Source organism: bacterium (genome assembly GCA_030647555.1).
Taxonomy (GTDB): Bacteria; Patescibacteriota; Andersenbacteria; order UBA10190; family CAIZMI01; genus CAIZMI01.
In genome coordinates this window covers 1-55785 of sequence record JAUSJG010000030.1, presented here as the reverse complement: position 1 = coordinate 55785, position 55785 = coordinate 1, and the positions used below count along the sequence as shown (strand labels likewise).

Below are 55785 nucleotides of genomic sequence, written 5' to 3'. Positions count from 1 at the left end.
TCCATCTTATGTCCACTACATCTCTGACTACAATTACTACTCAATCACAAAATCTCTCACCGTACTTACAGTACGCCTCTAAATTTTGTTCAATCATAGTAACAGTATTCAGAGCGTATTGAACAGAATATGGACAGGTTATTTACGTCAGTCGCCATAGGATATCGGCATCATGGTATTCGATCGAAACCACCAACTACGTCGGCAGTTTTTTGATTTGTAAACCAAAACGAACGGCTCCTGCGTCCGCGCCATTACGCTCCCTTAGGCCTCGTCCGTAAATAAATTCCCCAAGATTATACTCAATGCGCTTTAAATGTAAGTACTTTGATTGAGTAAAACCTTGAGGCGTACTAGCAGTACGGTGAAAGGTTTTACGATTGAGAAGTGCTTGCAGTTAAAGATGCAGTGAGTATAATCTTGGGGAATTTATTTACGGACGAGGCCTTACCCTTATTGTGCGCAATAATCCGCTTTTTCACATCCGTGGAAATTCCAACATAATAATTCCCCGTCTTTTGCGCTTGCGCGATATAGAGATACCAGGACATATCAAGTTATTTTCCCCTTCGTAAACCGAGCAAATAATTCACTATCATTTGCTTGGCAACCGGATTAAAGCCACTGTACTTTTCTTCCGAAATATAATCATCAATCGAAACCCATCTCCACTCCGAAAATTTTTCCGGTTCCATGAGTTTCGCTTCCTGACCAGTTTCACAATGGAAAATTAAAACCACGTCGCCTTCTTTAGCTCCAGGTACTTCTCCAATAAAATCAACAATTTCAAATTCAGAAATACCGACTTCTTCCGCAACCTCGCGTCGCAATGTTTGTTCAATAATTTCACCCTTATCAGATCTACCACCAGGAATAGTCCAAACAGAAATAACTTTCCATTTGTCTTTTGTGTAATGCCGATGACCAACAAGAATTTTGTCACCTTTAATCATGATGGCTACCGCGCAAAGAATACCGTCACCGGGCCTGTCTAGTATTTCACGCATGATTTTGGTGGACCGTGGCGGATTCGAACCGCCGACCTCTACAATGCGAATGTAGCGCTCTGCCAGCTGAGCTAACGGCCCTGGTAATTAATCAATTATATAATGAAATGCTAGGATTCGCCCGCTATTTCAGCGGGCGCTCGCTGCGATAGCGAGCGAACCCTTGACCTCGGCAATGCGAATGCCGCGCTCTGCCAGCTGAGCTACGAGCCCTAATATTTGATCATGATACAAACATGCTTTTGAAAATAGCAATTTGGATTCGTCCAGTACCACGTAGGGTACTGGACGCGAGCTGGCACCCTCTCGAACATTCACAGAATGTTCTCGGGGAACCCGCCGCTCCCCACATGGTGCTCCGGCGAACCGCCGACCTCTACAATGCGAATGTAGCGCTCTACGGTGAAATAATGTTCCGGCGGAGCCGGCTCATCCCACCGAAGGATTGCCCCGATTCGGCAACTCATTGCCGACAATCCTACTGGCTGAGCTAACGGCCCCTACGTCTGTACGCCTATTTTTACTTATTATTTGAATTTCTGCAATATGGATTTTTCTCATAAACGATATTGCACATGGAATAGGCGCGGAGTATAATTACAACATGACAGAAAAAGAAATGGCGCAGAAACTAAGAGCACAAGGAAAAACTTTTGGTGATATTCAAGAAGCTCTTGGGCGAAAAATTCCAAAAGGTACACTTTCTTATTGGTTAAAAGACGTAAAACTTCCTCCAGCTTACATGAAAGCTTACAAGGAAAATATGTTAAAAAGTCTGGCGCGTGGCAGGGTAAATTCGTTGGCTTATAGTAGGAAAAAACAAGAAGACAGAATGGCTGCAATTCAACAAACATGTGAGGATTTTTTACATGACCCGGATCCTCAAATATATAAAATCGCACTTTCATTTCTATATCTTGGAGAGGGTTATAAATGGGCAGGACACCGAGGTCTTCAGTTGGGAAGTTCCTCTCCAGAATTAATGGGACTGTATGTACTGCTACTTGAAAAATGCTACGGTATCAGTCGTGATGTTCTTCACGCATCAATGAGTTATAGGGCTGATCAGAATCTTCATAAATTGCATAAATATTGGTCTAAGACACTGGGTATTCCAATTAAAAACTTTTGCCAGTCTAAACCTGATCCTCGCACAATTGGTAAACCGACATTAAAAAAGGATTATCACGGCGTATGTATCATCGGTTGCGCCGGAACCGATAAACAACTAGAGTTAGAAACACTTCCCAAAGTACTATTAGAAAAATTAGGGCCTGTAGCTTCCCACTCCGCTCAATCTCTTGATTGAGCTTCGCGGGACAAGCAGTGGTAAATATCTCCATTGCCTGCCCAGCGAAGCTCTGGCTAGCAAGACAGAGCGAAGTTGGGGGCCTGTAGCTTAGAGGAAAAGCGTTAGTATGGCATACTAAAGACCGCGGGTTCGAGTCCCGCCAGGTCCACATAAAAAATTTCGGGGCGTAGCGCAGTGGTAGCGCGCATCGTTCGGGACGATGAGGCCGCAGGTTTCCGCCAGCAGGCGGACCCGCCGATGTGGCGGGCAAATCAAAAAATTAGTAAAAATTGAGGTGTTGAATTGTTCGTCGGGGCGTAGCGCAGTGGTAGCGCGCATCGTTCGGGACGATGAGGCCGCAGGTTCAAATCCTGTCGCCCCGACGGACAATTTAACAGGCGCATCGTTTCGCCCAGCACAATAAATGTACTGGGCAAAGGACGATGAAGCCAAATCCTGTCGCCCCGACTTTATTATGATATCCGAGTAAGCCCCTCTCGCACCATCTTCACCACATCGCTTAGTTTGTAATCAGATTTTACCACATAATACACAGGTTCATTTTCCACGATTGCTTTAATAATTCTTTCCTCATCCGCGGACAAATTGGTTAAAAGAATGATCGGAACTTTCCTTCCGTATTCGTTTTTTTTGCGCAGTTGGTCCATCATTGTGAGACCATCCATTATCGGCATGAGGATATCGAGTAAAATAAGATCGGGCTTTTCAACAAGCGCAAGCTCTAAGCCATCTCTGCCATTCGTTGCCGTAAGCGTGACAAATCCTTCATCAGTTAGCTCCTCCGCATATACTTTGCTAATTGCCGGCTCATCCTCAACAAGTAGAATTTTCATCTTTTTATCTTCGGTCATAATGTAGGTGACGTTATTATAACGCAATATACTTTTTTAGCCAATAAGCCCTTTTTTGCCATCCTTTGCTCTCATTCCGGCAATTGGGATGGCCACATAAAACTCCGACCCTTTATTTACACGCGAAGTGAACCAGATCAATCCGCTGGATTGTTCAAGAATGGATTTTGCGATATAGAGCCCAAGGCCTGTTCCGTCGCTGCTTTTTTCTCTGGCATTATCCGCTCTGAAAAATTTAGTGAACAATTTGTTCTGGTCTTTTTGCGGAATTCCGTAGCCGGTATCGGCCACGATGACCACAAAATAGTCCTCTTCCAAAAGCTTCTCTCCCAGAAATTGTCCCTTATTCATCACCTTGCATTCGACTCGTATCTCGCCTCCCTCCGCCGTATAGTGGATGGCGTTTGTGACAATGTTATTCATTACCATGCGGAACAGAGATTCGTCGAGCATGAGCAGAATCTGTTTTTCGGGAGGAATTATTTTCAGTTTCAATTGTTTTTTATCAACAGCGTACTTCAATTCGTCCAAAATACTCTGCACAGTGGCGTAGGCATCTTTCTCCTTTGCTTGAATAGTAAACGCGCCAAGCTCGATTCGCGAGACATTTAAAAGCGCGTTAATTAGGTCAATCATCCGCTGGTTTGAAAAGTGAATATAATTGAGATATTCTTTCTGTTTTTCCGTGAATGTCCCCATTTTGCCGCCAAGCAACCTTTCGACGACCAACTTGATTGCTGTTGGCGGCGTTTTTAGCTGATGAGAGGCGAGAGAAATGAATTCGCTTTTTGCTTTGTCAATTTCTTTTTCTTGCGTGATGTCGCGAAAAACCTCAATTGCTCCGATAAACTTATTCCCCAGCTTTACCGGGGCGACGGTTACGGCTACCGGAAACCTGGTCTTGTCTTTGCGCACGTAATAATAAAAACCGGATGCAGTCATTGTTTCGGGATTAATCTTTTCTTTTTCTTCTTCCGCGGTAGCGATAGAAATGGAAATGGTAGCGTGTTTTTTGATCGTTTTAGTGATTAAGCGTTCCGACGAAGAGATAACCTTACCGTTTTCGTCGACCATAGGAATAACTTTGTCCAAAAACTTCCCCATTACTTCTTTTTTCTTCCAGCCCAAAATATTCTCAAACGCCTTATTCACCAGCAGAATCCGTTCGTTTTTATCCGTTACCACCAAACCGTCGCCGATACTCACCAGCATCGCTTCGTTTTTCACTCTAATCTGTTCCAGATCTTCGGCCGTCACCGCCAGCTTGCGTCTGACACTTTCTTTTTCCTTGGCGGTCAAGGCGAGCAGTTTGGCTTTGAGACGAAGTTTCTCGGCCGTCACCGCCAGCTCGCGTCTGACGCTTTCTTTTTCCTTGGCGGTCAAGGCGAGCAGTTTGGCTTTGAGACGAAGTTTCTCGGCCTTCACCGCCAACTTGCGTCTGACGCTTTCCTTTTCCTTGGCGGTCGCGACACGCGTTTTGGCTTTGAGACGAAGTTTCTCGGCCTTCACCGCCAGCTTGCGTCTGACACTTTCTTTTTCCTTGGCCAAAACTTTGAGTTTGAATGCCTGATCATCGGTTGCGGAAAGATTTTTCATTTTATTCATAGCAAATGAAGTCTAGCATTTTGGGTTTAGAAAATCCATGATTTTAACCCAAAAAAGATGAAGATATTTAATAATTTGTGCAGGCCATTGTGATATATTAAACAAATGGATAAAAAACTAATTATATTTTTCTTGCTTTTACTAATTGTTATCAGTTCGGTGATGCTGATTAGTTTCAAACCCTATCGGGCGAAACAACCAATAACAGTTCCCCTTCAAACAAACGCCACAAAATTCAAAACCCTCACGATCAGCGATAAGTCACTACGGGTCGAATATGCTTCAACACTCGCCGAATGGTCGAAAGGTCTTTCCAATCGCATTTCGCTTGAAAAAGATAACGGCATGATTTTTGTCTTCCCAACAGCGCAAATTCAGAATTTTTGGATGAAGGACACAATAATCCCATTAGATATAATTTGGGTAGCCAATCATAAAGTGGTTGGCTTTGACCATATGTTTCCTGAACTAGATACGCCAATTGAGCAATTAAAGCACTTTTATTCCCCTTCTGCAGTTGATGTAGTTATTGAAACTAATCTTAACTGGACGATATCGAATAATATTAAAATAGGTGATGTCGTGACATACTCAAACTAAAATGAACAAATTTTCTAGTTTCATAAATAATGTCAATAATAAAATCGCCCTGTTTTGTTTATTTATCGCAACCTCCTTCCTACCGTTCCGTCACGTAATGAATTTCGCCGATGCCAGTCGAGCCGGATGGTTTTCGGAACTACTCGCTATTTCCATCTATACAGCCGATTTCTTTTTTCTTTTTGTTTTATTTGCCGAACGAAAGCATTTTTTCAGGCATTCTAAACAAAACTACCTTTTGTTTGGCGCTATTTTAGTCTTCCTAATTGCTGAAACCCTTCGTAACCCAATTACTTCACTGGGAATCTACTCTCTAGTCCGCATCATTCAATTTTTAGTGCTGGTCTATTTATTCTCCAAGTTCCTTCGCGAACAAAAAACAAGACTTTATGTTTCCGCAACACTTGTAGGAATTGGCATGTTCGAATCATTGTTGGGGTTTTTCCAGGTAATCGTCGGCCATTCGTTCGGTTTGTACTTTCTTGCGGAACAAACTTTGTCGACTGGCATGGCTGGCGTTGCAAAAGTTGATCTCAACAACGGCGAAAAACTTTTACGTGCCTACGGAACAATGCCACATCCCAACATTCTTGGTGGTTTTTTGGTGTTAAGTATTTGTGCCGGGCTCTATTTATTTTATAAATATCCATCAAAACGCCGTATTTCGGGAATCTCAATCATTATTATGCTCGCCGGCGCGACCCTGACATTCTCAAGATCGGCGTTATTTTCGATATTTTTATTAATTTTCATCTTGTTTTGGCAATTTCGTCTCTGGAATTATTTTCTTTACAGGCGCACCATTTTTTATACAATTTTTATCATTATTGGCATATTGATGATAATTTCACCGCTTCGAACCGCCATTTGGCACCGAATCTCACCCCCGACATCGGATTTGTTTTTTTCGGACCGAATTATATTAAACGAATTCGGCACGAAAATTTTTATGTCCGACCCACTTTTTGGAATTGGGTTGGGAAATTATTTTAACAGTTTAACTAGACGAGCTCCCTTTGGAACTGGCCTAAAAAATTGGCAATATGATTATCCACACAACACATTAATCCTGGTCATGACGGACCTGGGGATTTTTGGAACAATTGTAATATTGTATTTTATATATAAAACTCTAAAACCCGTCCATAATTCTACTAACGCATTATTAGTAACACTGCTTATAATCTCGCCACTTATTTTGCTCGATCATTATCTTTGGACTAATCAGGCGGGGCGCGTGATGCTTGTTATATTTCTAACCCTGATTCCGGCAATTCTGTCAAAACATCCTGACACAACCCTCCGCGAGGAACGAAATAATGTTCCTACCGTTCCTACCCGTAAGAATAATCAATCAAATCTCTAGCAACCACTACGCTCCGCCGTAGATTTTTGCTACAAATACGTTTACAAAACGCTCCGAAAAACCGTATTTTACATTGGCCATAAACATCCCAAACAAAACAACCATGAACACCAAAGCCACGAAGGCTGAAATTTTAATATCTCTTATATAGCGACCAGTTGATATATTTGTCATATAATTAAGAATATATCGATTCAAAAGAGAAATCAAGAGACTATTTATATGATAATTAAACTATGGCAATTCCACATCTTGGCATCACAGGTAAAAAAGGAGAAGATTTGGCGCGCGAATATTTGGAAGGCATCGGTCTCAAGTTTATTGAAGCCAATGCTCGCGTTCCGGGTGGGGAACTCGACCTTGTAATGCATGATTCGGAAAAAAACGAATATGTTTTTGTAGAAGTTAAGACGCGGACGAATACCAAATTCGGTGAACCCATAGCGTCTATAACCCCAAATAAACAGCATATACTGAAACGCAGTATATTAATGTATATGCAAAATTTCCCGTGGCAAACGCAATATCGACTGGATTTAGTAGCAATTATGCTGACAACGGGAGAATCAAAGATTGAACATTTAAAGTACATCACACTGACATAATAAGTTGATGTGTGCTATCAACGAGAGTACAAAAAATTGACATAAACGTTGCCCAGTAGTAAATTCACCAGTTCCTTCACAATTTAGGGTTACCAACGTGGTAATCCATGCTTCAGTCGCGAAATAGAATTAAAGGAAATGGCCATGACGACGACAAAACTCACTGCAGAAGAACTCAAGGCTTTGATGATCAGAGACACGTATCTGCGACGAGGCAACTTAGACAAAGCCCTCGACTGCAACCCAAAAAACCAACCCATTCCAGCCGACTTATTGGTAATGTGCGGGAATGCGGCGGCGAAAATTGGAAGGCTTGATGATGCAATAGAAGCTTACAAAAAGGCAAACGCCCTCGAAAAGCTTCTTGATTTGGGAAAAATTTGCGCAGTAGGCATTGCCGGACCGGAAAATTACGAACGACATCAACTCGCCCGCATATGCTTTGGTGTCTGTAATGCCACAGACCAGCAGTTATCGCTTGGCAGGAAATACCTTCTGTATCTCAAAGCATTAAACATTTCCTCGGATTGCTCAAGATACTTCGGATTGGCCTATAGCCTACTCGCCTCCGCAAAGACATACGCGGAACAAGAACAAGTGGAGTTGGGTGATGTTTCCCGAAGGTTTCTGCAATTTGAGACGGCGATTAATTGCTACATGGATGCAAAAGCCATCGCCAAACTCAACGAACTGGGAAACGGGTTGCTTGAGATGCAAAATGATAACGGCGATACAATGCCCACGCAATACGCGCTCTATTGCTTTAAGGCATCGGGAAACCATGAGAAAGCACTTGAGTGCGCTGACTGGTTTGTGCGCCGCGGCAAAAATACGCGTACCGCACACCAGATTCGAATCGGCCTTGATGTTTATAAGGAACTTGCCGTCACACTTCCGGAGGCGCTTGTTCTTGAGGTTCTGGATGCACTGGCCGACGATGGCGACACCAGAATCTTTAAACAGGTCGCAGGGATGTTTGCCGACCATCGAATCAATGAACAGCAAAGGAAGCCAGCAAAGACGGCTCGTCCGCGTCGTCCGCGAACAAAGAAAAGGGATTAAGAAACCCGAAGAACCACCCGACACTACCCAGTGTCGGTTTTTTTGTTGCATCATTCATAAATCATTATTCAATATCTAAAATTCACCCAATCTTAAGCAATTCCTAAATTTGACAAGTAATATAATTTCGATTAATCTATCCACAGTACCGCCTGTTCATTACAAGCGGTTATTCGTGGGACGCGAAGATTGCTTCCACCCTTCGCTAAAGCATCGGGTGGCAGGCGCTTCGCTCACAAAGACTTAGACAATTAAATAACAATCCATATGCCATCACAAGACGAGTTCGCCGCGGCAATCACGCAGATTGCGGAAGAAAAGGGAATTGATCCCAATAAAGTCATCGAAACTATCGCCGCTGCTATTGCGGCCGCTTTTCGACGCGATTACGGAAAGCGTGGTCAAGATATTCGCGCCACGTTCGACGTGAAAACCGGCAGAGCGCGAATTTTTAGAGTTATGACGGTTGTCGAACCCACAACGGTAGTGGAAGGCGAAGAACCGAAAATTCTCAATCCTGACGCAGAATTTACAGTCACAGAGGCCTCCGAACAAAAGGCGGACGCCAAAGTTGGCGATGAAATCTCTACGGAAGTGACACCAACCGATCCCAATTACGGTCGCATTGCCGCGCAAACCGCCAAGCAGGTTATTATCCAACGTATTCGCGAAGCGGAACGCTCCGCCACTTTCGAAGCCTTTAAGGGCAAAGAAGGTGAAATCATCAACGGCACGATTCAGCGGATTGAAAACAATAATATCTTCGTTGACTTGGGCCGTGCCACGGGTGTTTTGTTTCCTTCAGAGCAAGTTCCCACCGAACACTATCGCATCAACCAGCGCGTGAAGGTTTACCTCGTAAAAGTGGAATTAACCTCGCGAGGTACGGATATTATTTTGTCTCGCGCCCATCCCGGTATGATGAAGAAATTGTTTGAACTGGAAGTGCCGGAAGTTTACAGTGGCATCGTGGAAATCAAGGCGGTCGCGCGTGAAGCGGGCCAACGCTCAAAAGTGGCGGTCCTTTCCAAACAAGACGGTGTGGATGCGGTTGGTTCGTGTATCGGCCAACGCGGAACACGTATTCAAACAGTAATTTCCGAATTATCCGGTGAGAAAATTGATATTATTCAATGGGATGACGATTTCGCAAAGTTTATCGTCCAAGCTTTATCGCCCGCAAAAATTGTGAGAGTAGACTTGCAAAACGACGAACACAAAGCGGTGGTTCACGTTAACGAAGATCAATTAAGTTTGGCGATCGGTAAGCGTGGCCAGAATGTCCGCTTGGCCGCCAAATTGACGGGGTGGAGAATTGATATCGTGAAATCCGGAGAAGAAGCGGTCGTGATGGAAGACGCCAGCGCGACGCCCGACGAAGAAATAAAGTCCGAGGAAATTTCTGCTAATGAGGCAACTGTGAAGCCGGCAGAAGAGCTGAAGAAGAATGATGAATAACGAATGAAGAATGATGAATGTACGCGCGTTATCATCATTCATATATCATAAATCATTATTCAAAAGCTTAATAATTAATTTTTAAGAATATTGTTATGCAGAGAATCGATATATTCATTTCAGGGGTGGGGATATTGGCACTCGTCTATGCCTGGATGCTGTGGTCCCAAATTTTCAAGCAGGGAACCGGCACGGACACGATGCGCAAAGTCGCCGACGCGATTAAAGAAGGCTCAAACGCCTTTTTGAAGCGCCAATATAAGACAATTGTAATCTTTGTGGCGGTGGTGGCGGTCGTTATTTATCTCGCACACGGCCTAACCGGTGGCACAAACGGCTGGACAGCGGGTGCGCAAGTGGCCGGCGCCTTCATCATTGGTGCTTTTCTCTCCGCCCTGGCAGGCGCAATCAGTATGGTTGTCGCCACCCGTGCCAACATTCGCACAGCGGATGCCGCTGGTTCCGGATTGAATCACGCTCTCCTTACAGCGCTTAAAGCAGGGGCGGTTTCCGGTATTACCATCGTCGCCCTCTCGCTTCTGGGAGTGATGTCACTCTATTTGATCTATCAAAACATCTTCCACATCGCCGTGGCACAAATTCCCGGCCTGATTGTGGGTTATGGTTTTGGCGCGAGCTTTGTGGCTTTATTTGCCCAGCTCGGTGGTGGCATTTATACCAAGGCCGCTGACGTGGGAGCAGATTTGGTTGGAAAAGTGGAAGCAGGCATTCCGGAAGATGATCCACGTAACCCAGCCGTTATCGCCGACTTAGTCGGAGACAACGTTGGTGACTGCGCCGGTCGCGGTGCCGATTTGTTCGAGAGTATTTCTGCTGAAAGCATCGGCGCGATGGTCCTGGGTGTCGCCCTTTACCCAATTTTTGGCGTCAAAGGTATTTTGTTTCCTCTCGTTTTACATGCTTTTGGACTATTGGCAACAATTATCGGACTTTGGTTTGTAAAAGCCAAAGAGGGTGAAAACCCCATGAAGGCTCTCACGCGTGGTTATTGGGTAACAACTATTTTGGCAATCATCGCCTTGTTCTTCACAACCCGTATGATGCTAGTGGCGCCCGGTTACAACACCACGCCATTCTTCTGGGCCGGATTTATCGGCATTCTTACCGCGCTTGCTTTCGTTTACATCACCGATTACTACACCGGCAAACAATATCGCCCGGTAAAATCGATTGCCGAATCTTCCCTCACCGGTCACGGCACAAACGTCATCACCGGAATGTCGGTTGGTATGGAAAGCACAGCACTACCGGTAATTGTGGTTGCCGGAGCACTGTTGAGCTCCTACGCGCTAGGTAATAGCACGGGAATTCCAATGGGCGGATTATACGGCACAGCGGTGGCCACTATCGGAATGCTGGCCACGGTTGGCTATATCTTGGCCATGGATATGTTTGGCCCGATCACCGATAACGCCGGTGGAATCGTGGAAATGAGCAATGCTCCGGAAGCGACACGTGAAGTAACAGATGAATTAGACGCGACGGGCAACACCACCAAGGCAATCACAAAAGGCTACGCCGTTGGTTCTGCCGCCTTAGCCGCTTTTCTACTTTTCTCGGCTTATCTTGAACAAGCCAAAATTACCTCTGTTGATATGGCCAAAGTGCCGGTTTTCGTCGGCGCCCTGATCGGTGGAATGGTGGTATTTCTCTTTTCTTCTCTCGCTATTCGCGCGGTTGGTAAAGCAGCCGGCGTAATCGTTGAGGAAGTTCGCCGTCAATTCAAGGCCAAACCCGGCATTATGGCCGGAACAGACAAACCGGATTACGCCGCAGCCGTTGATATCGCGACCGTGAGCGCCCTTCGTCACATGATTGCCCCGGGCATCCTGGCAATTACTGCTCCAATTTTGGTCGGCTACTTCCTGCGCGCCGAAGCGGCGGCCGGATTCGTGATGGTTGGTACAATTGTTGGCGTCTTAATGGCGATTATGCTCAATAACGCCGGTGGCGCTTGGGACAATGCCAAGAAATTCATCGAAAAAGGCAACTTCGGTGGCAAAAAGAGCTTTGCTCATCAAGCTGCCGTCACGGGCGATACAGTAGGCGACCCCTTCAAAGACACTGCCGGGCCGTCATTGCACGTGTTGATCAAACTTTTCAGCACACTCACATTAGCATTAGCGTCATTGTTTATCTAAACCGTCATTAGGAATTTTCCTTTCGCAGGAGAATCCCTAATGTTCAGAATAAACCGCTCGGCAATCGCTGGGCGGTTTTTGTGATAAAATCAAAATATGAATACCAATACCATCAAAGCAACCCGAAATCCAACTCATCCAATCATTGAACCCAGAACTTCCGACCAACACTGGTGGGAGCGGAACGGCACGTTTAATCCCGGCGTCACTGAATACGATGGAAAAGTTATTTTATTATACCGGGCCTACGATGATTTTCGCATTTCCCGTTTAGGTTATGCGGAAAGTTCCGACGGCATAAATTTTACCAAACACGACAACCCGGCCATTGATACTAATCCAAACGATCCGTTTGAACGCCTCGGGATTGAGGACCCACGCATTACAAAACTGGACGACACTTATTATATTCTCCACACCAGCGCCTCTTACCACGAAATCGGCCACATTCCCGATGTGCGTGGCTCGTTTGGTTACATCCCTTGGCGTGTGCGTGTGGGCATGCGCACCACTAAAGATTTTATTAGCTTCCAAAACTATGGTGTCATTCTTCCGGACATCAAGGCGAAAAATGCCTTTCTTTTACCTGAAAAAGTAAATGGTGAATTCGCGGTGTTTTATCGCGAACACACAGAAACCGGAGAAACGCTAAAAGTTTCATATAGCGAAAACTTTAAAAACTGGCACAACACAACAGAGGTCACCTGGCCGAAAGCGGACGCGTGGGAAGGCTTCAAATTTGGTGCCGGTTCACAACCCATCAAAACAGAAAAAGGTTGGTTAATGGTCTACCACGCCGTGAGCAATGACCATGTTTATCGTCTTGGCCTAATGCTTCTAGACAACAAAGACCCTTCAAAAATTATTTGGCACGCCGGCCCCATTCTTGAACCGGAAACCGACTACGAAAAAGTCGGGTTTGTAAACAACGTTGTCTACACCTGCGGTGCGATAAAGCGCGGCGAAGAACTCTGGATCTATTACGGTGCGGCTGATCGAGTAATTGGTCGTGCTATCCTACCATTAAACAAGATTTTTACAAAAATTTAAGCTCTCTTTCGTGCAAAGACAGCAGATTTTTTTATTTAAATGGGTTCTTTATTTTAATTCTTCCTGCTTCCGTGTCGCTTAATCCGCAATAAAGGGTAACAAAATCATCGTTTAAACCAACAATCCCGCCCGGAAAAACAATGTCTACCAGCTCGTTTGGGACTTTTTCATTTGCAACTTTTGCGGCTCCCTTGGGAAAATCCTCTCGTGTGGCAATTATTTTTATTTTTGATGATTGATGTGTTTCAGGATCATAAACAAAAGACATCGCGTAATAATGTTTATTTTTTTCATTATCGTAGGCAGAGATATGGCCAATTACGCCAACCTTTCCGTCTGGAAGAACATGTACCTCGTTCACCCCTCCCCATTCTTCCGCAATAAATTTTTCTTTTAGTACCCTCGCTCGGATCAATTTTTCCGGCGTCAGCTCTTCAAGCGAATTAATATGTGCAAAGCCAATTTTGCCCCGACCGGCCACACCTCCTAATGGTCGAGTAAAAACCCCAATGGTTCCGTCACTGAATTCGGCAAGACGAACATCTTTCATCCCAACCGGACTATGTGCAAACTCTTTCATATTTTCCAAATCTTTTCCACGGTAAAAAACGGTTTGCCAATCCACCCACCCATCGGGCTTATTCGGCGCTTGCCAAACTCTCACTCCACCAAAAACAATTTCATCACCGACACGAGTGACAAATGAATCTTCCAAATCATAAAAAGGCAAACTGGGGTCTTTTTCCCAAACGCCATCTGCTTCATTTTCCGCAAAAAACGCTACTTGCGATTTAGCCCATTCCGACCGCTTTTCCATCCTGCCAACAATGTATTGTTTATCACCAACTCTAACCGGCGCCGAAATGTTATAAACATCTCGATCATCAACCTCAAAAACAATCTTTTCACCTGTGGGACGGTCTTCTTCAGAAAGGTATTTAGAAACCAACTCTACTGTGGGAATCGGTTCTTCTGTCGGATATTCATCATACAGGACTCGCCGTTGTTCTATTTTGAATAGCGATGCCTCCCAATACTGCCGTAATTTTTTAGCATCTTCAAGAACACATTTTCTTTCCCCTTTTGATACAGACAAAATTTCATTGGCCAATTTGTTTCGGTATTCCTGGTATTCACTAACCATCTTTTCTTGATCCGACATTTCCTTGTTTGGATCAGTATTACTTGCTTCAACACCCTCCTTCGGATCTTCAATAAAATTCGAACTAAAAGATTTCTGTTCGCTACTCATATTTTTAATATATTTATAAATATGTATTCAATTTTACGGCACAATGCCGTATTTTTCAAGTAGGCAATTTGACAGAAACTTTAATGGCAATTCGATGAAAAACGATTTTTACCAACCACCCGCCGAGCGGTTTTGGTAATAAATTAGACAAGTATTTGGGAAGGAATATAATGTAGCAATGAGCGAAGATTATTCCGAATTAGTTGAATATCTAGATAAAAAATTCAATAAGATTGACGAACGTTTTGCCGACATTGACAAGCATTTTGTTTCCAATGATAAACACTTCAATACCCTTGACCAGAGACTTATAAGTGTTGAAGCAAAAATAGACGATCTTCAGGAAAACAAGGCCGATAAGAAAGACGTTAGTGAACTACTGGATGCTGTTGATGCTTATTCTGCCAAGTCCGATAAATATTTCCAAGAAATGATAATGACCTCGCGCAAATCAGACCGCCACGAACGGTGGATCCACGAACTCGCTGAAAAAGTGGGCGTGAAACTGGGATATTAAGCGAAAATTAGCAAAAAACATCAACATAATACGATTAAGTCGCTGTTTTTTATTGACATTATTTAGTGTTTAATATATGTTTAGCGCGCGTTCGTTTCAAAACAAGTTCAGTGACCGTACAAGAGGATCTCACAATGACCGAGAATACACAGACAGAACATCCCATGACATGCGCTTTCCGCCTCTATTCCGCTCTGCTTCCTGAAGTGGCCGCGCTCGGTGGCAACGATGACAACATTAAGGATGCTATCGAAGACTGCGAGCTTCTTCATGACTTGGCGCTACTAATTCAGCACGAAGCCTCTCTGACACATAAAGTTGCGATCAGAAGTAGAGACTTGGAACTAACGTTCGCTGGCGACAAAATTATCGCGCTAAAATCCGTGGGGTTTAATCTTGAATTAGGCGATGTAGTTGTGGCAAACGGTCGTATTGGCGTAATGGATGGAACAGTTGGATATGTCATCAAGTTTTCGATGCCAGGACAAGGCGGCCGCACCAGCGATATTATTGACGTCTTTTTCAAAGGAACGAGTGGAATTATGCAAATGAAGCTCAAGGATCTAAGACCATTCGGACGAGAGTCCTAGGGCAACAAAATTACCCACCACCGCGGAAACTCATCCGCGGTTTTTTATTGTTCTTAAAAAAGAACAATAATCCCCCATAGCTCATCAGAGCGACGGGGGATACTCCACCCTCTTTTCAGCCTTTTCCTAGACAAGATCGCGCTCATATTGTATTCTCAAGCGACTATGCCCAGTAATACAACCCGCCACTTTGACATGGTTAATATAAGAATTATTCAAACTAAATCATTCAAATGAAATTTTTACACGTAATAAACACTGTTTTTTGCAAACATTCCGAAAATGTTTGCATTGGCGGGTTGATATACTGGGTATGAAAGTCACAAAAGAGAAACTCCCTAAGTCAAAAATCAAGTTAATTATTGAAATTGAACCGGACGAGGTCCAGCCGTTTTTGGATGTGGCCGCTAAAGAAGAATCAAAAAAACACCCCGTAAAAGGTTTTCGTCCCGGCCAAGTCCCGTTTGATGTGATGCGTTCCGCCATTGGTGATCATCACTTGGTTGAAACCGCCCTCCAAAAACTCGTCCCGAAAACTTATGTGGACGCGCTTTTGGAAGATAAAGAAATTGAAGCAATCGGTCGTCCGGAAATTGAAGCTAAAGAAGTGGAAATTGGCAAGAATTGGGTCTACGAGGCCACTGTTTCGATGTTGCCCGATATTAAACTGGGCGAATATAAATCCGTCAAGGAAACAAAAAAACAAATGACGGTTGAAGATAAAGAAGTCGACACTGAAATTGAAGAACTCCGCAAAATGCGCGCTTCCTACGTCACTGTTCAGAGAGTCGCCGAAAAGGGCGATCGGGTAGATATCGATATTAATGTTTCCGCGGATGGTGTCCCGCTCGAAGACGGCAATGCGCGCAAGCAATCCGTAATTTTGGGCGACAGTCACTTATTCCCGGAATTTGAGGTCCAAATTATTGGTGCCAAAGAAGGCGAAACAAAAGAATTTCCGATCAAATTTCCCGCCGATCACCCACAAAAGGACCTCCAGAACAAAACCGTTGATTTCAAAATCAAAGTTTTAACGGTGCAACAACAGAATTTACCGGAAATAAACGATAATTTCGCCCAAGGAATGGGTAAATTTGCGAATATCGATGAACTGAAAGTCAAAATTAAAGAAAACATACTGTTAGAAAAAGAATATAAGGAAACACAACGGTTACAACAAGCGTTACTGGAACAAGTGGTAGAAAAAACCACCTTCGAAGAAATTCCGGAACTTCTCGTTGAAAATGAGCTGGATAAAATGGTTTCCGAAATGGAAGAGGGAATCACTCAAATAGGCTTAACAATGGAACAATATCTGTTGCAAATCAAAAAAACCCAAGAACAAATGCGTGACGGTTTGAAAGAACAAGCCATGAAACGCATTAAATCGGGTTTAACTTTACGTTCAATTGCAAAAATTGAAAATATTGAAGTTAGCGATGACGAAGTACAAAAAGAAATGATTAAATTTCTGCAACGTTTTCCAAGCGCCGAAGAAGCCAAAAAACAGGTCGATATTGAGGCGTTGACGGAGATCACTGTTGGTACTTTACGAAACAAGAAAGTATTTGAGTTGTTAGAAAAACTAGCGGGAATATAAAGATAATTATCAATTTTCAATGATCAATTATCAATTAATGATCAATTCTTAAATTATCAAGTGACGACGTTGTAATTGATAATTGAGTCATTGATAATTAATTGAAAATTGGGAATTGATAATTGAAAATTAGTGTTGATATTTTCTTTCATCCAAACTACACTGAACTTATGCGTCATAAAGAAGAATCAAATCAAGAAGTGTCATATCTAATCCCCACCGTCATCGAAAAAAGCCAATTCGGCGAACGGGCTTACGATATTTACTCACGCCTCCTCCGCGAACGAATAATTTTCTTGAGTGGCGCAATTACCGACGCGATGGCCAATACAATCATTGCCCAATTAATCTTTTTAGCAAATCAAGACGAAAAAAAAGACATCTCCCTTTACATCAATTCTCCCGGTGGAAGCGTGACGGCTGGTCTCGCCATCTACGACACAATGCAATACATCCCGTGCGATGTATCGACAATCTGTGTCGGCATGGCGGCGAGCATGGCCGCGACCCTTCTGGCCGCCGGAGTAAAAGGTAAAAGAGTCGCGCTTCCTAACGCGGAAGTACTGATTCACCAAGTTATGGGCGGAGCGGAAGGGCAAGCCACGGAAATTGAAATTTCCGCGCGGCATATTCTTGCCACAAAAGAACGTCTTAATCGCATTCTCTCAAAACATACCGGACAAATTATTAAGAAGATTGAAAAAGACACGGATCGCGACTATTATATGTCGGCCGACGAAGCCAAAGCCTACGGCATTATCGATAAAATCGTCACGTCTAAAAAATCTGCTTAATTTTGTCTGGAATTTTAGGAATTGCGAGAGGCTTCTAATGGCTCTCACTCTTCGTTAATAAAGTTATGTTTGGAAAATTATTTAGTTTTTTTAGGAAAGCCCCTAAACCGCAACCACGCAAATTTGAGGAACCATTTGAGGTTGAACAAAGAAAACAACGCATTGAACCAAGAGTAAAACCCCAACATGAACCGCGTGTGCAACAGGTGGCCCAAAACGAAAAACAGGCCCGCAACGAAGCGGCCGAAATTGTTATGGAAGCCAAACAGGAAGCAATCGAAATTCGCCGTCGGGTCGACGAAGACACGCATCAAGAAAAACAACGCCTCGCCCAACTGGAAGAACGCGTTATTCAACGCGAAGAGCGCATTGCCGTCAAACTGGATGAAATGGAAGCCAAAGCCCGCCGTTTGCAGGAAAAAATAAAAGCAGTCCAAGAAAAAGAGGCGTCTGTTGATCAACTCTATGCCGAAGAACAACAAAAACTGTCAGAAGTGGCCCAACTTTCACCAATGGAAGCGGAGAAGAAAGTTTTGTTTGCCGCCGAAGAACGCACCAAGGTGGAACTCGTTCGCCGAATGCGTAAATTGGAAGAAGTGGGACGTGACGAATGGGAAAAACGCGCCAACAACCTTTTGGCGCAAGTTGTCCAACGTTATGCCGCCTCACAAGTTTCTGAAACAACGACTTCCGTCGTCCATTTGGCCGATGACACGTTGAAAGGCCGTATTATCGGCAAAGAAGGACGCAACATCAAGGTTTTGGAAACTATTACTGGCTGTGAAATTTTGGTCGATGAAACCCCGGGCACGATTGTTGTTTCCGGTTTTTCACCGCTCCGTCGTCAAATCGCCAAAGTATCCATTGAGCGCCTGATCGAAGATGGACGTATTCAACCCGCTCGTATTGAAGAAGTAGTCGCAAAAGCCAAAAAAGACATCGCTAAAAATGTGATGGAGGCCGGGGAAGAAGTGGTTTACGACCTCGGTATCACCGATTTTCACCCAAACTTGGTCCAACTAATCGGCCGTCTCAAATTCCGCACCAGCTACGGCCAAAGTATTCTCCAACATTCATGGGAAGCCGCCAGAATCGCTACGATGCTTTGCGAAGAATTGGGCGGTGACGTAAATATCACCAAACGCGCCACATTGCTCCACGACATCGGTAAGGCGGTTGATCACGAAGTAGAAGGAAACCACGTTGAAATCGGCATCAACATTATGAAGAAATTCAGTATTCCGGAAGCCATCATTAAAGCCGCCGCCGCTCACCATGATAGTTATCCGTTCGAAACAATGGAAGCGTTAATCGTGCAGGTAGCCGACGCCATTTCTGCCTCCCGTCCCGGTGCGCGTCGCGAAAGCTATGAACTCTATGTGAAACGCATGGAAGACTTGGAAAGATTGGCGCAAGCCTTTGATGGCGTGCAAAAAGTTTACGCCATCTCTGCCGGCCGTGAAGTACGTGTGTTTGTGCAACCCGAAAAAGTAGATGATTTGTCCGCCATCAAATTAGCCCAAGACATCGCCGCCAAAATCGAACAAGAACTCGAATACCCGGGTGACGTGAAAGTTAACGTCGTCCGCGAACTCCGCGCGGAAGCTATCGCGAAATGATTTTGCGTAGTTCGCAAAATCATCCTCGAGCGACATCGAGGATCCAAACGCGCGTCTTTGCGAGTCCCGCCACGGGCGGGACGTGGCAATCTCCAATTAAGGATTATCCTACCCTTCGATTTCACTCAGGGTAAACGAAAGGATAATCCTTAATTCGCCTTGTTATCTCACCGCGTAATTTTCCGCGGCAAACAAGTATTGTTCAATAAATATTTTTTTAATCGGCATCAAGGAATTTATTTCATAAAAAACCAACATCGCTTCACGGTAATCATTTTCGTCAATACTGCGATAGGAAAGCGGGGCGCACTTATGAGCAAGCAATATCGCATTAGTCATCAATCGCGCGGTTCTCTTATTTCCGTCTTCGAACGGTTGAATATAACTAATACCAAGCAACACAACGAGTGCTTTTTCATACGGCGTTGCCAGTCGCGAAACGGTATTGGCAAGCGACTCAATCGCTTCGGAAATTTGGTGGATATTATCCAATGGATGATAAATTGAACCGGTCACGCCAACAACTTTTTTTCGCAAACCCACACCGACACCTAAATCTTTTACAAGAATTGTGTGTAATTCTTCAATATTTTTTCGGGACACGGTTTTAAATTGCGCCGAGTTCTGATGAATATAATTAAAAGCATCCTTATGATTAAGAATCATTTGCGCTTCATCCTTACTGTGTCCCTCGGCTTTCTTGTTTTCCAAAATAAGTCTTTCTGTGTCCAAAAGAGTATAGGTATTTCCCTCAAGCTTTGATGATTTCCATGACAGTTCAATTACCAATCTTTCCAGTTCTTTCTTTTGAATTACGGCGGAACTGTCTTTTATTCTTTCTTTGTACTTTACCGTCGCCTCGTCGAGTTTATTTACTTCATCTTCAAAAATAATATTGGTCGGCACGGCCGGTAATAAATCAAAATTGAATTGTTTCAAGCCGTATCTTTTGTCCGGTTCAATCGTACAGTATTGTTTCGCGTCAATATCCGCGAATACTCTTCCGACAGAGGAAATCTTGTAACTTGTCGATCGTCCCAATCCGGCAGTAGTTAAAATTCCACCGCTTTCCAGTTCGGACAAAGCCCTTTTAACAGTGACAAGCGAAATATCTTCCCCTTGACCACTAAGTGCATTATGAACATCTGAAGATTGCATCTCGCCTTTTTCGAGAAACAAACCGACGATTTTTTGCTGTTTTGTGTCTAATTTGGGCATTACTTACGTATCATTTAAGTACTTTAATCGTATCATATTGATACGAAAAGCAAAAGCGGTGAACAAATAATGGATCACACGCAATATAGGGTCATATAATAACAATCATTCCGTTTCTTTTGTTCTTAAAAATGACCAATGCCCACTTCCCAATACCCACTGAATGACTACTATGACAAATGACCAATTACACGCTTATACGTCGTTATCGTCGTGTTCGCGTCGATTAGTGGTCATTAACGCATTGGTTATTCAATGGTCATTGGGTTATTGAACATTGGTCATTATTACTTGAACATACAAAACAAGATGATAAGCACACAGGCCGATTAATTGTATCTATCCCACTATTACGTGTGACCCCAAATAATCCAGAGGTAATTACAAAAAACGGTCGCCGTATTAGGGATTATTCCCTAAAACTTTTGTATCGATATATCGATACAATTTAGCTTTTCTTTTTGTGCTATCATCTATATTGTATGCCCAGTAATACAACTTCCAATTTTAACTCAATGAACTGTATTATTAACAAAATTATGAATAAACACAAAGTCTCAACCTTAATCCTCTCCCGTTTTGAACGAACCGCGTTCGTTCAAATTGGAAGTTGATATACTGGGTATGGAACGAAAAATAAATCTCCTCGCGTTTTTCACAAAAGACTTAAACATTAAACTGCTTGCCTTAGCCGTTGCCGTCGGTTTATGGGCTACACTTAGTTTTTTGGGAAATCACACAGTCACGATCGACAATATCACTCCGGACATCGTCAATATTCCAACCGGACTTGGACTGGGTGAAAATCTTCCAAAAGTCACCGTTCAGTTGCGCGCCCCACTAACGAATAATGCCGTCACATCACAAGACAAAAACCAACTGGTTCGCGCCTTTATCGATCTTAGCGGCAGCGGCATCGGTGAACGCACCGTTTCAGTCTCGGTAACAACTTCTATCCCCAACGCAACAATAATTTCCGTTGTACCAAACTCCATCACGGTTGCTCTTGATCCATCCGTTGAACGGGAAGTACCCGTGAGAGTTATCCCCGAAGGCAGTCCTGCGGAAGGGTACCAGCTTGGAATAATTCAACCCACCCCGCAATTGGTGAAAGTACGCGCGGCGTTAGGACTTTTTCAGACCCTTTCCGCCGGTATTGATGCCAAAATCAATGTGGCAGGAATCAAGGAAGCGTTTGAAGGCGATGCCTATTTGGTTTTACCGACAGGCGTTCAATCGGGCGTTGATCGTGTTCGAGTGAAAATTGCCGTTGAACAAACACAAATCAGCAAAAACCTTGGTATCCGCGTAAAAACCCAAGGCACGCCACAAAACGGTTATTTTGTGCGCGGTATCACTACAACACCAGTGACCATAGAAGTTACCGGCGATCGTAATTTAGTTGATCCACTTACTTTGGTAGACACCGAACCAATCAATATCGACGGTGCCATTTCCGCCCGCGATGGGGATTTAAAACCGACACTACCTAATGGAGTAAAATTATCTTCCGGTGAAACAACAATTAGGGCCCGCGTTGATATCGCGCCGTTGGAAGACACCAAAGAAATCAGCGCTCCGATTTCCATAAAAGATTTACCCGATGGTTTACGCGCGTCCACTGTTAATCCGACATCGCTGAAGGTTTCTCTAAGAGGAAAAAATGTTTCCAACCTGCAGAATAATGACGCGAAAATCTACATCAGTGCTTCGGGTAAAAACGATGGAACTTTTAGCGTCCAACCACAGGTGAGTGACATTGTAACACCGGACCAGACGACGGCCGTTGCTGTTGAGCAGAAGAGTGTAAACATCACATTGGAACGATACTAGTACTTACAAATTATCAATTTTCAATGACCAATTATCAATTAATGATCAAATTTTAAATTATCAAAAGACGACGTCGTAATTGATAATTAGGCCATTGATAATTTATTGCCCGCCACGACGGCGGGTCCGCCCGATGGCGGAAAAATTGGGAATTGATAATTGAAAATTATTCATAATCTTTTACAGATTATGTATGTTTTGAAAACTCCAGCTTCTGTCTTATAGTGTCCTCATGTCACTCATAGGTGCTCACGTATCAGGCGCAGGATCATTAGATCTCGCCCCCGACAACGCAAAACTCCTCGGTTGCGAGGTTTTTCAGTTCTTTTCGCGCAGTCCGCGTGGCGGTCCCAGCAGACCTATCACCAAAGAAATTGCCGACCTGTTCAAAGGAAAAACCAAAGAATACGGCATGGAAAGCTACATCCACGCGCCATACTACATCAATTTCGCATCTGGCAATGATCGTATTTCGCACGGCTCCGCCGCCACCATTCGTGAGGAATTAGAACGGGGTACAGCCTTGGGTGTTAAACATGTAATGACCCACCTTGGTTCAAGTAAAGATCTAGGCAAGGACGAAGCAATCAAACAAACAATCGAGCGAATAAAAGAAATATATAAGAAACCTGAAAAATGGACGACAAAACTACTCTTGGAAAATTCCGCCGGTGCGGGTGGAGTAGTGGGTGCCAGATTTGAAGAATTGGGACAAATTATTGACGGAGTAAGCGAAGACATCGGTATTTGTCTGGACAGTTGTCACATGTTCGCGTCCGGATATGCAATTCGTACGTCCGAGGAAATCGCCAACACGCTAAAAGAATTTAAGAAATATCTTGCATTGGATAAAATAAAACTCCTACATGCAAATGATTCAAAATTTGAGCTGGGCGAATTCAAAGATCGTCACGATGATATTGGTAACGGCAAGTTGGGAATCAATACTTTTAAAAATCTCATGGCCAATAAAACTTTTTCCAAAATAAATTGGATATTGGAGACCCCGGGAGGAGAGGAGAGACAGACTCAGGATTTGGAGTTGTTGAAAAAAATGCGTAATAATATATAACTTATTCAGAAAATAATTAGCCCTAAATTATCAATTTTCAATGACCAATTATCAATTAATGATCAATTTTTAAATTATCAAAATACGACGCCGTAATTGATAATTAAACCATTGATAATTAATTGAAAATTGGGAATTGATAATTGATAATTAATAACTTTACATGTCCACTCTGGAACAAAAGAAAGAAAAGCTCGAAGAATTAGTAGCCAAGATCAAGACTTGCCAACTTTGCCCACTCTATAAAAACACCACCAATGCTGTTCCCGGTGAAGGTAATCCCAACGCCGACATTCTTTTTATCGGCGAAGGCCCGGGCAAAAAAGAAGATGAGCTTGGCCGCCCTTTCGTTGGGGCAGCGGGAAAACTACTCGAAGCACTACTACAACATATCGGCCTCACGCGCAACGACGTTTTTATCGCCAATGTGGTTAAACATCGACCACCGGGCAATCGCGACCCATTACCAGAAGAGGTTACGGCTTGCTGGCCCTACTTGCAAAAGCAAGTCGAAATCATCGCCCCAAAAATAATCGTTCTATTGGGTCGCCATTCATTGGCCCGCTTTCTACCGGAATTGGCAATCGGCAAAGCCCATGGCAAACCATTCCGTAAAGATAAACTGGTTTACTATCCGATGTATCACCCCGCCGCCGCGCTTTATAATGGCAGTTTAAGAGAAGTAATGTTTCAAGACGCGTCCAGAATCCCCCTGATATTAAAGAAAATCAATAAAACATCGTAGGGGAGCACGTCCCCGTGCTCCCACGCAGGGACTGTCCCTGAACCACGTTGGGTTCAGGGTCGGTCACTGATTGTCCAGCTTTCGCTTGACAAAATCATACTAAAATATACAATTCAGTGTTCCGTTGACCTGAATGTTGTTTCGTTTTTCACAAGGAGAACCTCATGCCTCTTTCGATGTCGATTCCGTCACTTAGTGCGTTTCTTGACCATCTCACTAGTTTTACTGACACTCTAGTTGCTCAAGCCACAAGAGATATGCTGGAATTGGCAGAAATCGGAGAAAACCCACTCTTCGGCTATCACTTGTCTAAAATCGTTCACGATACACTGTGTATCGGACAAACGTTTTGTGATTACGACGATCACGATCCCAGTGAGTTCGGTTTTGGGACACAAGGTGCGTTGACAGACGCGCTTCATCAAATCCAAAAGAAATGGGCGGGACAAATCGGCATGGAGTGGGACGGCGAAACAGTAAACTATCGTGCTCACATACCTGGGCCTAGCGAAAAAGTGGAGTCCGTTCTCTTCGCCCAATTTGTCCACGGGACGGATGTGACGAGCCAAGAATTTGATGAGGATTTGTTCATGGCCGGCCTGCTACAAGCGGCGGGACAAGGCGGAAAACCGCTTGACGTCCTCCGCGTCATGGCCGATCAGGGGTTCAACACCGTCAACCGACAGTCGCCGGAATGGCAGAAGTTCATCGGCCAAGAATAAGTTCACGACTCGCACTCCGCGTTTCGTCCTAACCCGCACCAATTGCGGGTTTTTTCTTGACTTGACTATGCCGTACGTTTACCGTACTATTGTATTGTGGAAACAAAAATAAAAAAGAAACCCGGACCAAAACCACGATGCACAACTCCGACTACGTGGACATCAGAATTAGCTTACGCTTGTGGGCTTATGGCTACCGACGGTTGTCTTATATCAGACGGCCGTCATCTAAATCTGACATCAAAAGATACAGAACAATTATTACTATTCAAAAAGATCCTAAAATTAAAAGTTAAAATAAGTTACAAATCACGAGGCGGCGAACCACGAAAAATGTATGGCCAACTACAATTTGGCGATGTTGAATTATACCGATGGTTCATCAGTATCGGAATAACGCCCAGAAAAAGCAAGACTATCGGTGCAATAAACGTGCCAGACCGCTTCTTTTTTGATCATCTGCGTGGAGAATTCGACGGTGATGGATCATCATGTGCATATTGGGATACACGATGGCGTAGCAGTGTATCCCTCTACATGAATTTTTGTTCCGCAAGCAGGCCACACTTGGAATGGATCCAGAAGAAAGTACTATTTTTACTTGAAATCGTGGGCTGCATAAAAAAGGCGAGAAGCATATATGTTCTTCAGTATTCAAAAACAAAAGCAAGACCGCTATTTAACGCTTTATACGATAACCAAACCGACCTATTTCTTAAGAGAAAGAAAGATAAAATGGATAGACAGTGGACAGCATTAAGCAACGCAAAAAATGGAATAATACCCACATTCTCCGACAAAAATCATGCAATAAAGATCTCTTGAAAACATCACCAATCACTGATATGATCCCTAATGTTGCGGCCGTGACGAAATTGGTAGCACGTGCACGCTTGAGGGGCGTGTGAGCTTAGCTCGTGTGGGTTCGAGTCCCATCGGCCGCACTCGAGATTTGTTTCGCTTTGCGAAACCATACAATGTACACAAAACAACCAAACATCCCGTTTGGTTGTTTTGCACAAGAATCGAAGAACTTCGAAATCTTCGTGCTCGGATGCGCGAAGTTTCGAAGCCCCACACTAGACCAACTGAGCTAGACACCTTGAAAACAATAACAAAATGAAGTAATCTCGATAAACAAAGACATCCTTGTCCGGGCAGTTAGCTCAGCGGTAGAGCATCTCGTTTACACCGAGGAGGCCGCAGGTTCGATCCCTGCACTGCCCACCACGAAGCTTGACATTCCCATTGCAATTTTCCTATAAAGTCCTATATTAAGAACACAAACGGAGGTTGTTCGTTATTTTTGTGCGTTTTCCGCTCCGTTATGTCAGTTTCCAGGGGTGTGTCCTTACACACAAGATATTTAATAATATAAGATTAGTTTAAACAGATAAGAATGGCTGTTTTAGCCAATCTTCTCTTGAAAGGAGGTAAAATATATGTTCAAAATCAAAAATCTATTAGTTACTGCTCCAATTGCGGCGTTGTCCTTGGTTGCATCTTCAGCAATGGCCGGAAACGGCTCATGGGCTTTAGTCTCCTTTGACCAAGCACAAAGCGGTGAAAGAGCTGGCACTGCGTCCTACACGGCGCAACAGAATGCCAATGTTAGCACCGCAACTCAACTCGGCAATAACGCCGTCGCGCAATCCGCAGCGACCGCCGGCCAATCATTGACGCACTCGAATGGTTCGTTTGCACAAGCACAGGGTGGTAACGTCGGTTCAGCACTAACTTGGAACAGCGTTTCCGGTTGTGGTAACCCAGCCCCTTGTTCTTCAGGTACAGGCTTCAGCAATGTCGCGTCCGACACGATCGGTAGCGTTGCCCAATCGCAACACACAAATGATGCGACGGCCAACTTGAGCGAAAACTCATCGATCGCGCAATTCTCCAAAGTTGGAGAAAACCAAAGCGCGGCCACTGGCACCCTCACGCAATCAAACAATTTCGTAGTGGTTCCAGCACCGGTCATTCGACGCATCGACCCGGCACAAAGTCAAACTCTGACGGGCAAAACCCATTCAGAAGGTACTGTCTTCATTCCAGTAACTAGCATCTTTACCGATATTAGTCACTTCATCCAGACGATTACCGTTACGGCGCAAAACATTCTAAGCTTCTAATTTATTAGAAAGTTGGAGTATAAGCGAAAAATCCGGCGAAAGCCGGATTTTTGTATAAATTGGCTCCGAGAATTCACGCCTCTTGGCGCTCATTCTCGGAGTTCTTCGATTCTTGTGCCAAATGACCAAACAGGATGTTTGGTCATTTGGTGTACCCTTGGTTGTTTCGCAAAGCGAAACAAATCTCGAGTGCCGCGGGACAGAGTCGAACTGTCGACGCCAGCCTCTTCCTTTATTTGGACTATCTCATCATCCGTAATATCACGGAGCTGGGCGCTAGTGCGGGATTATCGTTGGGACTCACCCGCTAGTCTCTACACCTTCCAAAAAACTTGTTACCCTTTTTGGCTCGGCTCGGGATTGTTTCTGTCCATGGGCTGGCATGGGTCTTTGTTTTTCCAAAGACGAAAGAAAGTTTCCCCGAATTCACCCAGTTATTCACGGTTCATTGCTGTACCGGGCCCCGAAGTTTCCAGGGCTGCGCTCTACCGCTGAGCTACCGCGGCATTAACAATAGCAAGTATTGTTATATGTAGGGTAGCGAATCTTGCGTATTTTGTAAAATACGAACTGCTGTGCTATACTACTGATAATGCACAGCTTAAACGAAATTGAGCAAGCAAGGGAATTACGAAAAAGTGGCAAAAGTTACAATGAAATTGTTTCTATTCTCCATATTCCAAAAAGCACTTTATATTCATGGCTTGAAAATATTGAGCTTTCCGTTCAAGCACAAAATAGAATCGATTCCAGGGTATACAAGGGCTCAAAAAAGGGATTAATCCGAAGAAATATACATCAAACAAAATTAGCGCTTGAACGCTCACAAGAAACATTAAGAATATCAAAAGCTACTGTAGGAGAACTTTCCACCCGCGAACTATTGCTAATTGGAACCGCACTTTATTGGGGAGAGGGATACAAAAAACAAATTATCGTACGAAACAAAGAACGCACCTATCACCCGGTTTCACTATCAAATTCTGATCCGGAATTAATTAAGATATTTCTGCTATTTCTTAGAAAATGTCTTAACGTGAATGAAACAAAAATTAAACTTTCTGTTCATCTTTACGATGGAATGGATGAAAATAAAATAATGAGATATTGGCAAGAAATTACAAAAATACCAAAAGAAAACCTGGGCAAAGTGTATAGGGGAGTGAGTATCTCTAGCAAAAGAACAAAAAAGTTTAATTGTTTACCTTACGGCACAGCTCAAATAAGAATCAATTCTACCGAACTATTTTATAAAATAATGGGACTGATAAAAGGCATCCAGGAAGCTTGAAAAATCCGAGGTTATCCATTACATTATTAACCACGCGGGTATCGTATAACGGTATTATGCTATCTTGCCAAGATAGAGAAACGGGTCCGACTCCCGTTACCCGCTCAAAGTGTACAGAAGTAATTAGAAACTTACATAAAATGATCATAAACTTACAAAAAAGTATCAAATTACAGTGAAAATTATGAAACTTGATCTCAAGAAAGAACTAAAACAACTTTATTGTCCTTCGGCCAAGCAACCTTCGTTTGTTACCGTATCCAAACAAACGATCATTTCTGTGATCGGTCAAGGGAATCCAAACACGTCTGTAGAATTTAAAAATGCAACAGAAGCACTTTACTCGATGGTATATAAAATCAAATTTGCATGTAAGAAATTAAATAAAGATTTCGCGGTTATGCCACTAGAGGGGTTGTGGTGGATGGATGATATGAGGGATTTTTCCATAAAAAACAAAGATTTATGGAAATGGAAAATATTTATTGTTCAACCAAATTTTGTAACTAAAAAAATGTTTGATACGGCTTTTGAGGAAGTAAAATCTAAAAAGGAATTACCCGCTTTAAGCAAACTCCATCTTGAGACACTAGATGAGAGTCTTTGTGCACAAATTTTGTATATTGGTGCATACAAAGACGAAGGACCAACTATCGCCAACCTTCATACTTTCATAAAAGAAAATGGGTATGCCTTTGACGGATTAGTTCAAAAACATCACGAAATTTATTTGAGTGATATGAGGAAAACTGCACCAAAGAAATTGCGAACAATTCTCAGGCAACCTATTGTTTAAATTTGCGAAGCAAAACAATCCTAATGTACACAAAACAACCAAACATCCTGTTTGGTTGTTTTGCACAAGAATCGAAGAACTCCGAAATCTTCGCGCTCGGACGCGCGAAGATTTCGGAGCAACATTGGCTTAACGGGAGTCGGACGGCTGTCACAAAAAACTGAACTGCTTCAGTTTTTTGTATTTGCAATTTAATAGTTCTACAATTTAATTAGAGGGGGCGCACTTTACACACAGGATAAAGGAGGGCTCGTAATGCTACCCAATCACCAGATCCACCAGTCCATGACTGCTTTGTTTACCAGGTTTCTCAATGAACTTGGAAAGCATGACGATTTCTTTGTCGAGGCTGACACAACTGGACGAGTAGTTTTCTGCTATTCTGGCCCGAATTACAGTGACCTGCCCGTGAAAACAGGACTCGTTATAGATGACAACAGAGTTATCTGCTTAACGTTCAGCGAAGAAGACTCAAAGGAGTGGATTCAAGAAGAAATGAGCGCAATCATAAACGAGGTTCGAACGGCTCTCGAACCGAAAAACGCCACAGTTGCCACAACCGCAACCTAAGCAGTCCAACCGCCACCCCACACCCTGGCGGTTTTTTCTTTTGAAAAAAATATGAGCCAAATTAAAAAACAGGCCACTGAAGACCTGTGATTAACGAAAGAAAATACTACTCAAACAACTCGTGCGCCCGTCGGATGATGCCCGGCACTCGCCATGGACGCAGGCTTTTGACGCATCCGACTTGAATACCACTGGCACCGGCCACGTGCACTTTATCAACCGCCCTAACCGAATCAATCCCGCCACACGCCCAAATTGGTTTTTTGAAACCTCTTTTTCTGATCTCTCTGATCCAGTTACAGACAATCGGTAGAAGTGGCCAACCGGACAACCCGCCGTCACTGAAACCCCGACGCGCCAACGGTGAAACACTCATTCCAAAAAGCTTATGCCAATCAATCCATTCCGGCAGCATCAACCAAGGAATCGTGTTTGACACCACAACAGCGTCGCACGCCGGATGACTGCAAACTTCCGACACCAGCTCCGGTGAAGCCACCGCATTGAATTTACATTGCTGGGGCATATTCAGCACCAGAGTAATATCCAGCAGGTGCAGCACTTCATAAATCCATTCATTGGGATCGTGACCGACATTCGGGCAGGAAATGTCAATCTCCAAACCGACACGTGATCGAAACGAAGGTAAAAGTGGCTGTAGCAAATCCACGAACACCTGCGTCTCGTCCAGGCGCTCATCACGTGTTTTGCCGATAGGGCTAAACGAAATGAAAAATGGTTCCATTCGTGCCTGCCAGCGTCCGTCATTAAGCAGAAATTCCAAGCCTGGACCGCTTAAGCCCACCGCATTAAGCATAATTTCCTTGAAAATATCGACATAAATACACCGAGGAAAAATTTCCTGCGGCGTAATTCCATCCGGCCGCATGGGCATATTGCCTGCATTGGCAAGCAACGTCGTGGTTTTGGCGTTAAAACCGCAGTTACCGAAACGCGCCCTCAGTGGTCCCCAGAGACGATCTGCTTTGTAGCCTTCCCCAAAAGGTCCCCGCGCTCCGGACGCGTTAAATACGGGACGATAATAAATTCCGCGCAATAACATGTATGACTCCTTAGTGCAAAAGACAATAAGTTTTAACTGGAACAACCCAAAGACAGAGTGATAAACATCCAACAAAAAAGCAAGGCCTTTTACCCTGCTTCCTTGTTTGAGTTTATTTCTAAAAGTAACTAAGCGGACCGCCCATCGGGGCGAGTCTCGCTCAAAAGTAACTAAGCGGATTCGTAGGTTTTCCGTTCTTACGAATTTCGAAGTGCAAATGCGGACCGGTAGAACGACCGGTAGAACCGACATTTCCAATCACCTCGCCTTGTTTTACAACTTCTCCCGTCTTTACAAAGTCTTTTGATAAGTGAGCGTAATAAGTTTTAGTTGAATTACCATGATCAACAATAATCAGGTGTCCATAACCACCCAACCAACCGCTAAAGGAAACTGTACCGGCCTTTGCCGCATAAACCGGGGGCAAGGCGCGATTGGGAATATCAATCCCCGTATGATTCCAACCATAATATTGAGACAGTTTTTTGGTGGCCGTCGGCCAAATAAAGCCACCGCCAATTGTCGGTTTGGCTGGTGTTTCGTCCGGTTTTGGATGATCTGTATGATCACTGCCGTCACTATTGTCGGAATTATCCGCTGTATCGGCAGGCGCTTGTGCCACCACTCGTCGCTGTGTTACTGGTGCAACATAACCGTCTGGAATTATTAATTTTTGACTAATCTTCAGGCTTCCCGCATCGGCCAAGTGATTTTCGGAAGCAATGTCTTCCAACTTAACATTGTATTTCTTGGCGATTGAACCAAGATTATCACCATCTTTAACTTCGTGGAGAACACCCGTAACCGGCAATATCACCAAAATATCACCTGTTTTTATCGTGTCACCATCATGAATACCGTTCGCCCAAAGGATTGTATTGGTACTAACGCCGTATTTAGCCGCAATCGTTGAAGGCGTATCACCTTCACGCACAGAATATGCAAAAGTACTTTTTTGTTTCTGCGTCTGATCGGTCTGCGTGTTGGATGTAATTGGTTCCTCGGTTGAAAGAAGCGCGTTGCCATCCAAAGTATTGGAAAGTTGAAACTCCAAGTCATTTTCTGTAATACCGCCGGAAGAGGGAACTTGCGCCAAGGCGTAATTGCGCCCCGTAACAGAAGACAAAGCCGCCTCACGGAGTGCCTTTGTATTTAACGGCCCTTCTTCAATTTCCGCTTCGCTAAACAAACGATAAAGCATACTGCCACGATCGGCCGCGCCGGTGGCAAAATTTGTAAACACCACACCAATAACAATCAGAAGCACTACCAAATGCACCACATATTCCTTGAAAATCGAGAATCTTCCTCTCGGCAAAAGACGTAAAAGCCGTGGAGACACCCGGATCACAGGCAATTTTCGGAGCCAGAGTCCGATATCGAGAGATTCTCGACGAAAACGCACCTTGAACTTATCACCAAAAGCACGCTTATTATGAGTTGTCGCTACGATGCCACCTTCTTGGGCACTTTGGAGCGCTGAATCCGAATTTTTGCGATTTTTCAGACGACCCCAGAGGGAAAAGGAAGTAATAGCGGACCTTTCTCTTCTTGGATTCCTAAAGGCACCCAAACTACTATAAAACCTAGTTCTAAGTAGTTTGCCCCCGCGCATTACATGCGCCCCCCTATTGGCACTAACTAAAGGAAATCACTGATGAATCACTTGGACTAAAAGGTTGGTTTATAACCTTTTTTCGCTTGCGTTAGCCGTTTACTACGTAATTACTGTAAAAGACTGACGCGCTGCGACAAGACCTATGTTACATGGTGCCCAAAAGGCGTCAAGGGGAAGTGACAAATATAAAAAATCCCAATGACCAAACCCCAATGTCCAAACAAATGCTCAAAAACTCAAATGACCAAAACGTTTGTTTTTGGATTTTTAATAATTAGGATTTTGTTGGTCATTGGGGTTTGGAGTTTGGGATTTTTGGCGGTCCCCGTGCTACAATCACCCACATGTCGTCCCAAAAAAAAGCTCCGGAAATTCACTCCTCGATTGCACTCGGAGTAAACAAAAAAAATGATTTACTTGATTCCCTTAATCCCAACCAACGCGAAGCCGTCATCACCACCAATGGACCGGTTTTGATTATCGCGGGAGCAGGATCCGGCAAAACAAAAACACTCACGCACCGTATCGCCTATCTTATTAAAGATAAAAACGTCTCGGCGGAAAATATTCTTTCCTTAACCTTCACCAATAAAGCCGCGCGCGAAATGCGTGAGCGGATTGTGAAACTAATCGGCCGCAAAGCGGAAGTGCCTACTATGGGCACTTTCCACAGCTTCTGCGCCCGTTTTTTGCGTAAAGAAGGCAGTCTGGTTGGTTTGCCACCACAATTCACCATTTACGATACTGATGAATCGCGCTCAATAATGAAATCTGCTATCGTTGACGCTAGTCTTTCTCCCAAAGACGTCAACCCGGCATCTATCTTAAGTAAAATCGCCAAATACAAAGACGATATGCACGACTACACCTACGCCGAAACATCGGCCGGCGATGTGTGGGAACGACGTGTTGCCAAACTTTGGCGCGCTTATGAAGACCGCTTGAAGGAACTAAACGCGATTGATTTTGACGGCCTCTTGCACACCACCGTGCAAATTTTAAAAAACCACGAAGATGTTAGAGCAAAATATGAAAAACAATTTCAGTATATTTCTGTTGATGAATACCAGGACACCAGCAACTGCCAATTTCAAATGCTAAAGTTACTTACCGGCACCACCAACAATGTCTGCGCAGTAGGAGACGACGCCCAATCTATCTATGGTTGGCGCGGTGCCAAGATCGAAAACATCCGCAATTTTCCGGACCATTTTGAAGGATGTAAAGTGATCACCCTCGATCAAAACTATCGCTCAACACAAGCAATCCTGCTCTCGGCCAACCAAGTTATTTCCAAAAGTGCCGAAGGTTTTAAAAAGGATTTGTGGACGCAAAACCCGGCCGGCAAAGCCCCATTTCTAATTCGCGCCATCGATGAAAAAGATGAAGGGCGTCGCATCCTCCGCCAGTTCCAAAAATTATTCGGCACGCTCCAGTATCGGCCGTCCGACGCGGCTATTTTGTATCGCACCAACGCCCAATCACGCGCCTTGGAAGAAGCTTGTCTACACACCGGCACACCATATGAAATCATTGGCGGATTAACTTTTTATGAACGCAAAGAAGTCCGCGATATCATCGCTTACCTCCGTTTTATTTTGAACCCTAACGACGAATTGGCTTTTCGGCGCATGGCGAACGTGCCAACACGTGGGGTAGGAGATCGTTCAGTGGAAATTCTGCTCCAGCAAGCCCGCCAAAACGGGGGTACACCATTAGATGCGGTAAATCGTGCCGGCATCCCTGAAGCCCGTCGTGGAAGCCTAGATCAATTAGCCGTTATCATCGATGAGTTAAGAAGCAAAATAGAAAATACCCGACCGGTAATTATTTTTGATGAACTGCTTCGCAAGATTCAGTTTAAGAATTATTTGCGCGAGGAAAGTGAGAGAACCCACGGCCGTTCCGACCTTGGCGACAACAAATTTGAAAACGTCATGGAATTAGCCACGGTCGCCAATCGTCACGACAATCTTGCTGAATTTATTGAAGAGTTGGCGCTTATTTCCGACGCGGAAAAATCTTCTTCCAAAGACGAAAACCGTCAGCGCATTAAGATGATGACCATCCACGCCGCCAAAGGTTTGGAGTTTCCAATCGTCGCGGTGGCCGGCATGGAGGAAGGATTACTACCACACCAAAATTCGCTGGAAATGGATTCGCAACTGGAAGAAGAACGTCGTCTTTGTTATGTGGCCATCACCCGCGCCCGTGAGGAACTTTTTCTATCTTATGCCCGCACCCGCACCATCTACGGCAAAATGGTGGAAACCAACCCGTCCCGTTTCTTGGACGACATCAAAGACTACCGTGGCGACACGGAAGACGCGCCACTTGCTAACGGCATTATCGGCAGTTCATTCATGGACGAAGCGCGCGAGTTTGCCGAAGAAGAACTGGCCTACGCCCCCGGTGAGCGTGTGCGCCACGAAACATTTGGCGAAGGTATAATCGAAAAAATCCAAGGCACAATCTTGTTTATCAAGTTCAAAGTCGGTACAAAAATGTTGGATGGAACGGTAGCGCCGCTGGAGAAGTGTGTAGAAAGTAGTGTGTAGTTTCCTATATACTTCTTCTAAAATCGCATCCTTTACTATACCAAGATTTGTATATTGTATTTGGTATATAGTATATGAACCTACAAACAATATATTTCACCTGAATCTCAAATGAAATTAAATAGCATATTCGTCCGCTGTAGGGGCAATTCATGCCTGCCGGCCATAGCTTTAGCGACGGCTGGAATTGCCCAAAATTATTACCGAAACATACGATAATTGCATCTGGACATTAAAACAGAATACGGAAAATAATTCCATATACTATATACCAAATACAATATACAACCATAAGATTGCTTCGGCGCTGAAGCGCCTCGCAAAGACATCACTCTTAAACGCTAACCCCTCGCGTTCAATTCCTCATCTGCTATAGTACTATCTATCAATGCCAAAACACGATAAACAACTATTGCCCCTGATGCTCGCCGGCATCTTCTGCTTTGCGTCCTTCTTGCACGCTCAAGAGCCACCCAAACCTTCCTATATCCAACCTCTATATCTTAACGACGACGATGTTTGGCTCACTTTGCCCAGAAGCGGGTCTACCGTCGCCGACACCCTCAACACCGCCAATATCAAGTGGGGCGGAAGCGACTGGCTCATTCCTCCTGCCAACACGCCAATCCAATCGGTAAATAATGTTTATATTTCGCGCCAGCGTACCATTCACATTATTGTTGGCAAAGAAAAGGCAACCAATATTACAACCTACAAAACAAATGTCACGGACGTTTTGCAAAAAGCCAAGATTGCTTTGAGTGAAATTGACTTAGTGCAACCTGGTCGTTCCGTCTTTCTTAAAAATGATGACACGATAAAAATCACTCGTGTTAACGAAGTAACAAAAACCGAAGAAGAGGAAACCAAACAAACCGAAAAATGGCGCGACGATCCCAAAGTATTATTAGGTGAAGAAAAAATAATCGATGAAGGGCAACCCAAAATTACTTTGATCACATATAAAATACGCAGTGAAAACGGCGTCGAAGTTTTAAAAAAAGTCGTAAAGAAAGAAGTAAAACAAGAAGCAAAACCGAAAATTACTGTTCATGGCACAAAAGTAGTCGTCATCAGTACAGAAATCGGTCGCGCCTCCTGGTACGCCTTCCACCCCAAAACGACCGCCCATAAGACGTTACCATTCGGTACAAAACTGCGCGTTATCAATACGGAAACAGGCGCATCAACAATCGTGCGCGTAGCTGATCGAGGTCCATACGTGGCCGGCCGTATCGTGGACTTGAGTACGGACGCCTTCGCGGCCATCGCCCCACTGTGGCAGGGAACGGTACCGGTAAGAGTAGAACAACTGCTGTAATAAAAAAGCAGACATAGGTCTGCAGTGGTGGGTCGCCCCGAAAATCAAAAGATGATGCTCAGGGTAAAATATGCCAATCCATAAGCCATAATTGAACCCGACACGAACGGCAACCAATCATGCCAGACCAACGATCGGCCGGCTCGACGCACTTTCGACCAATACAAGCATCCGTAAGCCAAGCCAAGAATCAGCCCAATCACAATGCTAGCAATTTCGATCTTCATTTGGGTTCTCCGCCCTTTGTTGGCCTCTTGTTCCAAAGTTCAAACCGCATTAAATATGATTGTAATTGTCGATTTGTCAAGCATCGCTTATTCAGTTAATAATTACGGTCATAAAGCACTATGGACGAATTACTCAGCCAAACAGGCCTAGAAGAATACCTAAAACACCACGGTCTTCCTCTCCTGGAACGTTTTGGGCAGAATTTTTTAATTGACCATAACGTATTAGATGAAATTGTTTCCGCCGCAAATCCTGATCCAAAAGTGCCGATTATAGAAATCGGTGCGGGCCTTGGAGTACTCACGCTTGCCATCGCTGATGCGATGGCCAAGGGTACAGGGGACAGTGAACATGGTACAGGACGGATATTTGCGATTGAACTTGATAGACGGATAGCTCCACTCTTGAAACATCGAACAAAAAAGATTCCAAGCATAAAAGTAATCGAAGGCGACATCTTGAACCTCTATCCTGAACTAATTTTTTTCACTCAGTCCGAATCCGACAAGCCTGTCCCCTCTACCCTGACCCCTGTACCCTTCGACGTAATCGGCAATATTCCCTACAACATCACGTCCAAATTAATTCGCCATATCCTCGGTTGGAAACTGCGCCCGCGCTCAATTACTTTCTTGATGGACTCCGCCGTTGCCGAACGCATTACCGCCAAACCGGACAAAATGAGTGTGCTCGCCATTTCCGTCCACGTCTTTGCCGAACCGAAAATTGTCGGGCCGGTAGTTTTACCAACCGCATTCGTTCCGCAACCAAAAGTAAAATCCTCCATTTTAAGAATGGAAACGAGAAAAGAACCATTAGTCCCCGAAGAATTACAAAAAGAATTTTTTTCGTTAGTAAAAGGTGGCTTTGCCCAAAAAAGAAAAACACTTCAAAACTCCTTGCACGCCCTCTGGCATTGCAGTGGGGAAGAAGCGGCCAAGATATTAAAAAAAGCGGATATAGAACCCTCCCGCCGCGCGCAAACCCTCTCAATAGAAGAGTGGCTACAAATTTTGGCCGTTAAAAACAATTAGTGTTTAGCCTTATGGCGCTTACCGCTTATTTGTGATATTTTTTAGATAAGACTTGTCAACAAATTTATATGAATCTCAATCGTACATCTGGTTTAGCTTTCGGTTTCGGAATTGGAATCGTTATCGCGATTACTATTTTTGGTATTTCTTGGATTACAAAAAGAAGTAGCGATACTCTAAAGACGCAGGCTTTTCAACCTACCGCAAACACACAAACCCAAACAGTTCCAACGCAACCACCACCGGCCGTTGTATCTTCTGCTCCGCAAACTAATCAAGACACCCTGGTGAATCGAATGGCGCCACAAACAGACAAAGTAGTTGAAGATATCCAATCCAGTTTACAAGAACTCTACGGACCGAAAAATTAAAAAACATTTAATAAATAGTAAACAAAACAAACAATGTCGAAACGCAACCTCATCATTATCGCCATAGTATTTGCCCTACTGGTATTTGGCATTGTCGGATACTTTTTATTTGGCAAAAAAACAGGCGTTGGTCCTTCACCGGAACCAACGGCGACCCCAACCGAAAGCCCGATATTCACCGCCACTCCAACACCGGACGGACCGCTTGTTGCCGCTATTTGTCCCACGCAATGGATTGGTCAAACCGACACAGACAATGATGGTCTACCTGATACCGTGGAAGCAATCTACAAAACCGATACCAATAACCCTGATACAGACGGAGATAGTTATAAAGATGGCGAAGAAGTGAAGAATGGTTATGACCCACTAAAGCCAGGTAGCGCGAGACTGGATAGTGATAATGACGGTTTAACCGATGATCAAGAATGTAAATGGGAGACAGACGCGTTTAAGGCAGACTCGGACGGAGATAGCTTTAATGACGGCGCGGAAGTAATAAACGGTTATGATCCGCTAATTCCAGGGAACGCCCGCATTGGAGGTACATCACCCACCCCAATACCGGGTTTCTCACCATCGCCGGAACCAACAGGTATAGTTTTTGGCACACCCACCCCAACCACATCCACACTTCCAACCGCCACGCCAAGAGCCACCGTCGCGCCAACTTTTCCTCCGGTTAATTTCGTAAAAGTTGCCCGTACCGAACTAAATATTAGCAAAAACAGCACACCGGCTAACGTAAAAACATATTTAGCTACAGTTGATCAGAGCAGTCCGGCTGTTTTAATCGGTGGTACGCCTTTTACCGACGCATTAGTAGCCGCTTTTAACGGAGATGGCTCAAAACTTCAACCAGTCTTGGCACAATTAAACACATACGAAAAAGATATTCTCAAAATTTCCACTCCCGAGAACGCGATTAATCATCAAATTTTATTGGTTTCTTTAGCGCGTTCCGTAAACCAACAACTCGGAATTATCGCCTCTGTGGCAGGAAAAGACCCGCAAAAACAATTACAAGCCGCGACCGGCTTACAAAAAATTCTTTCCGATAACTTAAACGCGCTTAAAATTGAAAGACAAAAATTAGACGCGTTAGCGAAATAGTTGTTGAAATCATCAATCAACACTCCAAATCTGTGCCGTTGCAACAACTAAATTATTTTTTGTGCTATACTTTTTGTAAACCAAAATAATAAATGCAAAACAGAATTCTCTATATTGTTCTCGGGGTAGCACTGCTCATCGTTGCCAGTGTCGGTATTTTCCAATTAGTAAGAAATAAGGACACAACTACAAACCAACCACCAACCGACTCGAGTTCACCAACACCATCCGAAGCACCGCTTTTTGGTGACGGAAACAATAACGGCTCCGATCCGCTTTTTAACGGCACCCCCGACCCAAACGCAATTTCAAACGGAAGCACCCTGACAGTCAATTCAAAAAGTGCTTGCCCCACACAATGGGTTGGCCAAACCGACACCGACAATGATGGTTTACCGGATACCGTGGAAACAATTTACAAAACTGATAACAACAATCCTGATACGGACGGAGACAGTTATAAAGACGGCGACGAAGTGAAGAACGGCTATAATCCTCTAACGCCTGGCAATGCCCGCCTGGATAGTGATGATGACGGTTTAACCGATGATCAAGAATGTAAATGGGAGACAGACGCGTTTAATCCGGATACGGACGGGGATAATTATAAAGATGGCGTAGAAGTTACAAATGGCTATGATCCCGCCAAAACGGGAGACGGAAAAGGCAGCGACGCGTTACCCGAAAAAAAAGCCCAACTGTCCGATGCCGCCATGCGCCCCAACACAAATTCCTCCAACTACACCGAGGGTTTGGCCGGCCTGATGCTTGGCAACACGCCCACAAACCAAATCGGGCAAGTTAAAGTAACCCCGGAACAAGTCCAACAAACACTGGCCAATGCGCAATTAAACACCACCCTACCGGAAGCAAAAGTATCGGAATTAAATATTATTCAAACCAACACCCCCGCCGATATAAATGATTACTTAACGAAAATAGATGCAATGCGACCAACCGAACTTCTCGACTCAAACACCCTAACAACCGCGTTAATGAATGCGTTCTATGGCAATACACAACAACTGGCTTCTATCCGAGGCAACCTAACAACCTACGAAGGAAAATTATTAGCCATTCCCACTCCCGCAACTGCCGTACCGCACCAAACTTTATTAGTCCAAATAACAAGGTTTCTAAACGACCGCCTGGGAGTAATTCAGACTTATGGAAAAACAGATCCGGTAAAAGCGTACTTGGCGGCACGTGAACTGCAGGCCGGATTAAACACAAATATCACAAAACTAAAAACCATTCGCGACAACCTCGCTTCCTTTGTGCAATAAAAGAATCACACACAATAGTGGATCATTTCGGGTAGGCGTAGCGAGTCCTCCCTTTATTTAAAGGGAGGCGGGGAGGGATTGTGAATATAAGCACAATCTTAGCTTCTTATCTTAATCCACCCTCGCCCTTTGCTCATCACAGTAACATCACCGAGGCGTGTGCAACTTTAAACAAAGGAGGGTAACGACGACGTCTTCTTCTCTAACTTGGTGGCAATTCTGTCTGTTTTGGCAATAAAAAATACCGCCAGCAGTGCAACTAGCGGTTTTGGTCGACGGACTCTTTGAGCGTATCCAGGAAACGCAACTCGTCTCGCAAGATTTGCTCGTTCACGGCCACCCAACCGGAGGCTATTTTTCCATCCTCTGCCTTTATGCCAATAAGTCGCCAACGGAACTCACCATGGTCATACCGTTGGAGCAAGATTAGGCCAGGCACACGGGGATGAGAAATCATCACTGTTTCCTCATCATACCGAGTAAGCTTAGCCTCCTTCGGCAGACGGAAAGTGATCATTTCGCCGTCCACGGAACGAACAACGGACATGCCCAGGGCCACCCGCATTTCGTTTTGTCCCGAAATGGGCGCCAGGCCGTTTGTCCCCAACACGGTCGCCATTAAAAGAATGAACATGCCTATCTCCCTTTATATTATTTTGTAGAACAAGAAACACCAAAATTATATATTTAATTATGTTTTTTGTCAAGTTTGTGACAAAGTAATAAATATGTTGTAACCTTTATTTATACACACATGAAACAATTAAAAAAACATTCAATAATTTTAGGGACGTTGATACTATGCGCGATGGGTGCGCTAGGTTTAAATTTTAGTATAATAAAGGCTCAATCAAACCCCGTGGCTGCGGGACAGACGTCATTTATTTCTCAAAACTTAAAACCAATAACACTTAATACGTTTAATTCAAGTAACACCGCAGGTGAAACAGTAAAATTATTTGAGACCAGCTCTGGAAAATTATCAAGGTTAACTAAAACTACTTTCGATCCTGATACGGGAGAGGCTTATACAAAAGCAGCTACAAAATACTTAGGTAGCGATCAACAAGTCGATTTTATCGCGAGAAAAAAAATACAAGATGCCGCGGAAGCAGCATCAAAAAAGGGTGGCGATTTACTAAGCAGTCTTTTTGGCAAAAAACCGACAAATGACGGTTGTGCCTTGGTAACACCCGGCCAAACGCCGGAATATGGCAATATGTGGGGCGAAGAAGGAGTCGCTAAAGATCCGGGTGGCAAGGATGCTTTTGGAAACGAAGCGCTAAAGGGGATGGAATCCCCAACAAATAAGGAATTGCGCGAGAAACATCTTGGTTATCGTGATGATGATGCCCTCAAGATCGCCAAAACAGCAAGCGCTGACCCCATAATTCAAAATGAACTTTCATTAAAAGAGGGAAGATCTAATGCCGACTGGGCGGGATGGAAAGGCGAAACACCTTTGCCTGGAGAAAATGAAGCAAAAGAACACATGAGCTCTCCCAAGGGAGGATATAAAACAAAAGGTGGATCAAAAATGTATCCCACAAAAAAAGCTGGCGTTGGAGCCTACGTAAAAGGACAAGTTTACGACACTGCTGATGGTAAAAAAGCTAAAGTGACAGCTGATTGTTCGTTCGTAGAGGCAACACAAGAAGATTTCGATAATCTGCAAAAAAGTGCCGCCGATGCCGCGCAGAAATTTGAGCCACCCGCAGTACCACCACCGGCCGTACCGCCATCATCATCTTCGCTTCTTAAGCCGGTAACGAATATGATGAGTAATTTAACCCCATTCCCATTCAATATGTTTGAATCATTAGCTGGTAACATTGGGATTCAAACGTGGCAACTATTTGGTGGCGTTTAACAGTCCACACGCAATAGTGGGTATGAAATAATTAACGCGTTTCGCGTCTTTGCGCCCCCCCCATAGCCTCGGCGAGGGGGGACCATTGACCATCCGTGAGGATGGGCAAGAGTGAATTATTCGAACCGCTTCGCCCGTTCACGGAACGGAGCAACCTTGCTCCGTTCCGTGAACGGTACGCTGGTCAACAAAAAACTCCACAACGTTACGGAGTTACTCAAAAAATCAAACCAGACGCCGGAGACTACTGTAGATCGACGAGAATCGGCTAACAAGTCACAATGTCTTGGACTTATTTCCTCACTGAACAATTACTGTCCGCGCCGTCTTATCGCTAGACAGACCGTACAGTGAAATGTTTTCCAATAGTTTTGTAATAGACTGAAAAATACTTTCCAGAAATGACGTAGGAATACCGGCGTTCATTGCCTGACCGATAACGTCTACCTTATTTGCCATAGGAACAAAGGCGGGAGTTGGTTGCGCGCTTGCCTGCGGTTGCGTCTGCGGTTGCGTGTTGGCATTGTTATTTTGTCCGCCTTTGGCCGCACTCAAAGCCTGCTGTAAAGCCGACATTATTTTACTCAATCCATCTTCTCCACCGCCCCCTCCGCCACCACCTTGTCCTTGTGGTGAACCTGATCCGTTTGGTGGCTGAGGGTTTTGCAACTTTTTTGCCTCGTCTTTTGATAATTCCGTCAATGAACAATCATCATTAACTTTCGTATCCGGCGTTTGACCGTCTTGCAAAGTTTTGACACTGCTAATGACACTGCCTTCATTCACCACAATTGGCCGAATTTCCTGACTGGAACCGTTATCCGGTATATATGAAACCTTGGAAGTGTCTTTGTTTTGCGCAATGGTTGGCAAAACTATTGTTACCGACCTTTTGCCGACCGCCTTCCGCACAATTTCTTCATTGGATAATCCTTTGTAATACTCGCTTGCCTCATTCAACCGCGTCTGAATATCCGGATAGAGCTGGCTTTTGTCCCATGTTGATTTTGTTCTTATTCCACCCAGACCTTTATTCCACATATCCACACCTTGAGTACGATAAAAAAAGTTAGTGGCGCTTTCATAGTAGTAGGTCGGCAGCCCATGTACATCCGAAGCAGAATACAAAATATTATCCGGCCTAGCGGAAATATCATAAAAATCAATCGGCACAGGATTCGGGATAGGTCTGTAATATGATAACGGCTCTTCGTCCATGAAAGACGCCACATTCGGTTGCCCATACATTTTGTCGTCATCACCGCCATCTTGCATTCCCTTGCTCACAAATCCGCACGCCTCGGTATTAGGGGTTGGCTTTTTATCTTCGCTGTTCATGGCCGGCAGTTTCGGCAAGGAAGGCGCATCAGCCGGTTTATCAGAAGATTTCGATGTTGGACTAACGACCGGATTCGGATTTAAACACTTCCCATTGGAGCAACCACCAACCGCTTGCGCGATCAGTGGCAACAGAAATACAAAAAAAAGCAAAAGTTTTAGTGTTTTCATTTTTCTTTCCTTAATTATAGACGTTAATTACAAAAAATAATACTGCCCATTAAAAAGATCCGACGGGGATTCTTTCACAACAAACGAAAAAACGTGTAACTCCTCACTCGCATGAAAGTAATTCGAAAAAACGCAGTCTTTGCGAGGCGTTTCAACGCCGAAGCAATCTCCCGCGATAAACAAAAAAGCACTGAGATTGCTTCGCCCTTGAAAGGGCTCGCAAAGACGAACTTTCAAACCTATAAGCAGTTCAAAAATATCGTTTGTGCAACACTGCAATTCATGCTATACTAATTAATGTTAGGTGGATAAAAATAACTAAAACACTAAATACAAAAATGCAGAAAATATTTCGTAGCCTTCATACTAAGTTTGGGACTCCCTTTAAGTTGGGTGTTTTATTTGTTCTAATCATCATCGGCCTGCAATTTATTTCGCCGGTAGCATTTATCATCACGCCAAACGCCCAAGCGCAAGACAGTGGCATGATTATGATCATCGCCCTCCTGATGCAAATGATGATGCAACTTTTTCAGAGTAGTAATACACCGCAAAAAGGTAACGTGGAGGAACAACTGCCACGCTATGCCACGGTGCAACCAACCAATTCACCCACCACTCCTAAAACAACTCTCTGCGATCAAACATTTTTCTTAGCAGGCACCGGAAAAGATTTGACATTAAAACCGGATTCATTAAAAGTCGCCCAAAACGACTGTCTAAACTTAATCAATGGCTCGAGTAGCGATAAAACAATGCGTATTTACAAAGACGACGCCAAAACAGCCACCGAACAGGTTGTCAAAAAAGAAGATATGTTTATCTTCCGCTTCGTAAATAGTGGGATATTTAAATTCTGTGTCAAAGGCACCGGTTCCGTCGCAGACTTCTGTGGCACAACCGTAACCGTAGGAGGCAATTAATATGAAAATATCACTTAAAACTTTATTGCAATCGTGTTTGGTAATTGCCGTTTTGTGTATTACCGGCTATGCCTTAAAAAATTCGGTTAATGCCGCGCCAGGTTGTGGCCCCCAAGGTTGCCCTCCAAACGGTGGCGCCAATACAGTTAACTCCGTTCTCTACGTAGGAACTTTCGATGTTACAACTGGAAAATCATGGTGTCCATCGTGTGACGCCACTCTCGAAGCTTTAGGTAAAGGTATCTTGGCAGACGGACTTTCTCCTAAACAAATAGCAGAGCAACTCCGTGGTGCCAGTCTCGATGTTAAAGAAGTCGACAAAAAAGATCTTGGGAAAAACGGTATCCCAGAAACATTAAAACCACCGACCAGCGAAGTTATGAAGGCCCTAAGGGACAACCTACAAAAGAAATTAGATAAAGGTGTCAAATGTAGTCTTGTCCCACCTGGCCAATCTAAAGTTAACGGCGACATGTGGGGCCAAAGTGGCGTAGCTTTAGTCAAAGATGCGGATGAATTTCCGGAATTTGCGCAATACAACCCAGCAGGTCCAACTCTTGCTGAAAATCCATTTTGTCGAGTCGATGATTCTTGTGCAAAAGATATTGATGGGATTGATGTGCCGGTAAAAAGAATGAGCCAGCTGAATTGGTGGTACCTTAAAGACAATCCCCCAAAACGGTCTCTGGGAGTTACATCAGAAGACGACTATAATTCCTTAACCGAGAAAGGAAAACTCCACCACGACAAACTTGGAGGCGGTGGAGTAACAATTGGCAACAAATCGAACGAAAAACAACTACAGGAAAAACTGCCGGAAGGATTTAAGCCACCATATATTCCAAAATCAAAAAGTGAGCACACGAAATATGCGCTTACATTCCCAGGAGAAAGCAAGGCTAATCCAGACACCCGTAATGGGTACAAACCAGACAACGGTTCTGAAATGCGCATGACACCGGGCGCGTATCCGTTGAGATTTACTGACAGTGCTGATAATCCAAGCCCCACCGCGGCAAAGAAGTCAACCAACGACACAAAAGTTACCGACGATTGCAAGTTCTTGAGAGCAACCGCGGAAGACCTTAGAAATCAGGGCGCCAACAACCCGGGTGGCTGGCCAAACCTCCAAGGTGGTGAGGGTGGCGGTGGCGGAGGACCAGGCGGAGGAGGTGGTGGTGGCCTCGACAAAATTTTGCCGGAACTTATGAAAGCCCTGCAAGGACTAGGTAAAGGCAACCAAAACCCAACAACATCCCCATCCCCGACTCCAAGCGCTTTCGCTTGCCCCCCGGATGCACAAGCAGTGTGTGGAGCCGATGCGATTACATACGCGAATCGCTGTGTGGCTGAATACAAAAACCAAATCGCCATTAAACACATCGGTGAATGTACTGAAGCAGACCAAACCACCGCAACTTTAGACAGCAACAGCAAAGTAGCCACCACTCTTCTGCAACAATTAAGCACCAGCGGACTACCCACACAACTAATCACAGACATCGCGCAGGTTGTCGCAAAATTAATCGGCAGTTTCCTAAGCGGTACGTCGGTTTTGACGGAAACAGTTGTTAAATAATTTCAAATACATGAAAACACTCACACTCAACTCACTCCGAAAAAAATCTGTCGTTGCAATCATCTTTGTACTTTTATTTATTCAATCAGGGGTCGCGTTTCCCATAGAATCCGCCCTGGCACAATCGGGCGGATGTGGTTCCGGTGGATGTGGCGGAGGATCAAGCGCTGCGGCCGGCGGTCTAGGATCACTGCTTAGCGGTGGTGGCGGTGGAATGATGAAAATTATGCTCTCCCTACTACCAATGCTTATGCAACTGTTTCAGGGTGGCGGTAGTACGCCCCAACAAGGCAACGTTGACGAAAAACTTCCGCAATACGGTACCGTTGGCCCGCAGGGAAGTGGCAGTCAAAATGGTAGCGGTAGTCAAAACGGCAATTACAACGATCCATATGCTTATGGTGGCAACGGAACAACGTGGAATCCCTACGCCACGCCAACACCATCAGCGGGGCCAACATTGTGCGGTCAAACCTTATTCTTGGCGGGCGATGCGGAAGCATTAGTGATTAAACCGACCACTGTTAGTATTGCAAAAGGCAATTGTGTCAATTTAATCAACGGCACCGGTAGTAACCGAGTAATGCATGTTTATAAAAACAACGTAAAAACCACCACTAACGAGCAGACAGTCAATAAAGAGGGAACAATAATTTTCCGCTTCCCAAATGCCGGCTCCTATAACTTTTGCGTACAAAACGCCTCAACTAGCGCGACAGAGGAGATCTGCGGAACAACAGTAACAGTTGGAAACTAAAAATATGTCGGGTACAAAAATTACCCCAAAAAGAATCGCTCTTTTTGTATTATTAGCAGTTGTTGCATTGTTTGGCAAAGCTTCTTTGGCGGCAAATGGTGATTCCTGCACCCTTCTTGGTGGGTGTACGACAAAAGTCCCGGGATTGTGGATATCCCCTCCTGCGTGGATTCAAAGCAACATTCAAAAAGATGAGTCACGCAAGTTTCTTTCGGCTGTCGGACGTGAATTTTATGGCTCCGGCGTCTTAACTGATCCCGACCGCCTAGGCCAAAGTCTACTAGAAGAAATGGCAAAGGCAGGACGACTAAAATTAGTAGAAAACAAAGAACTATCGACAGGTAATGAATGGTATTATTTTGGGGAAAATACGAAGAATTTACCGGGTGGGAAAGAATCCTTGGGAACTGGAAAGCCGGGAGAAGATCTTGCTAACGAAAGGCTAGGCACAACAGCAGAATCAGCTCCTAGTTCGCCGTGGTCAGACCTACTAGGATTATCACTTAATGATCAAAAGGATTCAGCAAAAATTCTGGAAAAATTAAGACCACTTATTGCAGATTACAAAAAAAGCCTAGAGGCAAATTTATTATCCCTCCCCACGTCACCGTCATTGCTAACCCAACAATGCGTTCACCCCAAACTTGGTGAATATGCAGATGATGACCACCCCATGTATCGTGACAACCTCGTCGCACCAAGAAACGAAGGAAATATTAATGATCCCAGAGATATCCTAGGAAAAGAAGCTAAAAAATATGAAAATGTAATAAATAATATGTTACGCCTAAAAAATTCCGGCCACTACAGCCAAGTGTCTAACAATGAAACCATAGCCCATAAAGGCCAACGTCTACCAAATCCAAACGAAACTAACGTTGATTTTTTTCAGCAAAGGGTCAAGCCAGGTCAGACCGCGCTCTGGACCACAGGAGGAAAAACAGAAATTCCCAAAGATTATTGGCGAAGAGCCAGTGAAATGCTCATGAACAATGGTCCTTACTCTGTTTCGAGTGGCGGACCGATGGTTCAACCTGGTATTTATACGATTGGACACTACGAATGTGATAAAGATGGAAAGTTTGTGGAAGTTGTTGATGTTAAAGATGGCAAATCTTGCAAATTTGATGCGCTAGAAAACCAAACAAAAGCCAAAGAAGACGCAAAAAAGAAACAAGTTGGTACGACATGTATGCCGGGTGGTAATTCAAGTTTTCCTGGAAGTGGAGCGCAACCCAACCAAACTAATCCTGTTTTGCCTAATAATGGCCAAAATTCTCCAGGCAACAACAACCCAGGAGCCCCCATACCACCGCCCCAAACCATTCCACCTCCAGGCCAACCCAACACCCCTCCGGGTAGTCCCAACCTCGGCGGTGGTGGCAACAATGGCGGAGGTAACAACGGTGGCGGTAATAACGGCGGGGGACAAGATGGTGGCCTCGGTGATGTGGTGAACAAACTGATGCAGGCCCTGAAAGGTCTCGGCCAAGGTGGTCAACAAAACCAACAGCCCCAGCAAACTTCAAACCCCTACAACGACCCAAATTTCGCTTGCCAACAAGACACCCAAAAAGTTTGTGGCGCTGACTATAAAACATATGCCAACAGTTGTATGGCAAACCGTTACCAAACTTCTGTCAAACATCTTGGCGTTTGCACCGACGCGGAAAAACTAATGGTTTCCAACAAAACCACCGGCGACGCGCTTCAAGAATTAGTAGCGCAATTAAGCTCAAGTGGCATTCCTACACAACTTATACAAGACTTGGTTAGTATCATTTCCAAGAGTGCGACCAGCTTATTCACGGGCGGTTCTTCCATCACGGAAAGCGTGGTTAAATGAAAATCATTATTAAAAACAATCTGATTAAAAGCATCGCGATATTTGCCGTCTTTGCTTTATTAATTTCGTTATCGTTTACTCCCACAACATACGCGGTGGGTCCCATCACCAGTCTTGTTGTCTTGGTTAATCACACAAATGACGGCTTAATTGCCGGTCTTGATAAACAACAATATGGCTACATGGCAAACTTTCCAGGTGTGCAGTTTGTGAGGGTTGATGTTTCCAACGTAAGAGATAGAGAAGAAGGCCTTCGAATGATTAATGCTGCCGTTGCCCCATACGCGGAAGCCGCCGCGGCCACTCTTGTTTTTGCCGGCCATGGTGTTACAAATGGCCTCGGTACTGATTCAATTTTTTCCAAAGCCGACCAAGTATGGATGGCGTCCCAAGTTTTGGAACAAAACCAATTGGTTGGCACGACAATTCTGGATTCGTGTGGGTCAGGAACCGTTTTTTGCTTATACAATGTTGAGTCAATTATGGGTGGCGGGCTTTACAACGGCGCCGTCTTAAGCTCTTCTGCCGCCTATCAACTTGGCTATGCCCCGGATATGGGAAACCGCATCACAAATGCCGTAAGTAACGGTGGCGCGGACAAGGATGGAGATGGTGTAATCACTGTCGGAGAACTTATAGATTACTTGAAAGCAAATGGAAAATATAATAATAAAGCCGAATTGATTTTGAACCATGATACACCTATGTTTTTTCGCGATGAAAAAGCCAAAGATGAATGGATAAAAAAGAATCGCGGTTATTGTGGCGTAGTAACACCGGGCCAATCCACCGGCTATCAAAACCCAGGGATGCTTGGCAACACAGGGGTTTACCCCCGTGGAGAACAAAATAAAGCAGATGATAACCACAAAATCGAAGAATCCGACATTAACAAAAAATTACGCGACGCGCGAATGCATTTTTTGCGTAAGGTTGATACGACAGACGCAATAAAAGATCCCACCTACGGAAAAACGCAGAAAGCGACCGCGGATGCTGGTTCAAGCTATGACCTCATGGTTGAAAACCAAAAAATGAAACCCGAAGAAAAGGAAAAAATAACTTGGCTCAACGACACAGGCAAAATAGACGGCATGATCACGGAAGCACAGGCCCAGGAATCTTTGGCCAGTGGTGTCGCGGGACGACACGCGTACACGGTAAACGGAAAAAAAGTCCAACCTTTTATTTATCTAAAAAGGTCCATTGTTATGGACCTGGATAATAAGCCGATAATTATTACACCGGATTGTCAATTTAAATCACCTGACCCAAATCGCGGTAAACCAAACAACCAAGGCGCGAACAACGATGGTAATAATGGCGGAGGAAACAACGGTGGTGGTAACAACGGGCAGGGCGGTAACCAGCAGGGGAATCAAAATAATCCTTCCCCCAGCCCTACACCCAACCCAACACCGAGTCCGGCAGTAGCCACGTGCCCGAATACTTATGCGCCGGTATGTGATATCAATAGCCAAACCCAACCCAACGCCTGCGTCGCCCAAACACAAAAACGTGTTCAAATCGCCTATAATGGCGCCTGCGTCAAAAAAACCGAAGACCCCACTTCCTCTCCCGATGTCACGGTTTTAGTAAAAATTATCCAACAACTTTTTCAAAGCGGTATGCCACAAAATGTCATCGAAAGTGTTGTTAAAATAATTGCTCCCCTGATTACAAATTTCTTTTCAAGCCAGACCAACACAACTGTGGTAAATTAAGAACGTCACAAACAATGCATAAGAATCTTTTTGCACTTTTCCTCATCATTATTGGTACGATAGTTTTTGCGCGCCCCGGTTTAACAGCAAATCCACCGCCCACCGGCCCAATTAACGTGGAACGCGATTTATCAAACCCGTCAATTCGGGAAGGAATCGGTCGAGAAAACGCGGGGTACAAACAGGATGTAGACCCCGCACTTGGCCTGCTACCGGCCACGTATTCGTGGTACAGCGAAATCTCCGGTGGATTAGGCAGTCTTTTTAAATTCAGCAATCCAAAGTGGCTGGGAATTAAATCCGGTAGCACCAACTCCATTACCGGTCAAAAAACCGCGATCCAACAATTTTTCGAAGGGATTAAAAAAATCGGCGGGAAAAACGTAACCGACCAAGCACAACTCGGCGAGGTTTGCGGTAAAAAGCCCGGAGACGCGTATTGGGTTGCTTATTGGCGCCCGGGAAACATCGAATACGCTCAACAATATCAGACGTGGCATAACCAATTTGATTGTTATTGTCGATGTGGCGAACAGATCGATTGTCCAATCCCGGACTACGTTGGCTACGATTTATGGAGTGTTATCGGCGGAGGTCCATCAACGCAAAAAGTTGCTTGCGAAGTTTGTTTCGGTCAAGACGCCCACATTCGTAAACATGATTACTATGTCGGCAAAGATACCACGGACGCTGATTTTTCCGGCTACCCCGTTTCCGATCCCTCCAATGACGGTTATCAAGAGTGTCTCCGCCAGAGTGTAGAAAGCTATGCCGCTTCCGGACCGGGCGGGTCGCCCAATGATCCAACGCTTTTTGGATTTTAACCCCGTACCACATATAAATTTGACTAAACACTACACAAAACTATCGACAAAAATAAATGGAACTAGCAAAATTAAATCAGACACTATATAATACCTTTAACCAAATTAATTAATACAAACACATAACCATGACAACAGCTAAATACTCCACGTTTACAGAACAAGTATCGAGTGCATTCCGTTTATTACGGTTACACAAAGTTACGGCGATTAAATTAGCACTTCTCCCGCTTGTCCCTTTTGCTTTTACGTTACCCTACCTAATCGACCTCGCCAATTACGACCAATATAATTTAACTCCTTCATTGCGAGGGGTGACATTGGTTTTCTTTGTTGTCGCGCTTATTGCCTCCGTTACTTTCCTAATTCTCTGTGAAATTGTAAAAGTCGGCCTTTATGCCATTTTTTCCACCACTAAAGCAATTGGCGCTCGCAAGGCACTTCAAATTGGTACTCAACGTTTTCCCGCCTTCTTGTTCACCGAAATTATTTTGGCGGTTTTTGTCTTCGTCTCCCTTGTTCCGGTCTTAATTCTAAACTATTGGTCTGGCGTTTTGGGTACACAAATGCTTGCGCAATTTATGCCCTTGGCAGTCGCCGAACTTCTTGTTCTGATCACTGCAATTATCTTTTTAATACCGGTTTTCGTAATTGGTGTTTGGCTTTCTTTTGCTCAACTCATTGCCTCAATCGACAATAAGTCAGGACTAACTGCTCTTACACATAGCGTCACACTAATTCGTCCAAATTTTAAGCCGATTGCCTTACGCCTGGTTGGATGGACCATTTTCGTCGTTGTTGCCTCATATATTGTCCAACCATTACCGCTTGCGTATTGGCTGGTTCCCGCCATTCTTATGCTTCTCGGAGTAGCCTTCTTAGTTGTGTTGTATCAAGAGACAATTGGTCAACGAACCACCGGATTGTCAGAAAAAAGCGACAAAATTGGTGTTTCAAGGCGTATTTCCACTACTTCACAGCGTAAGCCAATTTCGGTCTAATTGGGCACAAAAGGGGTACTAAACACGGGCCGTACCCGTGTTTTTTGTCATTCTATACTGACATTCTAATAATATAATACTTGACTTAAATTATTATTAGTATTATAATACCGATAGTTTAAGTTAAGTCTGACCTTCAAAATCGAATAGGAGAGAAATCATGTTTGGGAAAATCGCGTTGGTTTTGGTCGTTTTGTTTGGTTTCGTCAACTCGACCACGGTGGCACAACAGGCGGCTCCGTATGAGCTGACCGGCATCGTGTTTTACAACGGAAAGCCGTCGTCGACCGGCTTTCTTTGTGGCAGTGGCCGAACGATAATCACGGCCGCCCATTGCTTGTACAAGCCGGCCGAGGGGTTAACCAGTATGAACCCGACCGTTCATTTCGCTCCGGGAGCCACAATGGACAGTTCGGGGCGACGTCTCGTAATGCCCCACGGGAAAATCCGGGTCATTGCCACAGCATTTGATCCCGATTACCGCTCTAAGTACGCCAGCGCATCCGGCGGTGAAGAAGTGTGGGAAAGAGTTAGCCGTGACTGGGTCGTCTGCACATTGGAGAGAGACCCTGGGCTCGGATTCTTCGACTTCGGTCCTTTGGAAGAGGACGAAAATGTCATCCCTTCCCCGTACGGTACCGAAACCTGGTACTGCGGATACCCTACCAAAGAGCAGGGACGCGAGTATCAGGCAAGTGTAAAAGTTAAGAACGGTCCAGGAAAACGCCTTTGGACTTACGGTGAGAAGTTCGAAGACATGAAGGGGTTGTCCGGCGGACCCTTCTTCCGTTATTCACGGGCCACTAGTCGATGGACAGCCGTCGGCATCAACCTGTTTTACGGGAATGACGATGGTATTTGGTGGCACGTGCGCATCACGGAGGATTGCGCCAAGAACCTTGGGCAACACGCCCAATTAGCCACCAGAAATTGAAGCTCTTTTGAGACAACACTGAGACAACGCGCACCTAACCCTAGGTGCGCGATTTTTTATTTTGCTTTGCCGTTTGCAAAGCAAAATAACCCCGCGTAGCTCCGCGTCCCACGAAGCTTTAGCGTAGTGGGATTAGCGAAGTGAGGTGATTTGACGGGGTGTTCACTTATATGATTCATCGGCAAAATAATGCTATTCTTACTAAGAAATGCGTTATCTTTTGGCAATAGTAGTTTTGGTTATAATCTTTTTTCCTTTTGCGTCGCACGGTGCCACGCCTTCCGATGAATTCTGGAATCCTTTTCGCAACGACACAACAAATTTTACCCAAGAAATTACCGACATCATTCACAATCTATTGGCTGTGATTGGTACATTTGCCGGACAGGTTGTTAGCAAGGTGCGGATACCAGCACCGCAGACCCAATCAGCTTACAAAAATACTCAAGCGGCGAACTATGGTGTAAAGTCCGGTGGATACAATTTGAATAATATCAGTTTAAAAAGTTTGGTCGGCGCAATACCGCAACCCGCCCCAAAAATTACGGACACGGAAGAAGAGGGCAAGCCCTGTGGCGGGGGATCCGGCGACCCCTTTTGGGCGAAGGATTGTTCTTGTCACTGCTCCACGGGCGCCAAGAAAGACACGGAATACGAAGCCACCGGTTATTGTCCCGACGACACAAATCGTCGGTGCGAAGATTGCCGCGATATCACGCGTCACGATAACAGCTATACTAAGGTGACGGAATGCCTGCAGGACTTCTGATGACTTAAGAAAATTGTGATGTATATTAAAAATATCCGAACAATTAAAACATAAAATTTTCAATGTTCAATTCCCAATTTTCAATTAATTATCAATGTCTAAATTATCAATTATTACGCGATTGTTTGAAAATTGAAGTTTGATCATTAATTGATAATTGGCCATTGAAAATTGATAATTTTACAAATTATATGAACAAACCAACTCCATTCGACAACCTTCGCAGTATTATTCTCCCCTTCATCGGAACCATCTTTGTGCTGGGGATTTTCTGGTTCGGCTATCAAACCATTTTCGGGCCCAAAAAGGCAAAAACAACCAATTTTATGGCCCAAAGCAACATTACCTCACCCAGTTCGACGCCCGACTCTTTTACTAACAACATTGTTGTACCATCCGCGGAAGTCGATTCCGACAACGACGGCCTTTCCGACGCGATGGAGGCGCTTTACAAGACCGACCCCAATAATCCCGATACCGATGGTGATGGTTACAAAGACGGCGATGAAGTGGCAAACGGCTACGACCCGTTAATCAAGTCACCAAACGATAAAATTGATCGTCTTGCAACAAGGCTGGGAACCACCGCGTTAACCCCACTTTCAACCTCACCTCTGCCATCTCCCTCGCTCACACAATTATTCGTAAACAAAACAGGGATCACCCCCACCGACCAAAATATCCAAGCCAACGAGGCGCAAATCAATCAATTCATCAACGAAACCAACGCCCGCGGTATTTTGCCAATCATTTTGGATAGCGATATCAAAATTATTACCGCAACGGGAAAAACAGCGATTGTAAAATACCTCGACACTCTTTCGCTCAAGACAAACGCTAAACTAAAAGCCGTCACACCGGAAGAAATCACTACGGCCTTTACTACGCTGACAAGCAAAAAAGATTCCGCCCCACTTGATAAAATTATTGCCAATTTGAAAAACAACACGCAAATCTTCCGCGATGTTTCCGTGCCAAAAGAAGTGGCGGAACTGCACAAAAAATATCTTTCCGCTGTAGTAGCCTTACAAACCAACACAGAAACCCTCAAAAACTACCAAACCGACTATGTTTCCGTATTAGTAGCCGCCTCGCGTATAGAGGGATTAAGAGCGGTATTCGCAGAGGTAGGAACGGAGATCAAGGTGCTGGAGACAAAGTACGGAATCAAATAGGACATTCTGGAGACGAATTTCTAATTTCTAATGCATAATTTCTATTAAATTATCAATTTTCAATTTCTAAACAACGACGCCGTTTGAAAATTGAATAATTAAAAATTTAATGAAAATTAGAAATTGAAAATTGAAAATTTGAACCAAAAACCCCCATGGATAGGGGGATCAGTCTAGGCCTTGCGACCACCAACCCGAAAGGGAAGTATTCGGCTGTTTCTTTAGTATGTATTGTATACATTCTATGTGGGTTATCAAAGCAAGTCCCAAATAATGAAAAAGCCCTCACATAGGACGGAACCTGCGCAAGGGCTTTTTCTTATTGATACTGAAGTAACTATACTCTGTTAGATTGAATTATCAACAACAGGTGGCATCCGGGTAACCGCTCACAGATCGAGGCTATTCTGATTAAGACAAAGAGTAAATCAAGTATCATAGATTAGTTAATCAGGG

The 55785-nt window shown here is 44.4% G+C and carries 50 protein-coding genes and 6 tRNA genes; 43 read left to right on the top strand and 13 right to left on the bottom strand.

Features of this window, described 5'->3' with window-relative positions; all coding sequences use genetic code 11:
• Positions 1-557 precede the first annotated feature (557 nt).
• The 3 genes from Q7S57_06450 to Q7S57_06440 form a co-directional block, all read right to left on the bottom strand.
• Complete coding sequence (locus Q7S57_06450) at positions 558-1007, bottom strand: NUDIX hydrolase (GenBank protein MDO8512878.1); 450 nt, start codon at positions 1005-1007, stop codon at positions 558-560.
• A gap of 5 nt (positions 1008-1012) precedes the next feature.
• Positions 1013-1088: transfer RNA gene (locus Q7S57_06445), tRNA-Ala, on the bottom strand.
• 56 nt (positions 1089-1144) lie between these two features.
• Positions 1145-1218: transfer RNA gene (locus Q7S57_06440), tRNA-Ala, on the bottom strand.
• A 393-nt stretch (positions 1219-1611) separates the two neighbouring features.
• On the opposite strand from Q7S57_06440, the gene Q7S57_06435 reads away from it, so the two are divergent.
• The 3 genes from Q7S57_06435 to Q7S57_06425 all read left to right on the top strand — a co-directional run bounded on the left by Q7S57_06435 (position 1612) and on the right by Q7S57_06425 (position 2681).
• Positions 1612-2316 carry a hypothetical protein gene (locus tag Q7S57_06435; GenBank protein MDO8512877.1) on the top strand — a complete coding sequence of 235 codons (705 nt, stop codon included), beginning with the start codon at positions 1612-1614 and terminating at the stop codon, positions 2314-2316.
• A gap of 79 nt (positions 2317-2395) precedes the next feature.
• Positions 2396-2467: transfer RNA gene (locus tag Q7S57_06430), tRNA-Ala, on the top strand.
• 142 nt (positions 2468-2609) lie between these two features.
• A tRNA-Pro gene (locus Q7S57_06425) sits at positions 2610-2681 on the top strand.
• A gap of 90 nt (positions 2682-2771) precedes the next feature.
• Here Q7S57_06425 and Q7S57_06420 read toward each other — a convergent pair.
• Positions 2772-3170 (bottom strand): response regulator, encoded by a 399-nt coding sequence (locus tag Q7S57_06420; GenBank protein ID MDO8512876.1) that lies wholly within the window; start codon positions 3168-3170, stop codon positions 2772-2774.
• A 36-nt stretch (positions 3171-3206) separates the two neighbouring features.
• Positions 3207-4775 carry a PAS domain-containing sensor histidine kinase gene (locus tag Q7S57_06415; GenBank protein ID MDO8512875.1) on the bottom strand — a complete coding sequence of 523 codons (1569 nt, stop codon included), beginning with the start codon at positions 4773-4775 and terminating at the stop codon, positions 3207-3209.
• 105 nt (positions 4776-4880) lie between these two features.
• Between Q7S57_06415 and Q7S57_06410 the strand changes: the two genes are divergently transcribed.
• Together Q7S57_06410 and Q7S57_06405 are read left to right on the top strand one after the other, a co-directional pair.
• Positions 4881-5375: a DUF192 domain-containing protein gene (locus Q7S57_06410; GenBank protein MDO8512874.1), complete on the top strand. Its 495-nt coding sequence runs from the start codon at positions 4881-4883 to the stop codon at positions 5373-5375.
• A gap of 1 nt (position 5376) precedes the next feature.
• Complete coding sequence (locus tag Q7S57_06405) at positions 5377-6741, top strand: O-antigen ligase family protein (protein ID MDO8512873.1); 1365 nt, start codon at positions 5377-5379, stop codon at positions 6739-6741.
• A gap of 6 nt (positions 6742-6747) precedes the next feature.
• On the opposite strand, the gene Q7S57_06400 is transcribed toward Q7S57_06405, so the two are convergent.
• The gene (locus tag Q7S57_06400; GenBank protein MDO8512872.1) at positions 6748-6915 is read right to left on the bottom strand and encodes a hypothetical protein; all 168 of its coding nucleotides are present in this window, start codon (positions 6913-6915) and stop codon (positions 6748-6750) included.
• Positions 6916-6977: 62 nt separating this feature from the next.
• Here Q7S57_06400 and Q7S57_06395 point away from each other — a divergent pair, with 62 nt between their 5' ends.
• The 5 genes from Q7S57_06395 (at position 6978) to Q7S57_06375 (ending at position 13078) form a co-directional block, all read left to right on the top strand.
• The gene (locus Q7S57_06395; protein MDO8512871.1) at positions 6978-7346 is read left to right on the top strand and encodes a YraN family protein; all 369 of its coding nucleotides are present in this window, start codon (positions 6978-6980) and stop codon (positions 7344-7346) included.
• 144 nt (positions 7347-7490) lie between these two features.
• Entirely contained in the window at positions 7491-8408 is a 918-nt protein-coding gene (locus Q7S57_06390) for a hypothetical protein (GenBank protein ID MDO8512870.1), read from the top strand.
• Between the two features lie 267 nt (positions 8409-8675).
• Positions 8676-9866: a transcription termination factor NusA gene (nusA, locus tag Q7S57_06385; protein ID MDO8512869.1), complete on the top strand. Its 1191-nt coding sequence runs from the start codon at positions 8676-8678 to the stop codon at positions 9864-9866.
• Between the two features lie 95 nt (positions 9867-9961).
• Positions 9962-12028 carry a sodium-translocating pyrophosphatase gene (locus tag Q7S57_06380; GenBank protein ID MDO8512868.1) on the top strand — a complete coding sequence of 689 codons (2067 nt, stop codon included), beginning with the start codon at positions 9962-9964 and terminating at the stop codon, positions 12026-12028.
• Positions 12029-12124: 96 nt separating this feature from the next.
• The gene (locus Q7S57_06375; GenBank protein ID MDO8512867.1) at positions 12125-13078 is read left to right on the top strand and encodes a glycosidase; all 954 of its coding nucleotides are present in this window, start codon (positions 12125-12127) and stop codon (positions 13076-13078) included.
• A gap of 31 nt (positions 13079-13109) precedes the next feature.
• Here Q7S57_06375 and Q7S57_06370 read toward each other — a convergent pair whose 3' ends face one another.
• Positions 13110-14330 carry a DUF1861 family protein gene (locus Q7S57_06370; GenBank protein ID MDO8512866.1) on the bottom strand — a complete coding sequence of 407 codons (1221 nt, stop codon included), beginning with the start codon at positions 14328-14330 and terminating at the stop codon, positions 13110-13112.
• A 178-nt stretch (positions 14331-14508) separates the two neighbouring features.
• On the opposite strand from Q7S57_06370, the gene Q7S57_06365 reads away from it, so the two are divergent.
• From Q7S57_06365 to rny, 5 genes are all read left to right on the top strand, one after another.
• Complete coding sequence (locus Q7S57_06365; GenBank protein ID MDO8512865.1) at positions 14509-14847, top strand: hypothetical protein; 339 nt, start codon at positions 14509-14511, stop codon at positions 14845-14847.
• Positions 14848-14981: 134 nt separating this feature from the next.
• A complete protein-coding gene (locus Q7S57_06360) occupies positions 14982-15437 on the top strand; it encodes a hypothetical protein (protein MDO8512864.1) in 456 nt (151 codons plus the stop codon).
• A gap of 313 nt (positions 15438-15750) precedes the next feature.
• Entirely contained in the window at positions 15751-17037 is a 1287-nt protein-coding gene (gene tig / locus Q7S57_06355) for a trigger factor (GenBank protein MDO8512863.1), read from the top strand.
• 170 nt (positions 17038-17207) lie between these two features.
• On the top strand, positions 17208-17831 hold the full coding sequence (locus tag Q7S57_06350) for an ATP-dependent Clp protease proteolytic subunit (GenBank protein MDO8512862.1): 624 nt from the start codon (positions 17208-17210) through the stop codon (positions 17829-17831).
• A gap of 65 nt (positions 17832-17896) precedes the next feature.
• Positions 17897-19450: a ribonuclease Y gene (gene rny / locus Q7S57_06345; protein ID MDO8512861.1), complete on the top strand. Its 1554-nt coding sequence runs from the start codon at positions 17897-17899 to the stop codon at positions 19448-19450.
• Between the two features lie 162 nt (positions 19451-19612).
• On the opposite strand, the gene Q7S57_06340 is transcribed toward rny, so the two are convergent.
• Positions 19613-20668 carry a Fic family protein gene (locus Q7S57_06340; protein ID MDO8512860.1) on the bottom strand — a complete coding sequence of 352 codons (1056 nt, stop codon included), beginning with the start codon at positions 20666-20668 and terminating at the stop codon, positions 19613-19615.
• 624 nt (positions 20669-21292) lie between these two features.
• Here Q7S57_06340 and Q7S57_06335 point away from each other — a divergent pair.
• The 11 genes from Q7S57_06335 to Q7S57_06285 all read left to right on the top strand — a co-directional run bounded on the left by Q7S57_06335 (position 21293) and on the right by Q7S57_06285 (position 29826).
• Positions 21293-22501, top strand: a complete 1209-nt coding sequence (locus Q7S57_06335; protein MDO8512859.1) for a CdaR family protein — start codon at positions 21293-21295, stop codon at positions 22499-22501.
• 232 nt (positions 22502-22733) lie between these two features.
• Positions 22734-23573 carry a deoxyribonuclease IV gene (locus Q7S57_06330; GenBank protein ID MDO8512858.1) on the top strand — a complete coding sequence of 280 codons (840 nt, stop codon included), beginning with the start codon at positions 22734-22736 and terminating at the stop codon, positions 23571-23573.
• Between the two features lie 163 nt (positions 23574-23736).
• Positions 23737-24318, top strand: a complete 582-nt coding sequence (locus tag Q7S57_06325; protein MDO8512857.1) for a uracil-DNA glycosylase — start codon at positions 23737-23739, stop codon at positions 24316-24318.
• 164 nt (positions 24319-24482) lie between these two features.
• Positions 24483-25040, top strand: coding sequence for a hypothetical protein (locus tag Q7S57_06320; protein MDO8512856.1), 558 nt, complete (start codon positions 24483-24485; stop codon positions 25038-25040).
• A 189-nt stretch (positions 25041-25229) separates the two neighbouring features.
• A complete protein-coding gene (locus Q7S57_06315) occupies positions 25230-25865 on the top strand; it encodes a hypothetical protein (GenBank protein MDO8512855.1) in 636 nt (211 codons plus the stop codon).
• Positions 25866-25900: 35 nt separating this feature from the next.
• Positions 25901-25984: transfer RNA gene (locus tag Q7S57_06310), tRNA-Leu, on the top strand.
• 211 nt (positions 25985-26195) lie between these two features.
• Positions 26196-26270, top strand: a tRNA-Val gene (locus Q7S57_06305).
• Positions 26271-26482: 212 nt separating this feature from the next.
• Positions 26483-27169, top strand: coding sequence for a hypothetical protein (locus Q7S57_06300; GenBank protein ID MDO8512854.1), 687 nt, complete (start codon positions 26483-26485; stop codon positions 27167-27169).
• Between the two features lie 592 nt (positions 27170-27761).
• On the top strand, positions 27762-28460 hold the full coding sequence (locus tag Q7S57_06295) for a hypothetical protein (protein MDO8512853.1): 699 nt from the start codon (positions 27762-27764) through the stop codon (positions 28458-28460).
• A 181-nt stretch (positions 28461-28641) separates the two neighbouring features.
• Positions 28642-29256, top strand: coding sequence for a GyrI-like domain-containing protein (locus Q7S57_06290; protein MDO8512852.1), 615 nt, complete (start codon positions 28642-28644; stop codon positions 29254-29256).
• Positions 29257-29511: 255 nt separating this feature from the next.
• Positions 29512-29826 carry a hypothetical protein gene (locus Q7S57_06285; GenBank protein MDO8512851.1) on the top strand — a complete coding sequence of 105 codons (315 nt, stop codon included), beginning with the start codon at positions 29512-29514 and terminating at the stop codon, positions 29824-29826.
• 106 nt (positions 29827-29932) lie between these two features.
• Here the strand turns inward: Q7S57_06285 and Q7S57_06280 are convergent, their stop codons facing one another.
• Both Q7S57_06280 and Q7S57_06275 read right to left on the bottom strand, forming a co-directional pair.
• Complete coding sequence (locus Q7S57_06280; protein MDO8512850.1) at positions 29933-30889, bottom strand: hypothetical protein; 957 nt, start codon at positions 30887-30889, stop codon at positions 29933-29935.
• A 160-nt stretch (positions 30890-31049) separates the two neighbouring features.
• Entirely contained in the window at positions 31050-32504 is a 1455-nt protein-coding gene (locus Q7S57_06275) for a peptidoglycan DD-metalloendopeptidase family protein (protein ID MDO8512849.1), read from the bottom strand.
• A 347-nt stretch (positions 32505-32851) separates the two neighbouring features.
• Here Q7S57_06275 and Q7S57_06270 point away from each other — a divergent pair, with 347 nt between their 5' ends.
• Complete coding sequence (locus Q7S57_06270; protein ID MDO8512848.1) at positions 32852-35065, top strand: UvrD-helicase domain-containing protein; 2214 nt, start codon at positions 32852-32854, stop codon at positions 35063-35065.
• Between the two features lie 388 nt (positions 35066-35453).
• Positions 35454-36386, top strand: a complete 933-nt coding sequence (locus tag Q7S57_06265) for an RlpA-like double-psi beta-barrel domain-containing protein (protein MDO8512847.1) — start codon at positions 35454-35456, stop codon at positions 36384-36386.
• A 44-nt stretch (positions 36387-36430) separates the two neighbouring features.
• Here Q7S57_06265 and Q7S57_06260 read toward each other — a convergent pair whose 3' ends face one another.
• On the bottom strand, positions 36431-36613 hold the full coding sequence (locus Q7S57_06260; GenBank protein ID MDO8512846.1) for a hypothetical protein: 183 nt from the start codon (positions 36611-36613) through the stop codon (positions 36431-36433).
• 120 nt (positions 36614-36733) lie between these two features.
• On the opposite strand from Q7S57_06260, the gene rsmA reads away from it, so the two are divergent.
• From rsmA to Q7S57_06240, 4 genes are all read left to right on the top strand, one after another.
• Entirely contained in the window at positions 36734-37648 is a 915-nt protein-coding gene (gene rsmA, locus Q7S57_06255) for a 16S rRNA (adenine(1518)-N(6)/adenine(1519)-N(6))-dimethyltransferase RsmA (protein ID MDO8512845.1), read from the top strand.
• A 68-nt stretch (positions 37649-37716) separates the two neighbouring features.
• Positions 37717-38019, top strand: a complete 303-nt coding sequence (locus tag Q7S57_06250; protein ID MDO8512844.1) for a hypothetical protein — start codon at positions 37717-37719, stop codon at positions 38017-38019.
• A 33-nt stretch (positions 38020-38052) separates the two neighbouring features.
• Positions 38053-39132 (top strand): hypothetical protein, encoded by a 1080-nt coding sequence (locus Q7S57_06245; GenBank protein ID MDO8512843.1) that lies wholly within the window; start codon positions 38053-38055, stop codon positions 39130-39132.
• 92 nt (positions 39133-39224) lie between these two features.
• Positions 39225-40418, top strand: coding sequence for a hypothetical protein (locus Q7S57_06240; protein ID MDO8512842.1), 1194 nt, complete (start codon positions 39225-39227; stop codon positions 40416-40418).
• A gap of 259 nt (positions 40419-40677) precedes the next feature.
• Here the strand turns inward: Q7S57_06240 and Q7S57_06235 are convergent, their stop codons facing one another.
• Positions 40678-41052 carry a hypothetical protein gene (locus tag Q7S57_06235; protein MDO8512841.1) on the bottom strand — a complete coding sequence of 125 codons (375 nt, stop codon included), beginning with the start codon at positions 41050-41052 and terminating at the stop codon, positions 40678-40680.
• Between the two features lie 120 nt (positions 41053-41172).
• Here Q7S57_06235 and Q7S57_06230 point away from each other — a divergent pair, with 120 nt between their 5' ends.
• Positions 41173-42288, top strand: a complete 1116-nt coding sequence (locus tag Q7S57_06230; GenBank protein ID MDO8512840.1) for a hypothetical protein — start codon at positions 41173-41175, stop codon at positions 42286-42288.
• A 300-nt stretch (positions 42289-42588) separates the two neighbouring features.
• Here the strand turns inward: Q7S57_06230 and Q7S57_06225 are convergent, their stop codons facing one another.
• Complete coding sequence (locus Q7S57_06225; protein ID MDO8512839.1) at positions 42589-43797, bottom strand: hypothetical protein; 1209 nt, start codon at positions 43795-43797, stop codon at positions 42589-42591.
• A gap of 338 nt (positions 43798-44135) precedes the next feature.
• Here Q7S57_06225 and Q7S57_06220 point away from each other — a divergent pair, with 338 nt between their 5' ends.
• The 10 genes from Q7S57_06220 to Q7S57_06175 all read left to right on the top strand — a co-directional run bounded on the left by Q7S57_06220 (position 44136) and on the right by Q7S57_06175 (position 55329).
• Entirely contained in the window at positions 44136-44720 is a 585-nt protein-coding gene (locus Q7S57_06220; protein MDO8512838.1) for a hypothetical protein, read from the top strand.
• Between the two features lies 1 nt (position 44721).
• A complete protein-coding gene (locus tag Q7S57_06215; protein MDO8512837.1) occupies positions 44722-46299 on the top strand; it encodes a Kazal-type serine protease inhibitor domain-containing protein in 1578 nt (525 codons plus the stop codon).
• Positions 46300-46309: 10 nt separating this feature from the next.
• Positions 46310-47056 carry a hypothetical protein gene (locus Q7S57_06210; GenBank protein MDO8512836.1) on the top strand — a complete coding sequence of 249 codons (747 nt, stop codon included), beginning with the start codon at positions 46310-46312 and terminating at the stop codon, positions 47054-47056.
• Positions 47057-47060: 4 nt separating this feature from the next.
• Entirely contained in the window at positions 47061-48902 is a 1842-nt protein-coding gene (locus tag Q7S57_06205; GenBank protein MDO8512835.1) for a hypothetical protein, read from the top strand.
• Positions 48899-50626 carry a Kazal-type serine protease inhibitor gene (locus Q7S57_06200; protein ID MDO8512834.1) on the top strand — a complete coding sequence of 576 codons (1728 nt, stop codon included), beginning with the start codon at positions 48899-48901 and terminating at the stop codon, positions 50624-50626. The genes Q7S57_06205 and Q7S57_06200 overlap by 4 nt, the downstream gene beginning before the upstream one ends.
• 14 nt (positions 50627-50640) lie before the next feature.
• On the top strand, positions 50641-51450 hold the full coding sequence (locus Q7S57_06195) for a hypothetical protein (GenBank protein MDO8512833.1): 810 nt from the start codon (positions 50641-50643) through the stop codon (positions 51448-51450).
• Between the two features lie 128 nt (positions 51451-51578).
• Positions 51579-52451, top strand: coding sequence for a hypothetical protein (locus tag Q7S57_06190; protein ID MDO8512832.1), 873 nt, complete (start codon positions 51579-51581; stop codon positions 52449-52451).
• Positions 52452-52611: 160 nt separating this feature from the next.
• The gene (locus Q7S57_06185; GenBank protein MDO8512831.1) at positions 52612-53385 is read left to right on the top strand and encodes a hypothetical protein; all 774 of its coding nucleotides are present in this window, start codon (positions 52612-52614) and stop codon (positions 53383-53385) included.
• A 208-nt stretch (positions 53386-53593) separates the two neighbouring features.
• Positions 53594-54154 carry a hypothetical protein gene (locus tag Q7S57_06180; protein ID MDO8512830.1) on the top strand — a complete coding sequence of 187 codons (561 nt, stop codon included), beginning with the start codon at positions 53594-53596 and terminating at the stop codon, positions 54152-54154.
• Between the two features lie 191 nt (positions 54155-54345).
• Positions 54346-55329, top strand: a complete 984-nt coding sequence (locus Q7S57_06175) for a hypothetical protein (GenBank protein MDO8512829.1) — start codon at positions 54346-54348, stop codon at positions 55327-55329.
• Positions 55330-55785: the final 456 nt, after the last annotated feature.

What these genes read in the sequence shown, in the direction of transcription:
- Q7S57_06240 (MDO8512842.1), top strand. Translation starts at nt 39,225, where the DNA reads ATGCAAAACAGAATTCTCTATATTGTTCTCGGGGTAGCACTGCTCATC.
- Q7S57_06265 (MDO8512847.1), top strand. Translation starts at nt 35,454, where the DNA reads ATGCCAAAACACGATAAACAACTATTGCCCCTGATGCTCGCCGGCATC.
- Q7S57_06400 (MDO8512872.1), bottom strand. Translation starts at nt 6,915, where the DNA reads ATGACAAATATATCAACTGGTCGCTATATAAGAGATATTAAAATTTCA.
- Q7S57_06295 (MDO8512853.1), top strand. Translation starts at nt 27,762, where the DNA reads ATGCACAGCTTAAACGAAATTGAGCAAGCAAGGGAATTACGAAAAAGT.
- Q7S57_06260 (MDO8512846.1), bottom strand. Translation starts at nt 36,613, where the DNA reads ATGAAGATCGAAATTGCTAGCATTGTGATTGGGCTGATTCTTGGCTTG.
- Q7S57_06270 (MDO8512848.1), top strand. Translation starts at nt 32,852, where the DNA reads ATGTCGTCCCAAAAAAAAGCTCCGGAAATTCACTCCTCGATTGCACTC.
- rsmA (MDO8512845.1), top strand. Translation starts at nt 36,734, where the DNA reads ATGGACGAATTACTCAGCCAAACAGGCCTAGAAGAATACCTAAAACAC.
- Q7S57_06390 (MDO8512870.1), top strand. Translation starts at nt 7,491, where the DNA reads ATGACGACGACAAAACTCACTGCAGAAGAACTCAAGGCTTTGATGATC.
- nusA (MDO8512869.1), top strand. Translation starts at nt 8,676, where the DNA reads ATGCCATCACAAGACGAGTTCGCCGCGGCAATCACGCAGATTGCGGAA.
- Q7S57_06350 (MDO8512862.1), top strand. Translation starts at nt 17,208, where the DNA reads ATGCGTCATAAAGAAGAATCAAATCAAGAAGTGTCATATCTAATCCCC.
- Q7S57_06340 (MDO8512860.1), bottom strand. Translation starts at nt 20,668, where the DNA reads ATGCCCAAATTAGACACAAAACAGCAAAAAATCGTCGGTTTGTTTCTC.
- Q7S57_06220 (MDO8512838.1), top strand. Translation starts at nt 44,136, where the DNA reads ATGCAGAAAATATTTCGTAGCCTTCATACTAAGTTTGGGACTCCCTTT.
- Q7S57_06410 (MDO8512874.1), top strand. Translation starts at nt 4,881, where the DNA reads ATGGATAAAAAACTAATTATATTTTTCTTGCTTTTACTAATTGTTATC.
- Q7S57_06450 (MDO8512878.1), bottom strand. Translation starts at nt 1,007, where the DNA reads ATGCGTGAAATACTAGACAGGCCCGGTGACGGTATTCTTTGCGCGGTA.
- Q7S57_06375 (MDO8512867.1), top strand. Translation starts at nt 12,125, where the DNA reads ATGAATACCAATACCATCAAAGCAACCCGAAATCCAACTCATCCAATC.
- tig (MDO8512863.1), top strand. Translation starts at nt 15,751, where the DNA reads ATGAAAGTCACAAAAGAGAAACTCCCTAAGTCAAAAATCAAGTTAATT.
- Q7S57_06210 (MDO8512836.1), top strand. Translation starts at nt 46,310, where the DNA reads ATGAAAACACTCACACTCAACTCACTCCGAAAAAAATCTGTCGTTGCA.
- Q7S57_06205 (MDO8512835.1), top strand. Translation starts at nt 47,061, where the DNA reads ATGTCGGGTACAAAAATTACCCCAAAAAGAATCGCTCTTTTTGTATTA.
- Q7S57_06325 (MDO8512857.1), top strand. Translation starts at nt 23,737, where the DNA reads ATGTCCACTCTGGAACAAAAGAAAGAAAAGCTCGAAGAATTAGTAGCC.
- Q7S57_06330 (MDO8512858.1), top strand. Translation starts at nt 22,734, where the DNA reads ATGTCACTCATAGGTGCTCACGTATCAGGCGCAGGATCATTAGATCTC.
- Q7S57_06395 (MDO8512871.1), top strand. Translation starts at nt 6,978, where the DNA reads ATGGCAATTCCACATCTTGGCATCACAGGTAAAAAAGGAGAAGATTTG.
- Q7S57_06175 (MDO8512829.1), top strand. Translation starts at nt 54,346, where the DNA reads ATGAACAAACCAACTCCATTCGACAACCTTCGCAGTATTATTCTCCCC.
- Q7S57_06275 (MDO8512849.1), bottom strand. Translation starts at nt 32,504, where the DNA reads ATGCGCGGGGGCAAACTACTTAGAACTAGGTTTTATAGTAGTTTGGGT.
- Q7S57_06200 (MDO8512834.1), top strand. Translation starts at nt 48,899, where the DNA reads ATGAAAATCATTATTAAAAACAATCTGATTAAAAGCATCGCGATATTT.
- Q7S57_06300 (MDO8512854.1), top strand. Translation starts at nt 26,483, where the DNA reads ATGTTCAAAATCAAAAATCTATTAGTTACTGCTCCAATTGCGGCGTTG.
- Q7S57_06185 (MDO8512831.1), top strand. Translation starts at nt 52,612, where the DNA reads ATGTTTGGGAAAATCGCGTTGGTTTTGGTCGTTTTGTTTGGTTTCGTC.
- Q7S57_06180 (MDO8512830.1), top strand. Translation starts at nt 53,594, where the DNA reads ATGCGTTATCTTTTGGCAATAGTAGTTTTGGTTATAATCTTTTTTCCT.
- Q7S57_06280 (MDO8512850.1), bottom strand. Translation starts at nt 30,889, where the DNA reads ATGTTATTGCGCGGAATTTATTATCGTCCCGTATTTAACGCGTCCGGA.
- Q7S57_06195 (MDO8512833.1), top strand. Translation starts at nt 50,641, where the DNA reads ATGCATAAGAATCTTTTTGCACTTTTCCTCATCATTATTGGTACGATA.
- Q7S57_06405 (MDO8512873.1), top strand. Translation starts at nt 5,377, where the DNA reads ATGAACAAATTTTCTAGTTTCATAAATAATGTCAATAATAAAATCGCC.
- Q7S57_06235 (MDO8512841.1), bottom strand. Translation starts at nt 41,052, where the DNA reads ATGTTCATTCTTTTAATGGCGACCGTGTTGGGGACAAACGGCCTGGCG.
- Q7S57_06215 (MDO8512837.1), top strand. Translation starts at nt 44,722, where the DNA reads ATGAAAATATCACTTAAAACTTTATTGCAATCGTGTTTGGTAATTGCC.
- Q7S57_06320 (MDO8512856.1), top strand. Translation starts at nt 24,483, where the DNA reads ATGCCTCTTTCGATGTCGATTCCGTCACTTAGTGCGTTTCTTGACCAT.
- Q7S57_06315 (MDO8512855.1), top strand. Translation starts at nt 25,230, where the DNA reads ATGGCTACCGACGGTTGTCTTATATCAGACGGCCGTCATCTAAATCTG.
- Q7S57_06420 (MDO8512876.1), bottom strand. Translation starts at nt 3,170, where the DNA reads ATGACCGAAGATAAAAAGATGAAAATTCTACTTGTTGAGGATGAGCCG.
- Q7S57_06225 (MDO8512839.1), bottom strand. Translation starts at nt 43,797, where the DNA reads ATGAAAACACTAAAACTTTTGCTTTTTTTTGTATTTCTGTTGCCACTG.
- Q7S57_06360 (MDO8512864.1), top strand. Translation starts at nt 14,982, where the DNA reads ATGACCGAGAATACACAGACAGAACATCCCATGACATGCGCTTTCCGC.
- Q7S57_06190 (MDO8512832.1), top strand. Translation starts at nt 51,579, where the DNA reads ATGACAACAGCTAAATACTCCACGTTTACAGAACAAGTATCGAGTGCA.
- Q7S57_06380 (MDO8512868.1), top strand. Translation starts at nt 9,962, where the DNA reads ATGCAGAGAATCGATATATTCATTTCAGGGGTGGGGATATTGGCACTC.
- Q7S57_06230 (MDO8512840.1), top strand. Translation starts at nt 41,173, where the DNA reads ATGAAACAATTAAAAAAACATTCAATAATTTTAGGGACGTTGATACTA.
- Q7S57_06365 (MDO8512865.1), top strand. Translation starts at nt 14,509, where the DNA reads ATGAGCGAAGATTATTCCGAATTAGTTGAATATCTAGATAAAAAATTC.
- Q7S57_06335 (MDO8512859.1), top strand. Translation starts at nt 21,293, where the DNA reads ATGGAACGAAAAATAAATCTCCTCGCGTTTTTCACAAAAGACTTAAAC.
- Q7S57_06250 (MDO8512844.1), top strand. Translation starts at nt 37,717, where the DNA reads ATGAATCTCAATCGTACATCTGGTTTAGCTTTCGGTTTCGGAATTGGA.
- rny (MDO8512861.1), top strand. Translation starts at nt 17,897, where the DNA reads ATGTTTGGAAAATTATTTAGTTTTTTTAGGAAAGCCCCTAAACCGCAA.
- Q7S57_06370 (MDO8512866.1), bottom strand. Translation starts at nt 14,330, where the DNA reads ATGAGTAGCGAACAGAAATCTTTTAGTTCGAATTTTATTGAAGATCCG.
- Q7S57_06285 (MDO8512851.1), top strand. Translation starts at nt 29,512, where the DNA reads ATGCTACCCAATCACCAGATCCACCAGTCCATGACTGCTTTGTTTACC.
- Q7S57_06435 (MDO8512877.1), top strand. Translation starts at nt 1,612, where the DNA reads ATGACAGAAAAAGAAATGGCGCAGAAACTAAGAGCACAAGGAAAAACT.
- Q7S57_06415 (MDO8512875.1), bottom strand. Translation starts at nt 4,775, where the DNA reads ATGAATAAAATGAAAAATCTTTCCGCAACCGATGATCAGGCATTCAAA.
- Q7S57_06245 (MDO8512843.1), top strand. Translation starts at nt 38,053, where the DNA reads ATGTCGAAACGCAACCTCATCATTATCGCCATAGTATTTGCCCTACTG.